The 54745-nt window shown below is 68.5% G+C and carries 53 protein-coding genes (2 of these 53 cut by a window edge); 30 read left to right on the plus strand and 23 right to left on the minus strand.

Annotation, left to right across the window (positions count from 1 at the left end):
• Both RAMLITH_RS18405 and RAMLITH_RS18410 read right to left on the minus strand, forming a co-directional pair.
• A protein-coding gene (locus RAMLITH_RS18405) for a pseudouridine synthase (protein WP_168108905.1) crosses the window boundary here: on the minus strand, positions 1–622 show its 5' portion. 152 nt of this gene lie to the left of the window's left edge; only the first 622 of its 774 coding nucleotides appear in the window; the start codon lies at positions 620–622; its stop codon lies beyond the left edge, outside the window.
• A 5-nt stretch (positions 623–627) separates the two neighbouring features.
• Complete coding sequence (locus tag RAMLITH_RS18410; RefSeq protein ID WP_168108906.1) at positions 628–1347, minus strand: Crp/Fnr family transcriptional regulator; 720 nt, start codon at positions 1345–1347, stop codon at positions 628–630.
• 172 nt (positions 1348–1519) lie between these two features.
• On the opposite strand from RAMLITH_RS18410, the gene RAMLITH_RS18415 reads away from it, so the two are divergent.
• The 8 genes from RAMLITH_RS18415 to RAMLITH_RS18450 all read left to right on the plus strand — a co-directional run bounded on the left by RAMLITH_RS18415 (position 1520) and on the right by RAMLITH_RS18450 (position 11169).
• The gene (locus RAMLITH_RS18415) at positions 1520–3466 is read left to right on the plus strand and encodes an AMP-dependent synthetase/ligase (protein WP_168108907.1); all 1947 of its coding nucleotides are present in this window, start codon (positions 1520–1522) and stop codon (positions 3464–3466) included.
• A 163-nt stretch (positions 3467–3629) separates the two neighbouring features.
• Complete coding sequence (locus RAMLITH_RS18420; protein WP_238344281.1) at positions 3630–4385, plus strand: ABC transporter ATP-binding protein; 756 nt, start codon at positions 3630–3632, stop codon at positions 4383–4385.
• Between the two features lie 9 nt (positions 4386–4394).
• A complete protein-coding gene (locus tag RAMLITH_RS18425) occupies positions 4395–5324 on the plus strand; it encodes a branched-chain amino acid ABC transporter permease (protein ID WP_168108908.1) in 930 nt (309 codons plus the stop codon).
• 9 nt (positions 5325–5333) lie between these two features.
• On the plus strand, positions 5334–6410 hold the full coding sequence (locus RAMLITH_RS18430) for a branched-chain amino acid ABC transporter permease (protein ID WP_168108909.1): 1077 nt from the start codon (positions 5334–5336) through the stop codon (positions 6408–6410).
• Positions 6411–6470: 60 nt separating this feature from the next.
• Positions 6471–7790 (plus strand): ABC transporter substrate-binding protein, encoded by a 1320-nt coding sequence (locus RAMLITH_RS18435; RefSeq protein WP_168108910.1) that lies wholly within the window; start codon positions 6471–6473, stop codon positions 7788–7790.
• 138 nt (positions 7791–7928) lie between these two features.
• On the plus strand, positions 7929–8738 hold the full coding sequence (locus RAMLITH_RS18440) for an ABC transporter ATP-binding protein (RefSeq protein ID WP_168108911.1): 810 nt from the start codon (positions 7929–7931) through the stop codon (positions 8736–8738).
• A gap of 68 nt (positions 8739–8806) precedes the next feature.
• On the plus strand, positions 8807–10054 hold the full coding sequence (locus RAMLITH_RS18445) for a phenylacetate--CoA ligase family protein (protein ID WP_168108912.1): 1248 nt from the start codon (positions 8807–8809) through the stop codon (positions 10052–10054).
• 125 nt (positions 10055–10179) lie between these two features.
• Entirely contained in the window at positions 10180–11169 is a 990-nt protein-coding gene (locus tag RAMLITH_RS18450) for a tripartite tricarboxylate transporter substrate-binding protein (protein WP_168108913.1), read from the plus strand.
• 54 nt (positions 11170–11223) lie between these two features.
• Here the strand turns inward: RAMLITH_RS18450 and RAMLITH_RS18455 are convergent, their stop codons facing one another.
• Both RAMLITH_RS18455 and RAMLITH_RS18460 read right to left on the minus strand, forming a co-directional pair.
• Complete coding sequence (locus RAMLITH_RS18455; RefSeq protein ID WP_168108914.1) at positions 11224–11547, minus strand: DUF1840 domain-containing protein; 324 nt, start codon at positions 11545–11547, stop codon at positions 11224–11226.
• Positions 11548–11550: 3 nt separating this feature from the next.
• Entirely contained in the window at positions 11551–12837 is a 1287-nt protein-coding gene (locus tag RAMLITH_RS18460; protein ID WP_168108915.1) for a class I SAM-dependent methyltransferase, read from the minus strand.
• 153 nt (positions 12838–12990) lie between these two features.
• Between RAMLITH_RS18460 and RAMLITH_RS18465 the strand changes: the two genes are divergently transcribed.
• The 4 genes from RAMLITH_RS18465 to RAMLITH_RS18480 are packed head-to-tail and all read left to right on the plus strand — an operon-like array spanning position 12991 to position 17285.
• Entirely contained in the window at positions 12991–13464 is a 474-nt protein-coding gene (locus tag RAMLITH_RS18465) for a MarR family winged helix-turn-helix transcriptional regulator (RefSeq protein ID WP_168108981.1), read from the plus strand.
• Positions 13465–13490: 26 nt separating this feature from the next.
• Positions 13491–15101 (plus strand): AMP-binding protein, encoded by a 1611-nt coding sequence (locus RAMLITH_RS18470; RefSeq protein ID WP_168108916.1) that lies wholly within the window; start codon positions 13491–13493, stop codon positions 15099–15101.
• Positions 15102–15137: 36 nt separating this feature from the next.
• Positions 15138–16370: a type II secretion system inner membrane protein GspF gene (gene gspF / locus RAMLITH_RS18475; RefSeq protein WP_168108917.1), complete on the plus strand. Its 1233-nt coding sequence runs from the start codon at positions 15138–15140 to the stop codon at positions 16368–16370.
• Positions 16371–16382: 12 nt separating this feature from the next.
• Positions 16383–17285 carry a 5'-nucleotidase gene (locus tag RAMLITH_RS18480; protein WP_168108918.1) on the plus strand — a complete coding sequence of 301 codons (903 nt, stop codon included), beginning with the start codon at positions 16383–16385 and terminating at the stop codon, positions 17283–17285.
• 13 nt (positions 17286–17298) lie between these two features.
• On the opposite strand, the gene RAMLITH_RS18485 is transcribed toward RAMLITH_RS18480, so the two are convergent.
• Positions 17299–18258 (minus strand): DMT family transporter, encoded by a 960-nt coding sequence (locus RAMLITH_RS18485; RefSeq protein WP_238344272.1) that lies wholly within the window; start codon positions 18256–18258, stop codon positions 17299–17301.
• A 60-nt stretch (positions 18259–18318) separates the two neighbouring features.
• The gene (locus RAMLITH_RS18490) at positions 18319–18816 is read right to left on the minus strand and encodes a universal stress protein (RefSeq protein WP_168108919.1); all 498 of its coding nucleotides are present in this window, start codon (positions 18814–18816) and stop codon (positions 18319–18321) included.
• A 271-nt stretch (positions 18817–19087) separates the two neighbouring features.
• Here RAMLITH_RS18490 and RAMLITH_RS18495 point away from each other — a divergent pair, with 271 nt between their 5' ends.
• The 3 genes from RAMLITH_RS18495 (at position 19088) to groL (ending at position 22598) form a co-directional block, all read left to right on the plus strand.
• Positions 19088–20389: an acetyl-CoA hydrolase/transferase family protein gene (locus RAMLITH_RS18495; RefSeq protein ID WP_168108920.1), complete on the plus strand. Its 1302-nt coding sequence runs from the start codon at positions 19088–19090 to the stop codon at positions 20387–20389.
• A gap of 226 nt (positions 20390–20615) precedes the next feature.
• Positions 20616–20906: a co-chaperone GroES gene (locus tag RAMLITH_RS18500; protein WP_168108921.1), complete on the plus strand. Its 291-nt coding sequence runs from the start codon at positions 20616–20618 to the stop codon at positions 20904–20906.
• 42 nt (positions 20907–20948) lie between these two features.
• Positions 20949–22598, plus strand: a complete 1650-nt coding sequence (gene groL, locus RAMLITH_RS18505) for a chaperonin GroEL (RefSeq protein ID WP_168108922.1) — start codon at positions 20949–20951, stop codon at positions 22596–22598.
• Between the two features lie 129 nt (positions 22599–22727).
• Here the strand turns inward: groL and RAMLITH_RS18510 are convergent, their stop codons facing one another.
• From RAMLITH_RS18510 to tal, 3 genes are read right to left on the minus strand one after another with little or no spacing between them, the layout of a single operon-like run.
• Positions 22728–23096 (minus strand): DUF805 domain-containing protein, encoded by a 369-nt coding sequence (locus tag RAMLITH_RS18510; protein WP_168108923.1) that lies wholly within the window; start codon positions 23094–23096, stop codon positions 22728–22730.
• A 60-nt stretch (positions 23097–23156) separates the two neighbouring features.
• Positions 23157–24692: a glucose-6-phosphate isomerase gene (gene pgi / locus RAMLITH_RS18515; protein WP_168108924.1), complete on the minus strand. Its 1536-nt coding sequence runs from the start codon at positions 24690–24692 to the stop codon at positions 23157–23159.
• A gap of 27 nt (positions 24693–24719) precedes the next feature.
• On the minus strand, positions 24720–25664 hold the full coding sequence (gene tal, locus RAMLITH_RS18520; protein ID WP_168108925.1) for a transaldolase: 945 nt from the start codon (positions 25662–25664) through the stop codon (positions 24720–24722).
• A 138-nt stretch (positions 25665–25802) separates the two neighbouring features.
• Here tal and zwf point away from each other — a divergent pair, with 138 nt between their 5' ends.
• A complete protein-coding gene (gene zwf, locus RAMLITH_RS18525; protein ID WP_168108926.1) occupies positions 25803–27269 on the plus strand; it encodes a glucose-6-phosphate dehydrogenase in 1467 nt (488 codons plus the stop codon).
• Positions 27270–27303: 34 nt separating this feature from the next.
• Here zwf and RAMLITH_RS18530 read toward each other — a convergent pair whose 3' ends face one another.
• The 9 genes from RAMLITH_RS18530 to RAMLITH_RS18570 form a co-directional block, all read right to left on the minus strand.
• Complete coding sequence (locus RAMLITH_RS18530) at positions 27304–28356, minus strand: ABC transporter ATP-binding protein (protein WP_168108927.1); 1053 nt, start codon at positions 28354–28356, stop codon at positions 27304–27306.
• The gene (locus RAMLITH_RS18535) at positions 28353–29330 is read right to left on the minus strand and encodes an ABC transporter ATP-binding protein (RefSeq protein ID WP_168108928.1); all 978 of its coding nucleotides are present in this window, start codon (positions 29328–29330) and stop codon (positions 28353–28355) included. Before RAMLITH_RS18535 ends, RAMLITH_RS18530 begins: the two co-directional genes overlap by 4 nt.
• Before the next feature lie 5 nt (positions 29331–29335).
• The gene (locus RAMLITH_RS18540; protein ID WP_168108929.1) at positions 29336–30247 is read right to left on the minus strand and encodes an ABC transporter permease; all 912 of its coding nucleotides are present in this window, start codon (positions 30245–30247) and stop codon (positions 29336–29338) included.
• Positions 30248–30306: 59 nt separating this feature from the next.
• Positions 30307–31890: an ABC transporter substrate-binding protein gene (locus RAMLITH_RS18545; protein ID WP_168108930.1), complete on the minus strand. Its 1584-nt coding sequence runs from the start codon at positions 31888–31890 to the stop codon at positions 30307–30309.
• 49 nt (positions 31891–31939) lie between these two features.
• On the minus strand, positions 31940–33166 hold the full coding sequence (locus RAMLITH_RS18550) for a M20 aminoacylase family protein (protein WP_168108931.1): 1227 nt from the start codon (positions 33164–33166) through the stop codon (positions 31940–31942).
• Positions 33166–34146, minus strand: coding sequence for an ABC transporter permease (locus RAMLITH_RS18555; RefSeq protein ID WP_168108932.1), 981 nt, complete (start codon positions 34144–34146; stop codon positions 33166–33168). Before RAMLITH_RS18555 ends, RAMLITH_RS18550 begins: the two co-directional genes overlap by 1 nt.
• 135 nt (positions 34147–34281) lie before the next feature.
• On the minus strand, positions 34282–35862 hold the full coding sequence (locus RAMLITH_RS18560; RefSeq protein WP_168108933.1) for an ABC transporter substrate-binding protein: 1581 nt from the start codon (positions 35860–35862) through the stop codon (positions 34282–34284).
• Positions 35863–35957: 95 nt separating this feature from the next.
• Positions 35958–36722: a DUF3047 domain-containing protein gene (locus RAMLITH_RS18565; RefSeq protein WP_168108934.1), complete on the minus strand. Its 765-nt coding sequence runs from the start codon at positions 36720–36722 to the stop codon at positions 35958–35960.
• A gap of 140 nt (positions 36723–36862) precedes the next feature.
• Positions 36863–37921, minus strand: a complete 1059-nt coding sequence (locus RAMLITH_RS18570) for a porin (RefSeq protein ID WP_168108935.1) — start codon at positions 37919–37921, stop codon at positions 36863–36865.
• 320 nt (positions 37922–38241) lie between these two features.
• Here RAMLITH_RS18570 and coq7 point away from each other — a divergent pair, with 320 nt between their 5' ends.
• Positions 38242–38859: a 2-polyprenyl-3-methyl-6-methoxy-1,4-benzoquinone monooxygenase gene (gene coq7, locus RAMLITH_RS18575; protein WP_168108936.1), complete on the plus strand. Its 618-nt coding sequence runs from the start codon at positions 38242–38244 to the stop codon at positions 38857–38859.
• A gap of 8 nt (positions 38860–38867) precedes the next feature.
• Here the strand turns inward: coq7 and RAMLITH_RS18580 are convergent, their stop codons facing one another.
• Positions 38868–39317, minus strand: coding sequence for an OsmC family protein (locus RAMLITH_RS18580; protein WP_168108937.1), 450 nt, complete (start codon positions 39315–39317; stop codon positions 38868–38870).
• A 275-nt stretch (positions 39318–39592) separates the two neighbouring features.
• Here RAMLITH_RS18580 and ilvA point away from each other — a divergent pair, with 275 nt between their 5' ends.
• Positions 39593–41137 (plus strand): threonine ammonia-lyase, biosynthetic, encoded by a 1545-nt coding sequence (gene ilvA / locus RAMLITH_RS18585; RefSeq protein ID WP_168108938.1) that lies wholly within the window; start codon positions 39593–39595, stop codon positions 41135–41137.
• Here ilvA and RAMLITH_RS18590 read toward each other — a convergent pair.
• Positions 41113–41643 carry a type II secretion system protein N gene (locus RAMLITH_RS18590; protein WP_168108939.1) on the minus strand — a complete coding sequence of 177 codons (531 nt, stop codon included), beginning with the start codon at positions 41641–41643 and terminating at the stop codon, positions 41113–41115. The two genes, ilvA and RAMLITH_RS18590, sit on opposite strands and share 25 nt — an antisense overlap.
• A 38-nt stretch (positions 41644–41681) precedes the next feature.
• Here RAMLITH_RS18590 and gspG point away from each other — a divergent pair, with 38 nt between their 5' ends.
• The 10 genes from gspG to RAMLITH_RS18640 are packed head-to-tail and all read left to right on the plus strand — an operon-like array spanning position 41682 to position 50712.
• Positions 41682–42122 (plus strand): type II secretion system major pseudopilin GspG, encoded by a 441-nt coding sequence (gene gspG / locus RAMLITH_RS18595; protein WP_168108940.1) that lies wholly within the window; start codon positions 41682–41684, stop codon positions 42120–42122.
• A complete protein-coding gene (locus RAMLITH_RS18600; RefSeq protein ID WP_168108941.1) occupies positions 42097–42582 on the plus strand; it encodes a prepilin-type N-terminal cleavage/methylation domain-containing protein in 486 nt (161 codons plus the stop codon). Before gspG ends, RAMLITH_RS18600 begins: the two co-directional genes overlap by 26 nt.
• Entirely contained in the window at positions 42579–42944 is a 366-nt protein-coding gene (gene gspI / locus RAMLITH_RS18605) for a type II secretion system minor pseudopilin GspI (RefSeq protein ID WP_168108942.1), read from the plus strand. The genes RAMLITH_RS18600 and gspI overlap by 4 nt, the downstream gene beginning before the upstream one ends.
• On the plus strand, positions 42944–43633 hold the full coding sequence (locus tag RAMLITH_RS18610; RefSeq protein WP_168108943.1) for a PulJ/GspJ family protein: 690 nt from the start codon (positions 42944–42946) through the stop codon (positions 43631–43633). Before gspI ends, RAMLITH_RS18610 begins: the two co-directional genes overlap by 1 nt.
• A complete protein-coding gene (gene gspK, locus RAMLITH_RS18615; RefSeq protein WP_238344273.1) occupies positions 43630–44634 on the plus strand; it encodes a type II secretion system minor pseudopilin GspK in 1005 nt (334 codons plus the stop codon). Before RAMLITH_RS18610 ends, gspK begins: the two co-directional genes overlap by 4 nt.
• Before the next feature lie 59 nt (positions 44635–44693).
• A complete protein-coding gene (gspL, locus tag RAMLITH_RS18620) occupies positions 44694–45902 on the plus strand; it encodes a type II secretion system protein GspL (RefSeq protein ID WP_168108944.1) in 1209 nt (402 codons plus the stop codon).
• Positions 45899–46378, plus strand: a complete 480-nt coding sequence (gene gspM / locus RAMLITH_RS18625) for a type II secretion system protein GspM (RefSeq protein WP_168108945.1) — start codon at positions 45899–45901, stop codon at positions 46376–46378. The genes gspL and gspM overlap by 4 nt, the downstream gene beginning before the upstream one ends.
• Positions 46379–46396: 18 nt before the next feature.
• Complete coding sequence (gene gspN, locus RAMLITH_RS18630; RefSeq protein WP_168108946.1) at positions 46397–47191, plus strand: type II secretion system protein N; 795 nt, start codon at positions 46397–46399, stop codon at positions 47189–47191.
• 1 nt (position 47192) lies between these two features.
• Complete coding sequence (gspD, locus tag RAMLITH_RS18635; RefSeq protein WP_168108947.1) at positions 47193–49319, plus strand: type II secretion system secretin GspD; 2127 nt, start codon at positions 47193–47195, stop codon at positions 49317–49319.
• A 4-nt stretch (positions 49320–49323) separates the two neighbouring features.
• Positions 49324–50712, plus strand: coding sequence for a GspE/PulE family protein (locus RAMLITH_RS18640; protein WP_168108948.1), 1389 nt, complete (start codon positions 49324–49326; stop codon positions 50710–50712).
• Here the strand turns inward: RAMLITH_RS18640 and RAMLITH_RS18645 are convergent.
• On the minus strand, positions 50709–50888 hold the full coding sequence (locus tag RAMLITH_RS18645; RefSeq protein WP_168108949.1) for a hypothetical protein: 180 nt from the start codon (positions 50886–50888) through the stop codon (positions 50709–50711). The two genes, RAMLITH_RS18640 and RAMLITH_RS18645, sit on opposite strands and share 4 nt — an antisense overlap.
• 219 nt (positions 50889–51107) lie before the next feature.
• Between RAMLITH_RS18645 and RAMLITH_RS18650 the strand changes: the two genes are divergently transcribed.
• Together RAMLITH_RS18650 and RAMLITH_RS18655 are read left to right on the plus strand one after the other, a co-directional pair.
• On the plus strand, positions 51108–51956 hold the full coding sequence (locus RAMLITH_RS18650; protein WP_168108950.1) for an NAD-dependent epimerase/dehydratase family protein: 849 nt from the start codon (positions 51108–51110) through the stop codon (positions 51954–51956).
• Positions 51957–52003: 47 nt separating this feature from the next.
• Entirely contained in the window at positions 52004–52921 is a 918-nt protein-coding gene (locus tag RAMLITH_RS18655) for an SMP-30/gluconolactonase/LRE family protein (RefSeq protein WP_168108951.1), read from the plus strand.
• Between the two features lie 11 nt (positions 52922–52932).
• Here RAMLITH_RS18655 and RAMLITH_RS18660 read toward each other — a convergent pair whose 3' ends face one another.
• Both RAMLITH_RS18660 and RAMLITH_RS18665 read right to left on the minus strand, forming a co-directional pair.
• On the minus strand, positions 52933–53826 hold the full coding sequence (locus RAMLITH_RS18660; RefSeq protein ID WP_168108952.1) for a TauD/TfdA family dioxygenase: 894 nt from the start codon (positions 53824–53826) through the stop codon (positions 52933–52935).
• 2 nt (positions 53827–53828) lie between these two features.
• Positions 53829–54745, minus strand: partial view of a TRAP transporter large permease gene (locus RAMLITH_RS18665; RefSeq protein WP_168108953.1) — the 3' portion only. It continues 403 nt past the right edge of the window; 917 of the gene's 1320 nt are visible here — the last part of the coding sequence; its start codon lies off the right edge, out of view; the stop codon is at positions 53829–53831.

Consider the following 54745-nt stretch of genomic DNA (forward strand, 5'->3'; position numbering starts at 1 on the left):
GGACGAACCGCAGCTGCTCGGGGTTCTGCCAGTCCACTTGCGCTCGCTTGAGCGGCTTGCCGTCCAGGCTGAGGCCATGCCGCAGCCGCGCCAGTTGCGCGGCGGGGAAGGCGGACTGCACGTCGGTGAGCGCGGCGCCGTAGCTCACGCGCACCAGGTATTCCTTCTCGACGCCGCTGTCCTCTCCGATCAGCTGGCGCGCGATGCGGCCGTCCTGCGTCAGCACCAGCAGTCCGGTGGAATCGATGTCCAGGCGCCCGGCCGGCGCCAGCCCGCGCAGCTGCTGCGGCGCGAAGCGCTGTTTCGACGGATCGCCTCTCCAGTGGGTGCGCTGCTGCACCAGCGTCACCGCCGGCTGGTAGCCGTCTTCCGCCTGGCCGCTGACGTAGCCCACCGGCTTGTGCAACAGGATCGTCACCTGCTGGCTCTGCTGCCCGCGCGCCTTCGGATCGACGTCGATGCGGTCGCCGGCGCCCACCTGCAGGCCCATGGCCGCCACCTGACCGTTGACACGCACCCAACCCTTGGCGATCCAGTCGTCGGCCTCGCGGCGCGAGCACAGGCCCAGGTCGGCCAGGCGTTTGTTGAGGCGGGTGGTCGGTGCGGGTGCGGACTCGGGCATCGGGCCTATGCTACCCGCGAGAACAGGCTCGAACGCAGTGCGTCCAGGTCGAGGATGCGCAGGCCGCCGTATTCCACGCGGATGGTCGACTGCGCCTCCAACGCCGCCAGCGCCTCGTTCACCCGCTGGCGCGAAAGACCCACCAGGTACGCCAGCTCCTGCTGCGTGATGCGAAGCACCTCGCCGACGCCGGGATAGAGCACCGGGTTGAACAGCGCCGCCAGGCTCCGTGCGACCCGCACGTCCGGGTTCGTGAGCCGGTCGATCTCGCGGGCGGCGATGAATTGCGCCAGCCGCTCGTTGAGCTGGTTCATCACGAAGCGGTTGAAGCCGATGGAGTGATCGAGCAGCCAGTGGAAGGTGTCCACCGGAAGGCCGGCGACGATGCTGCGGCGCAGCGCCTGGATGTTGTAGCGGTAGCTCTCGCGCTTGAGGGCCGTGCCTTCGCCGAACCATCCGCCCGGGGGCATGCCGGTGTAGGTCATCGTCTGCCCCTGCGCGTTGTCGGTACTCATCTTGAGCAACCCCTCGACGACGCCGAACCAGTACGTGACCGGCCGGCCCACGCGACACACGTAGTCGCCCGGCATCGCATCGCTCACCTTCAGCTCCGACACGGCCCGGGCGCAGTGGTCGGGACTGAGCACCTTCAGCCAGGGGACGCCGGCAAGTTCCTGGGCCGTGGGATCGCGGCGCCGCTGGTGCAAGGTCAGGTCGGTGTTCATGTCGCGCGCTTCGCATCGCTTCCGGCCGCCGGACCAACCGCGGCGGCCGGCCTGTCCTCATCGGGGCAGCTCCTATGAGGACATTCCCTAGGAATGTCGTCGCAAAGACAAAAGGACGTCAAAGTAAATCCTAGTATGCGCTGGACTCAAGCCAGCAAGCAAGGACTACCACATGGACACGACGTTCCCGCGACTGCTGCTCCAGCACGCCGCGGAGCGGCCTGGGGACCCCGCCATTCGCGAGAAGGAATACGGCATCTGGCAGACCCACACCTGGTCCGACCTGGCCACGCTCGTCGAGCACGTGGCGTGCGGCCTGCACGGCGCCGGGCTCGTCGAGGGCGATCACCTGGTCGTCATCGGTGCCAATCGCCCCCGCCTGTACGCCACGATGCTCGCCGTGCAGGCGCTCGGCGCGGTGCCGATCCCGCTGTACCAGGATGCCGTCGGCGGCGAGTGCGTCTTCCCGATCAACAACGCCGAGGTTCGCTTCGCGTTCGCCGAGGACCAGGAGCAGGTCGACAAGCTGCTGGAGATCCGCGGCCAGTGCCCGCTGCTGCAAGGAATCTACTACGACGACCCCCGAGGCCTGCGCAAGTACAGCGAACCCGGCCTGGCGCCGCTCGACGAGCTGATCGAGTCGGGCCGCGGCTTCGCCCGGCAGAATCCCGCGTTCTTCCGCGGCGAGGTCGAGAAGGCGCGGTCCGACGACGTGGCGGCCATGTTCTTCACCTCGGGGACGACCGGCAACCCGAAGGGCGTGGTCCACACGCATCGCAGCCTGCTGGACCGGGCCAGGGCCGGCGCCGACTTCGACAAGCTCACGCACCGCGAGGAGGTGCTCGCGTACCTGCCTCCGGCCTGGATCGGCCAGAACATCTTCAGCTACGCCCAATGGCTCGCCTGCGGCTACGTGGTCAACTGCCCCGAGTCGGCCAGCACGGTGAGCATCGACCTGAAGGAAATCGGGCCGACCTACTATTTCGCTCCGCCCCGCATCTTCGAAGGGCTGCTCACCAGCGTGACGATCCGCATGGAGGATGCCGGCTGGATCAAGCGCAAGATGTTCGGCCATTTCATGGAGGTCGCGCGCAAGGTCGGGCCGGCGCTCAAGGAACACAAGCCCGTCGGCTTGCTGCAGCGCGTGCAGTACGCCCTGGGGAATGCGCTGGTGTACGGGCCGCTGCGCAACAACCTGGGCTTCTCCCGCGTCCGGGTCGCGTATACGGCGGGCGAGGCGATCGGGCCGGACCTGTTCACTTTCTATCGCTCCATCGGGGTCAACCTCAAGCAGCTGTACGGGTCCACCGAAACCGCGGTATTCGTCTGCCTGCAGCCCGACGACCAGGTCAAGCCCGACACGGTCGGCATCCCGATCGCCGGCGTGGAGATCAAGGTGGCCGAGAACGGCGAGGTGCTGGTTCGCTCGCGCGGCCTGCTCAAGGAGTACTACAAGAACCCCGAGGCGACCGCCGAGGTGCTGACGGCCGACGGCTGGTATCACACCAGCGACGCCGGCTTCCTCGACGCGCATGGACACCTCAAGATCATCGACCGCGTCAAGGACGTGGGCCACATCCGCGGCGGCGTCAACGACGGCGCGATGTTCGCGCCCAAGTACGTCGAGAACAAGCTGAAGTTCTTCCCCTACATCAAGGAAGTGGTCGCGTACGGTGACGGCCGCGAGCAGGTTTGCGTCATGATCAACATCGACTTCGACGCCGTCGGCAACTGGGCGGAGCGGCGCAACCTGCCATACGCCGGTTATCCGGACCTCTCGCAGAAACCCGAGGTCTACGCTCTGATCAAGGAATGCGTCGAGAAGGTGAACGCCGACCTCGCGGCCGACGAGCGGCTGGCCGGCTCCCAGGTCAGCCGCTTCCTGATCCTGCACAAGGAACTCGATGCCGACGACGGCGAGCTGACCCGCACCAACAAGGTCCGGCGCGGATTCATCGCCGAGAAGTACGCGGTGCTGGTCGACGCGCTGTACGGAGGCAGGACCGAGCAGCACATCGAGACGCAGGTCAAGTTCGAGGACGGCCGCACGGGCGTCGTGAGCGCCACGTTGCGCATGGTCGACACCCGCACCTTCGAGCCCCTGAAGGCCGCCGCATGAAAAACGCCAGCCCCGAGAGCCGGGCCGAGGAGATCCAATGAGCAGCATCACCTTGCGCTCGGAACCCGTCGAAGCCGTGCCGCCGGACATGGCGGCGCGACTCGTCGAGCAGACGAGCGCCAACCAGCCGATCGCCCCAGCCCGCCGCACCGGCGAGGTGATCATGGACGTGCAGAACATCTCGCTCAGCTTCGGCGGCGTGAAAGCGCTGTCGGACATCTCCTTCGACGTGAGGGAGCACGAGATCCGCGCCATCATCGGCCCCAACGGCGCCGGCAAGAGCTCGATGCTCAATTGCATCAACGGCGTCTACCAGCCGCAGGAAGGCTCGATCACGTTCCGTGGCCGGACGTTCCGGCACATGAACAGCCACCAGGTGGCGACCATGGGCGTCGCGCGCACGTTCCAGAACCTGGCCCTGTTCAAGGGCATGAGCGTCCTCGACAACATCATGACGGGGCGCAACCTGCGCATCAAGAGCAACCTGTTCCTGCAGGCGCTGCGCATCGGCCCGGCGGAGCGCGAGGAGATCCGGCACCGCGAGTTCGTCGAGCACATCATCGACTTCCTCGAGATCCAGCCGTACCGCAAGACGCCCGTGGGCCAGCTGCCGTACGGACTGCAGAAGCGGGTCGACCTCGGACGCGCGCTCGCGATGGAGCCGCAACTGCTGCTGCTGGACGAGCCGATGGCCGGCATGAACGTCGAGGAGAAGCAGGACATGTGCCGCTTCGTGCTGGACGTCAACGACGAGTTCGGGACCACGGTGGTGCTGATCGAGCACGACATGGGCGTCGTCATGGACATCAGCGACCGCGTGGTGGTGCTCGATTACGGCCGCAAGATCGGCGACGGAACGCCCGCCGAAGTCCGCGACAACCCGGACGTGATCAAGGCCTATCTGGGCACGTCGCACTGAGGAAACGTCATGGGATTCTTTCTGGAAACGGTATTCGGCGGCCTCATGGCGGGGATGCTGTACTCGCTCGTCGCGCTGGGGTTCGTGCTGATCTTCAAGGCGTCCGGCGTCTTCAATTTCGCGCAGGGCGCCATGGTGCTGTTCGCGGCGCTGGCCATGGCGCGCTTCGCCGAGTGGCTTCCCGGCTGGATCGGCGTCGAGAACATCTTCGTCGTCACCGCCATCGCCGTGATCCTCGCCGGCGCCGTCATGTTCGTCGTGGCGTGGCTGGTGGAGCGGCTAGTGCTGCGGCACCTCGTGAACCAGGAAGGCGCCACCCTGTTGATGGCGACGCTGGGCATCGCCTACTTCATGGACGGGCTCGGCCAGACGATCTTCGGCAGCGACATCTACAAGATCGACGTCGGCATGCCCAAGGACCCGGTCATGGCGTTCGAGAGCGTCTTCCAGGGTGGCATCCTCCTGAACAAGGAGGACATGGTCGCGGCCGTGGTGGCCGCGCTGCTGGTGTTGCTCCTCAGCCTGTTCTTCCAGAAGACCGGAACGGGCCGCGCCCTGCGCGCGGTGGCGGACGACCACCAGGCCGCGCAGTCGATCGGCATCCCGCTGAACCGCATCTGGGTCATCGTCTGGTGCGTGGCCGGCGTCGTGGCGCTGGTTGCCGGGATCATCTGGGGCAGCAAGCTGGGCGTGCAGTTCTCGCTCGCGACCGTGGCCATGCGGGCGCTGCCGGTGGTGATCCTGGGCGGGCTCACCTCGGTGCCGGGCGCCATCATCGGCGGCCTGATCATCGGCGTCGGCGAAAAGGTATCGGAGGTCTTCCTCGGCCCGTACGTCGGCGGCGGCATCGAGATCTGGTTCGCGTACGTGCTCGCGCTGCTGTTCCTGCTGGTGCGCCCGCAGGGATTGTTCGGCGAGAAAATCATCGACAGGGTCTGAGGAGCCGCCATGCTTTACAGAGAAAACGGCCAGTTCAAGACGACCTATCGCGCCGACCAGCAGATCTTCCCGATCACGCAGGACCGCCTGTTCATCGCCGCGGCACTGCTCTTCGCCTTCGTGGTGGTGCCGGGGATCGCCAGCGACTACACGTTTCGCGCCCTGCTGGTGCCCTTCCTGATCATGTCGCTCGCCGCACTCGGCGTGAACATCCTGGTGGGGTACTGCGGGCAGATCTCGCTGGGTTCCGGCGCGTTCATGGCGGTAGGGGCCTATGGCGCGTACAACTTCTTCACCCGCATCCCGAACATGCCGCTGCTGCCGGCGCTGCTGGTCGGTGGCCTGTGCGCCACCGTCTTCGGCGTGATCTTCGGTCTGCCGAGCCTGCGCGTGAAGGGCCTGTACCTCGCCGTCGCGACGCTGGCGGCCCAGTTCTTCTCCGACTGGATGTTCCTGCGCATCAAGTGGTTCACCAACTATGCGCCGTCCGGCTCGGTTTCCGTGTCCGGCATGCAGGTGCTCGGCATGCCGATCGATTCGCCCGTGAGCAAGTACCTGCTGTGCCTGAGCATCCTGGTGGTGATGGGCCTGCTCGCGAAGAACCTCGTGCGCAGCGCCATGGGACGGGAATGGATGGCGATCCGCGACATGGACGTGGCAGCCGCCGTGATCGGCATCCGGCCGATGTACGCGAAACTCACGGCCTTCGCGGTCAGTTCCTTCATCGTCGGCGTCGCCGGCGCGCTGTGGGGCTTCGTCTACCTCGGTGCCTGGGAGCCCGCCGCCTTCTCGGTCGACCAGTCGTTCCGGCTGCTGTTCATGGTGATCATCGGCGGCCTCGGCTCGATCATGGGCAGCTTCTTCGGCGCCGCTTTCATCGTGCTGCTGCCGATCGGGCTGAACCAGTTCCTGCCGGTGTTGCTCGGCTGGTTCGGCATCGAGATTTCCACCGCCGGCATCTCGCATGCCGAACTGATGATCTTCGGCGCGCTGATCGTGTGGTTCCTGATCGTCGAGCCACACGGCCTGGCCAAGCTGTGGTCCACGGGCAAGCAGAAGCTGCGGCTGTGGCCGTTCCCCCATTGAGCGAAAGAGTCTGTTTTCAGGCAACCCGGCACCGCAAGTGCCCCAACTAGAGGAGACGTCATGAAATTGCGCAACCTTGCTCTCGCCACGTGCCTGGCGGCGGTGGCCGCCACGGCGGCGATCGCCCAGCCGAAGGAGCAGTTCTTTCCCGCCCTGCCCTACCGGACCGGCCCTTACGCCCCCAACGGCGTGCCCTGGGCCAACGGTTATCTCGACTACCTCAAGCTGGTGAACGCCCGCGGCGGCATCAACGGCGTCAAGATCATCTTCGAGGAATGCGAGACCGGCTACGACACGGCCCGCGGTGTCGAGTGCTACGAGCGGCTGAAAGGCAAGCACGGCGGCGCCACGCTGTTCCAGCCGCTGTCGACCGGCATCACGTTCGCCCTGACCGACAAGGCGCCGGGCGACAAGATCCCGCTGATCACGGCGGGCTACGGCCGCAGCGAGAGCCAGGACGGCGGCGTGTTCAAGTGGAACTTCCCCCTGGCCGGCACCTACTGGCTGGCTGCCGACGTGCTGGTGCAGTACATCGGCAAGAAGGAAGGCGGCCTCGACAAGCTCAAGGGCAAGAAGATCTCGCTGGTCTATCACGACAGCCCGTACGGCAAGGAGCCGATCGCGCTGCTGCAGGAGCGCAGCAAGATGCACGGCTTCGACTTGCAGCTGCTGCCGGTCGCTCACCCCGGCGTGGAGCAGAAGGCCACCTGGCTGCAGATCAGACAGGCGCGTCCCGACTACGTGCTGCTGTGGGGCTGGGGCGTGATGAACTCCACCTCGCTGAAGGAAGCGCAGGCCACCGGTTATCCGCGCGACAAGATGTACGGCGTCTGGTGGTCCGGTGCCGAGCCCGACGTCAAGGACGTCGGCGAGGGGGCGAAGGGCTACAACGCGATCGCGATGCAGCACGGCGCCGAACCGCAGGCAGCGGTGGTCAAGGAGGTGCTGGACAAGCTGCATGCCAAGGGCCAGGGCACCGGGCCGAAGGAAGAAGTCGGCAGCGTGCTGTACATGCGGGGCCTGATGAGCGCCATGATGGGCGTCGAGGGCGTGCGTGCGGCGCAGGAGCGCTTCGGCAAGGGCAAGTGGATGAGCGGCGAGCAGGTGCGCTGGGGCCTCGAGAACCTGAACCTCACGCAGGCCAAGCTCGACGCACTGGGCTTCAAGGGCGTCATGCGCCCGATCAGCACCTCGTGCATGGACCACCTGGGCTCGAACTGGGCCCGCATCCACACCTGGGACGGCAAGCAGTGGAAGTTCACGTCCGACTGGCTGCAGGCTGACGAACAGGTGCTCAAGCCGCTGGTCAAGCAGACCGCCGACAAGTACGCCACCGAGAAGAAGCTGCAGCGGCGCACGCCGCAGGATTGCCAATCCTGAGGTCGGCAATCCGCGGCGCCGCCGCGGATTGACAGCACCCTCCCCGTCCCCTCCCGCCAGGCGGGAGGGGCAGCGCCTCCGAGGAGGCGCCAATCGACAGGGGCGCCCGCGCTCCTGCCGATTGGTGAAAGAGAACCCATGGACCCAAAGAACATCGTCCTGAACGTCAACGGCATCGAGGTGATCTACAACCACGTGATCCTCGTGCTCAAGGGCGTGTCGCTGCAGGTGCCCGAAGGCGGCATCGTGGCGATCCTCGGCGGCAACGGCGCCGGCAAGACCACCACCCTGCGTGCCGTCTCGAACCTGCTCAAGGGCGAGCGCGGCGAGGTGACCAAGGGCTCGATCGAGCTGCGCGGCGAGCGCATCGAGAACCTGTCGCCCTCTGACCTGGTGCAGCGTGGCGTCGTCCAGGTCATGGAAGGGCGCCACTGCTTCGCGCACCTGACGATCGAGGAGAACCTGCTGACCGGCGCCTACACCCGCAAGAACAAGGCGGAAGTGGCGGCGAACCTCGAGAAGGTCTACGCCTACTTCCCGCGCCTGAAGACGCGGCGCGCCTCGCAGGCGGCCTACACGTCCGGCGGCGAGCAGCAGATGTGCGCGATCGGGCGGGCCCTGATGGCCAGCCCCAGCATCGTGCTGCTGGACGAGCCCTCGATGGGCCTGGCGCCGCAGATCGTCGAGGAAGTGTTCGGCATCGTGAAGGACCTGAACACCAAGGAGCGCGTCACTTTCCTCCTGGCGGAGCAGAACACCAACATGGCGCTGCAGTACTCCGACTACGGCTACATCATGGAGAGCGGCCGGGTCGTGATGGACGGGCCCGCCTCCGAGCTTGCGACCAACGAGGACGTCAAGGAGTTCTACCTCGGCGTTGGCGGCGGCGAGCGCAAGAGCTTCCGCGACGTCAAGAGCTACAAGCGGCGCAAGCGCTGGCTCGCCTGAACGCGCAGCCGGCGGGCTGCGGTCCCCGGCACAGCCCACCGGACCCCCATCGTTTCCCGGAGCCCCTCATGACCTCGTACTACGACGCGCTCGAAACGCGCGACCCAGCCCAGCGGGAAGCGCAACTGCTCGCCGCCCTGCCGCGCCAGGTGGCTCACGCGCAGCGGACCAGCAGCGCTTTCGCCCAGATCCTGCAAGGCGTCGACGCCGCCGCCGTCACCACGCGTGATGCGCTCGCACGCCTGCCGGTGACACGCAAGCCCGAGTTGCTGGAGCGGCAGAAGGCCAGCCGGCCGGCGGATCCTTTCGGCGGTTTTGCCGCGCTGCGGCGCGGCCCCGGCATGCCCCGCATCTTCTCGTCGCCCGGTCCGATCTACGAACCGGACAGCGCGGCGCGCGACTACTGGCGGATCGGGCGGGCGCTGTTCGCGGCGGGCTTCCGCGCCGGCGACCTGGTCCACAACGCCTTCAGCTATCACATGACCCCGGGCGCATTCATGATGGAGTCGGGCGCGCACGCCGTCGGCTGCACCGTGTTCCCGGCCGGCGTCGGCCAGACGGAACAGCAGTTGCAGGCCATCGCGGAGCTGCGGCCACAGGCATACACCGGCACGCCCAGTTTCCTGCGGATCCTGATCGAGAAGGCCCAGGAAGCTGGCAGCGACATCTCGAGCCTGCGCAAGGGCATGACCGGCGGCGAGGCGCTGCCGCCGACGCTGGTCGACTGGTTCGCGCAGCGTGGCGTCACCGTCTACCAGAGCTACGCCACGGCCGACCTCGGCCTGATCGGGTACGAAACCGAGTCGCGCCAGGGCCTCGTGGTGGACGAAAGCGTGATCGTCGAGATCGTCCGTCCCGGCACCGGCGACCCGGTCGCGGCCGGCGAGGTGGGCGAAGTGGTGGCGACCACGCTGAACCCCGACTATCCGCTGGTGCGGTTCGGGACGGGCGATCTGTCCGCCCTGCTGCCCGGAAGCTGCCCGACGGGGCGCACGAACATGCGCATCAAGGGCTGGATGGGGCGGGCCGACCAGACCACGAAGATCCGCGGCATGTTCGTGCACCCGGCGCAGGTGGCCGACATCGCGCGGCGTTTTCCGGAGGTGAAGAAGGCCCGCCTCGTCGTCAGCGGGGAAATGGCCAACGACGTCATGACGCTGAAGGTGGAGAGCGCCGGCGCACCGCAGGGTCTGGACGCGCGCATCGCCGAGGCGATCCGGGACGTGACCAAGCTGCGTGGATCGGTCGAACTGGTGCCGCCGGGCACGTTGCCGAACGACGGCAAGGTGATCGAGGACGCACGCAGCTACAAATAGCGTGGAATAGTGCCCATGCACGAGCCCTTCCTGGGGCTTTCCCGGGGGTGTTTGTAAGTACTTCCCTTGATGACCGGGCGGCAACACTACCTTAGCATCAACCGTCATCTGAAAAAGGAGCCCCCATGAATCCGTTGCTCAAGACCCTGGCGCCCGTGGCGCTGGCCGCTGTCGCCACGGTCGGCGCGCACGCCGCCGACTTCCCGGTCAAGGACAAGGTCGTCTCGATCGTCGTGCCGTTCGCGGCCGGCGGCCCGACCGACCGCGTCGCCCGCGACCTGGCGGAAGCCCTGCGCAAGCCGCTCGGCGCCACCGTGGTGGTCGAGAACGCAGCCGGCGCCGGCGGCACGATCGGCGCGAACAAGGTGGCCAAGGCGCAGCCGGACGGCCACACGGTCCTGCTGCACCATATCGGCATGTCGACCCAGCCGGCGCTGTATCGCAACCTGCCTTACAAGACGATGGACGACTTCGAGTTCCTCGGCATGGTCAACGACGTCCCGATGACGGTCATCGGCCGGTCCACGCTGCCGGCGAACAATTTCGCCGAGCTGCGCACCTGGATGAACGCCAACAAGGGCAAGGTCAACCTCGCGAACGCCGGCCTCGGCGCCGCGTCGCACCTGTGCGGCCTGATGTTCATGGAGGCGATGCAGTTCGACATGACCACCGTGCCTTACAAGGGCACCGGCCCGGCCATGACCGACCTGCTGGGCGGCCAGGTCGACCTGATGTGCGACCAGACGACCAACACCAGCGGCCAGATCGAGGCCAAGAAGGTCAAGGCCTTCGCCGTGACGACGGCCAAGCGCCTGTCGACCCCGGCGCTGAAGGACCTGCCGACCCTGCAGGAGGTCGGCATGAAGAACTTCGAAGTGACGATCTGGCACGGCATGTATGCGCCAAAGGGCACGCCGGCAGCGACGGTCAAGAAGCTGAACGACGCGCTGAAGGTCGCCCTGAAGGACCCCGAGTTCATCAAGAAGCAGGAGGGCCTGGGCGCCATCGTGGTGACCGACAAGCGCCTGGAACCGGCGGAACACAAGAAATTCGTGGCCGCCGAGATCGCCAAGTGGGGCCCGGTCATCAAGAAGGCGGGCGTCTACGCGGACTGACCGCCGGCCTGCTTGCGAGCGAGCCGCCCCCCGGGGCGGCTTTTTGCTGGGCGCTCACACGCCCCAGACGATTTCCTTGTCGGCCTGCGCGCAGCGGCGCAACATGTCGATGAACGGGACCGCGCGCTGGCGCAGCGAGACGCCTTCGAAGCGCGGCGGCACCTCGCCCCGCGTCCGGGCCTCCTCGATCGCGGCCTGCTGCTCGGCCTCCTCCGCGGCGATCGCCGCCTCCAGGGCACTGATCGCGCCGGCCATCTGGTGCGGCTCGATGATGCCCTTGGGCCCCGGGTCCTTGCCGATGATCTGGAGGACGCGGCGGCCGTTGGGCTCGAGCATGATCAGGTCGCCGGCCGCCTTGGACTTGAACTTGAAGAGCATGGATCAGTGAACTGTGCCGCCGTCGCCGGCGTACATGTACTCGCGGTTGAACGGATACGCGGATTGTGCGCCGTTCAGTGATCCGGTCTGCAACTGGCCGTCCGGCCGCGTCGCCAGGATCTGGTGCAGGCAGATCCAGCCCTGCTCGAAACACATCGCGCAGCCTGCGAGGTAGAGCCGGTAGGCGCGCAGGATGCGCCCGGCGTTGTCCGGGCTGCTGGTGGCGGACAGCACCTGCGCCGCCTGGTCGACCCGCTCCTCGAGGTTGTCCGACCAGGCCCACAGGGTCCGCGCATAGTGGGGCCGGAGGTTCTCGACGTCCACCGCTTCCAGCCCGGCGGTGGCCATCTCCCGCAGCACGTGGCTCACGTGCAGCAGTTCGCCCCCCGGGAAGATGTACTTGCCGATGAATTCGCCCATTCCGGCGCCAAGTTCTCCCGGCACGATGTTCGATGCCGTGATGCCATGGTTCATCACCAGCCCGCCCGGCTTGAGCAGCCCGAACATCTTGCCGAAATAGGCCTGCATGTTGGCTTGCCCCACGTGCTCGAACATGCCCACCGACGCGATCTTGTCGAACGCCGCCGATTCGTCGAGGTCCCGGTAGTCACGCAATTCCATGCGCACCCGGCCCTCGAGGCCCTTTTCCCGGATCAGCCGCTGCACGTGAGCATGCTGGTTCTTCGACAGCGTGATGCCCGTGGCGGTCACGCCGTAGCGCTCCGCCGCCCACAGCAGCAGGCCGCCCCAACCGGCGCCGACGTCGAGGAACTTCTCGCCCGGCCTCAGCATGAGCTTGCGGCAGATGTGGTCCAGCTTGGCCTCCTGCGCCTGCGCCAGCGACATCCCCGGGTCGCGGAAGTAGGCACACGAGTACACCCGCCGCCGGTCCAGCCACAACGCGTAGAAGTCATCGCTCACGTCGTAGTGGAACTGGACCTGCTGCGCATCCTTGTGCGGCGTGTGGGAGGCGAGCGACTTGGCCCGCCGCATCACCTGCGTCCACCAGTGGGTGTCGCTGTTCACCGGCGCTCCGGGCAGCAGTCCCCGCGCGATGGCCATGACGTCCCGCATGCGGCCTTGCAGTTCCACGCGGTTCTCGACGATGTCCTCCGCGAGTCGGCCAACCTGTCCGGCGGCCAGGGTCGCCAGGGCAGTCCAGTCGTGAAACGACAGCATCACCTTCGCCGCCGGCGGGCCGAGCCGCTGTCCGCCGGGCAGTCGCAGCGCCAGCGCCACGGGCAGCTGCGCCAGTTGCGACTCGACCCGGCGCACCAGAAGTGTGTCCATGGGGAAATTCTGGCCCGGCCGGCCGGCCGCCGTCAACGCCGCTCCTGTAGGACGGCGCCGACGCCGGAGCGGCGGGCGCATCTGCGGGTCGCCGCTGTTGACATCGATTGGTTGACACCTAAACTAATCGCGATGACCCACCGCGACGAGCACATGGACCTGGAAGCGCGCGTCCACAGTGAACACCCGGAAGCCCTGCGCCTGTGGCTGCGGCTCCTGACCTGCACGCAGCTCGTCGAAAAGGACGTGCGCAGCCGCCTGCGGGAGCGCTTTGCCACCACCTTGCCCCGCTTCGACCTGATGGCGCAGCTCGAACGCGCCCCGCAGGGGCTGAAAATGAACGAGTTGTCGACCCGCATGATGGTGACCGGCGGCAACGTCACCGGCATCACCGACCAGCTGGTTGCCGAAGGACTCGTCGACCGCCTGACGGTCGCCGGCGACCGCCGCGCGTGTCGCGTGCGGCTGACGTCCAGGGGCCGCCGGCTGTTCCGCGAGATGGCCCACGAACACGAGGCGTGGATCGTCGACGCGTTCGCAGCCCTGAATGAGCGCGAACTCGCCACCTTGCACCGACTGCTCGGGAAGGTGAAGGACCACGCACGGTCCCACCGGGCCGCAGCATGACCGCCCCCACGGGGCAGGAGCCGCCGATGTCAGCCCAGACCGATCGCTTCGTCCACGACCGGCTCCCGCCGCGCGAGCAATGGCCGCAATTGCGGTATGACCTGCCGGAATTGCAGCTGCCGGGGCAGCTGAACCTCGTCGAGCGCCTGCTCGATGCAGCGCCGTCCCGCGGCTGGGGCGGCCATCCCTGCCTGCGGTCGGCGCGCGAGATCCTCACCTATGCGCAGGTGCGCGGGCGGGTGGATGCCACCTGCAAGGTGCTGGTGGAGGAGCTCGGCCTCGTGCCCGGCAATCGCGTGCTGCTGCGCGGCGGCAACTCGGTCGCCATGGCCGTCGCGTGGCTGGCGGTGGTCAAGGCGGGACTGGTCGCGGTGGCGACGATGCCGCTGCTGCGCGCGCGAGAGCTGGCCGACATCGTCGACAAGGCCCAGCCGACCGCGGCGCTCTGCGACGCCGCCCTGCTCGACGAACTGGAACTGGCCCGCGGCGAGCGGCCCGGGTTGCCGGAACCCGTCCTCTTCAACACGGCAGGCACGCCCGGTTCGCTCGAGGCGCGGGCCGCCTCGAAATCCGGGGCGTTCACCGCCTGCCCCACCGCCGGCCACGACATCGCGATGATGGCCTTCACCTCCGGCACCACCGGCAAGCCGAAGGCCGCCGTCCACACTCACCGCGACGTGCTGGCCGCCTGCGAGGCGTGGCCGCGCCACGTGCTGCGCGCGACGCCCGACGACATCGTCGTGGGCTCGCCCCCCCTGGCCTTCACGTTCGGGCTGGGCGGCCTGCTGGTCTTCCCGCTGTGGGCCGGCGCCTCGGTCTTCTTCCCGGACGGTCCGTACAACCCGGAGAGCATGGTCAGGCAGATCGGGGAGATCGGCGCCACGATCTGCTACACGGCGCCGACCTTCTACCGGCAGATGGCGCCCTTCGCGCGCCAGCACGGCATCGGGCGGCTGCGCATCTGCGTGAGCGCCGGCGAGGGCCTGCCGGACGCGACGCGCCAGCTCTGGAAAGAGGCCACCGGCATCGAGATGCTCGACGGCATCGGCGCCACCGAGATGTTCCACATCTTCATCTCGTCGGCGGGCAGCGACGTGCGGCCCGGCGCCATCGGCAAGGTCGTGCCCGGCTACCAGGCCAAGGTGGTCGACGCCGAAGGCCGGGAGCTGCCACGCGGCACGATCGGGTCGCTGGCGGTGATCGGGCCGACCGGCTGCCGCTACCTGGAGGATGCCCGCCAGACGCAGTACGTGCGCGGCGGCTGGAACTATCCCGGCGACGCCTTCATGCAGGACGAGGACGGCTACTTCTTCTACCAGGCGCGCGCCGACGACATGATCATCACGGCCGGCTACAACGTCGGCGGCCCGGAAGTCGAGGACGCCTTGCTGCGCCATCCGGCCGTCGCGGAGTGCGGCGTGATCGGCAAGCCGGACGAAGCGCGAGGCATGATCGTGAAGGCGTTCTGCGTCCTGAAGCCGGGCCAGACCGGCGACGCCGCCATGGTCAAGGCGCTGCAGGACCACGTGAAGGCCACTATCGCGCCGTTCAAGTACCCGCGCGAGATCGAATTCCTGCCCAACCTGCCCCGCACCGAGACCGGCAAGCTCCAGCGATTCAAGCTGCGCCAGCTTTGAGGAAGCCGCCGCGGGCGACGGCCGGATAATCGCGGCATGCCAGCTTATTCGTTCGAAGCCCTGGACGCCCAGGGCGAGACCCGCCGCGGCGTGATGGAGGCGGACACGGCCAAGGCCGTGCGCAGCCAGTTGCGCGCGCAGGCGCTGGTGCCGCTGCAGGTGCAGCCCGTTGGCAGCGGCACCGCCGCCAACGAACCCGGCTTCGGCTGGGCCGACCAGCTGCTGCGGCGCAACGTCTTTTCGGCCACCGGCCTGGCGATCTGGACTCGCCAGCTGGCGGGCCTGGTCACGTCCGGGCTGCCGCTGGAGCGGGCGCTGACGGCGCTCACCGAAGAATCCGAGAACGAGCGCGAGCGCCACCTGGTGGCCGCGCTGCGCGCCGAGGTGAACGCCGGCTCGTCGTTCGGAAAAGCGCTGGCGCGCTTTCCCCGCGAGTTCCCGGACATCTACACCGCCGTGATCGGCGCCGGCGAGCAGAGCGGCAACCTCGGCCTGGTGCTGGAGCGGCTGGCCGACGACCTCGAGGAGCGCCAGGCGCTGCAGGCGCGGCTGATGGGGGCGGCGCTGTACCCGGCGATCGTCACCGTCGTGGCGATCGGCATCGTGCTGTTCCTGGTCGCCTACGTGGTGCCGCAGGTCGCCAACGTGTTCGCCGGCAGCAAGCGGGCCCTGCCGTTCCTCACCGTCGCGATGCTCGCCATCAGCGGCGCCGTGCGGAACTGGGGCTGGATCGCGCTGATCGTCGCCGTCGCCGGGGCCATCGCCGGCCGGCTCGCGCTGCGCAACGCCGGAACGCGGGAGCGCTTCGACGCCGCCTGGCTGCGGCTGCCCATCCTCGGGCGGCTCTCGCGCGGCTACAACGCGGCGCGCTTCGCCAGCACCCTTGCGCTGCTGGCAGGCGCGGGCGTGCCGATCCTCAAGGCGCTGCAGGCGGCGGCCGAGACGCTCGGCAACCGCGCCATGCGAGCCGATGCGCTCGACGCGCTGGTGCTGGTGCGCGAGGGCGCGCCGCTCGCCTCGGCGATGGCGCAGAAGAAGCGCTTTCCCGGCCTGCTCGCCATGTTCGCGCGGATGGGCGAGCAGACCGGCCAGTTGCCGGCGATGCTGCAGCGCGCCGCCAACCAGCTCGGCGCCGAAGTCCAGCGGCGCGCCATGCAGCTGGCGACCATCCTGGAGCCGCTGCTGATCGTCGGCATGGGCGCCATCGTGATGCTGATCGTGCTCGCGGTGCTGCTGCCGATCATCCAGTTGAACCAGTTCGCCCGCTGAAGGAGAGCCGCCGTGGCCGTCTCGCTCGACAACAAGCTGGTGGTGGCCATTTCCTCGCGCGCACTGTTCAACTTCGAGGAAGAGAACGCCATCTTCGAGAGCGGCGATCCGCAGGCCTACATGCGGCTGCAACTGGAACGGCTGGAGCAGCCGGCGCGGCCGGGCATCGCCTTTTCGCTGATCAAGAAGCTGCTCGCCTTCAACGACACGACGGCGCAGCGCGTCGAGGTGGTGATCCTGTCGCGCAACGACCCGGTGTCTGGCATGCGCATATTCCGCTCCGGCCATGCCAACGAGATCAAGCTGGAGCGCGGCGTGTTCACGCAGGGAAGGTCGCCGTTCCGCTACCTGCGCCCGCTGCGGGCGCACCTCTTCCTCTCGGCCAATGCCGACGACGTGCGCGAGGCACTCGCTGCCGGCTTTCCGTCGGCCCGGGTGCTGACCGAGTCGGTGCTGGCCGGCAACAACTATCCGAACGAAGTGCGCATCGCCTTCGACGGTGATGCAGTGCTGTTCTCCGACGAGGCGGAGCGCGTATTCCAGGCGCAGGGCCTGGACGCATTCCAGGCGCACGAACTGAGCAAGGCGACGCAGCCTTTGCCGGAGGGCCCATTCAAGCCGCTGCTGGCGGCCTTGCACCGGCTGCAGCAGGCCGGCACGCCCGCGATGCGCATCCGCACCGCGCTGGTGACGGCGCGCAGCGCGCCGGCGCACGAACGGGCGATCCGCACGCTGATGCAATGGGACATCCGGGTGGACGAGGCGATGTTCCTCGGCGGGCTGGCCAAGGGCGAGTTCCTGCGCGAGTTCGAGCCCGACTTCTTCTTCGACGACCAGACCGGCCACGTCGACCATGCCGCGCGGCACGTGCCTTCGGGCCACGTGGCGGCGGGCATCTCCAACCTGCAGCGCTGAGCCGGCGCGGCGCTCAGGTGCGCCCGATGCTGCGCGCCTCGCGCCGCGCGATCCAGATGGTCGAGGCGCTGATCACGATGCCGCCGATGATGGTCGAACGGCTCGGCTGGTCCGAGAACACCAGCCAGCCCAGCAGCGAAGCCCACACCAGCTCGAGGAACTTGACCGACTGCGTGGCCGAGATGTCGGCCACGGTGTAGGAACGCGCGAGGAAGTAGTGGCCCAGGCTGCCCAGGAGGCCGCACACCAGGAAACTGAACCACTGGGCCGCGCTGGGCGTCTGCCACGAGATCAGCGCCAGCGGCAAGCTCAGGAGGGCGACGGAGATCGACTGCCAGACGACGATCACCGCCGGCCGCTCGTAGCGTGCGAGGCCCTTCGTGATCAGGAACGAGGCAGCGAACATCGGCGAGGACGCCAGCATGAGCAGGGTGTAGATGCCGCCACTGCCGGTGAGCTGCGGCGCGACCACGATCAGCACCCCCGCCAGGCCGATCAGGGCGGCGACCCAGCGCTCCCAGCGCATCCGCTCGCCGAAGAACCATGCCGCCCCGAGCATGATGAAGATCGGTCCGGTGAACCCGATCGCGGTGGTGTCGGCCAGCGTGATGTGCGGGATCGCCGTGAACCAGAGGCAAAGGCCTGCCGTGTGCACTCCACCGCGCACGAACTGGCCGGTCACGTTCCTGGGGCGGTACGCGGCGGCGCCGTAACGCACGATCAGCGGCAGCATCACGACCAGGCCGAACGCGTAGCGCAGGAACTGGGTCTCGAACGGATCGAGCTGCAGCGACAGCTCGCGCATGATCGTGTTCAGGGCCACGAACGTGAAGCCGGCCGACATCGACCAGAGCAGCCCGCGTACCGTGGGGTCGAGCCGCGACATGCGCCGCGGCACCAGCGCCGCCTGGCGCCTGAGGTTTGCCAGGCTGGTGCGAGCGCGACTACTTCGGGCTCGCACGGCAGGTCGCATGCGCGGGACTATAGCCGAGGCGCGGCGGCACTGTTGGTCGCGGCCCGCGGCCGCGGCGGGTCAGTGGGCGCCGAGCTCGCCGGGCCGCGGCGGCGCCGCCGCCGGCAGCCACCGCGCCGCGCGGGCGCCCTCGCCCGCCTTCACGATGGTCACTGGCACCGGCGCCGCATGGGCCAGCGCATGCGAGACCGAGCCGAGAAAAGCACTGGCCAGCGCGCCCTTGCCGTCGGCGCCGATGACGATATGCGCGCAATTGCGCTCGACGGCCAGGTCGGACAGCGCGCGCACCGGATCGCCAGAGACCACCTCGCATTCGAACGCGATGCCGGCCGCCCGGCACAGCTCGCGGGCCGGCTCCAGCAGGTGGGCGCCGGCGCCGGCGCTCACGTCCTTGATCACGTCCGGATCGTGCGCCACCACGATCTCGTACAGCGAGGCCGGCGGCTGCACGTTGGCAAGCACCAGGTCGGCGCGCAAGCCCTGCTTGACCAGGGCGATGGCATGCCGCACCGCCTCGAGGGAGAGCGGCGAGCCGTCGACGGGGACCAGGATCTTCATGGCGAGCTCCTCGGGTGGCCGTGTCAGCCACCTTAGCATCGGCCGGAGTGCGGCGCAACCGGCCGCGCCCCCGCGCGCGGCAGCGGCCCGCCACGAAAATGCCGCCGCCGGTGACTTTCGTCAACGCGGCCGCCGCGCCCGGCGGCGATGCTTGGCACATGGGGTCGAGCCACCGCCGGTCACACCGGCGCGCGCCGCTTGATGTAGCCTCGCGGCCTGCACTGCCCAGCCGCTGCGGCCCGGCCTCATCCAGATCCACGAGAAAGAGTTCATGAAGCGTTTTCCCGGTTGGGAGCAACGCGCCGTTTCCGCCGAGGACGTCGTTGCCCATCTCAAGAGCCAGCACAAAGTCTTCGTCCACGGCGCCGCCGCCACCCCTACGACCTTGCTCGACGCGATGGTCGGCCGCACCGACCTGGAAGGCGTGCAGCTGTTCCACCTGCACCTGAGCGGGAACCTGCAGTTCGCGCAGCCGCGCTACCGCGACGCATTCGTCTCGAATCCGCTGTTCACCGACCACGGCATGCGCGGTGCGGTGGAGGACGGCCGGGCGTTCTTCGTGCCGGTGTTCCTGTCGGACGTGCCGGACCTGTTCGCGACGCGCCGCATTCCCCTGGACGTCGCCGTGGTCTCCCTGTCGCCCCCCGACGAGCATGGCCTCTGCACGCTCGGGACGTCGGTCGACGCGGCCAAGAGCGCCACCGAGAACGCCACCATCGTGCTGGCCGAGATCAACGAGCAGTTGCCACGCACCTATGGCGCCACGGTGGTGCCGTTCGAACGCGTCACCGCCTTCGTGCACACCGACCGGCCGCTGCACGAGGCCCATACGCCGCCGATCGGCGAAGTCGAGAACCGAATCGGCGAACACATCGCCGGCCTGGTCGAGGACGGCGCCACGCTGCAGATGGGGATCGGGGCCATTCCCAACGCCGTGCTGAGCCGCCTGGGCAGCAAGAACGATCTGGGCGTGCACACCGAAATGTTCTCCGACCTGCTGGTACCGCTGATGAAGAGCGGCGTGGTCACCAACCGCTACAAGAACGTGCACCGCGGCCGTACGGTGACCAGCTTCGTCAGCGGCACGCGCGAACTGTTCGACTTCGTCGACAACAACCAGCTGGTGGAATTCCACCCCTGTGACCGCACCAACGACACGGCGCTGATCCGCCAGAATCCACGCGTGGTGGCGGTGAACGCGGCGCTGGAGATCGATCTCACCGGGCAGGTGTGCGCCGACTCGATCGGCCACCGCATCTATTCCGGCATCGGCGGGCAGATGGACTTCATCCGCGGCGCGGCCCTGTCCGAAGGCGGCAAGGCCATCATCGCGCTGCCGTCCACGGCCAGGAACGGGCAGTTGTCGCGCATCGTGTCCACGCTCAAGCCGGGCGCGGGCGTCGTCACCACGCGCGGACACGTGCAGTACGTCGCGACGGAGTTCGGAATCGTCGACCTGCACGGACTGAACCTGAAGCAGCGGGCGCAGGCGCTGATCTCGATTGCGCATCCGGACTTCCGCGCGGAGCTGGCGCGCGAAGTGCGGGAGATCCGGCACTTCATCCTGGGTTGACCCCGGAACGACACCCGCGGGAGGGCACCGGCTCGAGGGGCAAGAGGGCGTCGTCCACCGCCCCGCTGTCGGACAAGGGGCTTGAATCCTGTCGGAAAACCCGTATCATTAGCACTCGCTGGAGTTGAGTGCTAACAGCCGTGCTTGGGCGCCCACTCCACAGGTTAATGAGCGCTGACTTCGTTGGCGCTTTTTTGTCCCCCTCAGTTTCAGTCAAGGAGATGCAATGAAACTTCGTCCCCTGCACGATCGCGTGATCGTCAAGCGTGTGGAAAACGAGACCCGCACCGCTTCGGGCATCGTGATCCCGGACAATGCCGCCGAGAAGCCGGACCAGGGTGAAGTCCTGGCCGTGGGTCCCGGCCGCAAGAACGACAAGGGCGAGCTCATTGCCCCGAACATCGCCGTGGGCAACCGCGTCCTGTTCGGCAAGTACAGCGGCCAGACCGTCAAGGTCGACGGCGAGGAGCTGCTGGTCATGAAGGAAGACGACCTGTTCGCCGTCATCGAGGGCTGAGCCCGGCCATCCCGTCCAATCATTCAATCGAGGTAAGAACACATGGCAGCTAAAGACGTCATTTTCGGCGGCGACGCACGTCACCGCATGGTCGAAGGCGTGAACATCCTGGCCAACGCGGTCAAGGTCACGCTGGGTCCCAAGGGCCGCAACGTGGTGCTGGAACGCTCGTTCGGCTCTCCCACGGTCACCAAGGACGGCGTGTCCGTGGCCAAGGAAATCGAGCTGAAGGACAAGCTCCAGAACATGGGCGCCCAGATGGTCAAGGAAGTCGCTTCCAAGACCAGCGACATCGCCGGTGACGGCACGACCACCGCCACCGTGCTGGCCCAGGCCATCGTGCGCGAAGGCATGAAGTACGTGGCCGCCGGCATGAACCCGATGGACCTGAAGCGCGGCATCGACAAGGCCGTCGTGGCCCTGGTCGACCAGCTGAAGAAGGCGTCCAAGGCGACGACGACGTCGAAGGAAATCGCCCAGGTCGGCGCCATCTCGGCCAACAGCGACGAGACGATCGGCAAGATCATCGCCGACGCGATGGACAAGGTCGGCAAGGAAGGCGTGATCACCGTGGAAGACGGCAAGTCGCTGGAGAGCGAGCTGGACGTCGTCGAAGGCATGCAGTTCGACCGCGGCTACCTGTCGCCGTACTTCATCAACAACCCGGACAAGCAGTCCGCGCTGCTCGACAACCCGTTCGTGCTGCTGTACGACAAGAAGGTCAGCAACATCCGCGACCTGCTGCCGATCCTGGAGCAGGTGGCCAAGGCCGGCCGTCCGCTGCTGGTGATCGCCGAGGAAGTCGAAGGCGAAGCGCTGGCGACCCTGGTGGTCAACACCATCCGCGGCATCCTGAAGGTCGTCGCCGTCAAGGCCCCGGGCTTCGGCGACCGCCGCAAGGCCATGCTGGAAGACATCGCCATCCTGACCGGCGGCAAGGTGATTTCGGAAGAAGTCGGCCTGACGCTCGAGAAGGTGACGCTGGCTGACCTGGGCCAGGCCAAGCGCATCGAAGTCGGCAAGGAAAACACCACGATCATCGACGGCGCCGGCGCTGCCGCCGACATCGAGGCGCGCGTCAAGCAGATCCGCGTCCAGATCGAGGAAGCCACCAGCGACTACGACCGCGAGAAGCTGCAGGAGCGCGTGGCCAAGCTGGCCGGCGGCGTGGCCGTGATCAAGGTCGGTGCCGCCACCGAAGTCGAGATGAAGGAAAAGAAGGCGCGCGTGGAAGACGCGCTGCACGCCACCCGCGCTGCCGTCGAAGAAGGCATCGTGGCCGGCGGCGGCGTCGCCCTGCTGCGTGCCAAGCAGGCCGCTGGCGAGATCAAGGGTGAGAACCCCGACCAGGACGCCGGCATCAAGCTGGTGCTCAAGGCGATCGAGTCGCCGCTGCGCGAGATCGTGTCCAACGCCGGTGGCGAGCCGAGCGTGGTGGTCAACGCCGTCCTGGGCGGCAAGGGCAACTACGGCTTCAACGCCGCCAACGACACCTACGGCGACATGATCGAGATGGGCATCCTGGACCCGACGAAGGTGACGCGCACTGCGCTGCAGAACGCCGCTTCCGTCGCCGGCCTGATGCTCACGACCGAAGCCATGGTCGCCGAGGCGCCGAAGGACGAGGCCCCGGCCGGCGGCATGCCTGGTGGCATGGGCGGCATGGGTGGCATGGGCGGCATGGACATGTAATGTCCTGCACGGAGAAGACGCGATGCGTTTTCTCCGTGCGCTCCAGTCAGATGGAAAAGCCGGGCCAAGCCCGGCTTTTCCATTGGGTGGCGCGCTGCGCGTTGCTCCGCCGCGCCCGAAACTTCTGCTTTAGACGGCGCCGGGTGGAAGGGCTCCGGGCTCCTCGCTGCCGGGCAGGGAACCGTATTCGTTCGCTTGCGGATCGCTCTGCTGGGCGCACCAGTACAGCAGGATCAGGAAGCCGAGGACCGGGATGAATCCAAGCAGCAGGAACCACGCGCTCTTGTGCACGTCGTGCAGGCGGCGCGCGCCGACGGCCAGCGCGGGCAGCAGCAGTGCCAGCGTAGCCAGCACATAGAGCATCTCCCCCAGCATGCTGGCCACCGCCAGCACGATCACCTGGAACAGGAAGAACCACCAGAATTCGGGCCGCCCGGCGCGGCCCGTGAAAGTGGCGTACTTGTTGAAGCAGGTCTTGATCGCCTGGGTGAAATCCATCGGGTCCTCCTCGTACGGCCAGGCCGTCCGCTGCGATCATAGTCGCCGCCCTGGCCGCCGCTACCGTCCCGTGGACAGCCGCTGCAACAGGCCGGCGGTCGACGGGTCCAGGCCCGCGGTGTCGCCACTGGCCAGTCGCGGCGCAAGGTCCTTGGCAAGCACCTTGCCCAGTTCCACGCCCCACTGGTCGTAGCTGTTGATGCCCCACAGCGCGCCGCTGACGAACACGCGATGTTCGTACAGCGCCACGAGCGCGCCGAGGGCGGCCGGGTCGAGCCGTTCCAGCACGAAGAAGGTGCTGGGCCGGTTGCCTGGGAAGTCCTCGTGGCCGCCGGGATCGGCCTTGCCCAGCATCAGCGCCTGGGCCTGGGCCAGGGCATTCGCCAGCAGCTGTTCGTGATGGCCAGGCAGCGCATGGGCCGGCTCGCGCACGGCGATGAACTCCACCGGGACGACGTCGGTTCCCTGGTGCAGCATCTGGAAGTACGCATGCTGCCCGTTGGTGCCGGGCTCGCCCCACAGCACGGGTGACGTGCCGAACCCGAGCGGCCGGCCGTCGCGGTCGACGCGCTTGCCGTTGCTTTCCATCTCCAGCTGCTGCAGGTACGCGGGCAAGCGGCGCAGCGCGCTGTGGTACGGCGCGATGCTGCGGCTGGTGAAGCGATGGAAGTTCCGGTACCAGACGTCGAGCAGGCCGAGCCGCACCGGCAGGTTGCGCTCCAGCGGCGCGGTCGCGAAATGGCGATCCATCGCGTGCGCCCCGGCGAGCAGTTCACGAAAGCGGTCAGCGCCGATGGCGATGGCCAGCGGCAGTCCGATCGCCGACCACATGGAGTAGCGCCCGCCGACCCAGTCCCAGAAGCCGAAGGTGGTCGTGATGCCGAACTCGCGCGCCGCCCCGACGTTGGTCGTCAACGCGACGAAGTGCCGCCCGATGTCGCGACCGCCCCGCGCTTCGAACCACGCCTTGGCCGAACGCGCGTTCGTCATGGTCTCCAGCGTGGTGAATGTCTTGGAGGCGACGAGGAACAGCGTGCGGTCCGGCTGCACCTGGCGCAGCACGGCATCGAGCTCGTGGCCGTCCACGTTCGAGACGAAATGGAAGCGCCGCCCGGACGCGGCGTGCGCCCCCAGCGCCACGACGGCCATCTGCGGCCCGAGGTCGGAGCCGCCGATGCCGATGTTGACGACGTCGGTGATCGCCGCGTCGCCGCGCACCTGCTCGGCATACCCGAGCATGGCGTCGAGTGTGGCGTGCACCTGCGCAAGGTCGGCGTCGGCACCGGCCCCGGGCGGCGTTCGCAGCAGCCAGTGCTTCACGGCACGCTGTTCGGTGTTGTTGATCGGGGCACCGGCCAGCATGGCGTCGCGCTGCGCCTCGAGGCCGCATTCGCGCGCCAGGTCCATCAGCAGCGCTTCCGTTCGCGCATCGACCAGGTTTTTCGACAGATCGGCGAAGAGGTGCGGCGCTTCCTGGCTGAAGCCGGCGAAGCGGCCCGGGTCGGCGCCGAACGCCTGCCGCAGGTCGAACGCGTGGCCGACCTTCTCGAAATGGTTCTGCAGCGCCGCCCAGGCCGCGGTCCGGTCGCAGCGCACGGCTGCGGTGTGTCCGCCGGCCACCGCTCAGCCCTTCATCAGCGCTTCGAGCTTGATCGCATCGGCCGCGAACGCGCGAATGCCCTCGCCGAGCTTCTCGCTGGCCATGGCGTCCTCGTTCAGCGCGTAGCGGAACGAAGGCTCGTCGTAGCTGATGCGCTCGATCTGCATCGCCTTCGCCTGTGCCGGATCGAGCGCGCGCGAGACCGGCTCGCCGGTGCCGGCGAGCTGCGCCATGAGCTCCGGGCTGATCGTCAGCAGGTCGCAACCGGCCAGCGCCAGGATCTGCCCGACGTTGCGGAAGCTCGCGCCCATGACTTCGGTGGCGATGTCGAAATGCTTGTAGTAGTGGTAGATCTGGCGCACCGATCGCACGCCAGGATCGTTCACTCCGGCGCTGGCAGCCTCGTCCCAGTTGCTGCCCGCCGACTTCTTGTACCAGTCGTAGATGCGTCCCACGAACGGCGAGATCAGCTGGACCCGCGCCTGGGCGCAGGCGACCGCCTGGCTGAACGAGAACAGCAAGGTCAGGTTGGTGCGGATGCCTCGCTCTTCCAGTTGCCGCGCCGCCTCGATGCCTTCCCAGGTCGCGGCGACCTTGATCAGCACCCGTTCCACCGGGACGCCTTCTGCCCTGTACAACGCGATGATCCGCTCGGCCCGCTTGATCGACCCGGCCGTGTCGAAGCTCAGCCGCGCATCGACCTCGGTGGAAACACGGCCCGGAATGATCGACAGGATTTCACGGCCGAAGCGCACGAGCAGCCGGTCCATGGTCTCGTCGAGCGGAGCCTTGCGGTATTGCTGCAGCGTCTCCTGCAGCAGGTGCGCATAGTCGGCCTTCTGCACCGCTTTCAGGATGAGCGACGGATTGGTCGTCGCGTCCTGCGGCTGGAACTGCGCGAGCTGCTTGAAGTCGCCCGTGTCGGCGACCACGGTGGTGAACTGTTTCAGGGCGTCGAGTTGGTTCATGCCGCGATTATCCGGCGCGGCGCCCCGCCGCGGGGTGATCTGCGAGGCGCCCCGGCTTTCTGCTGCCTGCGGGTGTGGCATGGCGGGCCGGGCGCCGGCGAACGCAGGTACAGTAGCCCGACTCCACCCGATCCATTCATGAGCTTCGATCTCGTCCTGTTCGGCGGCACCGGCGACCTGGCGTGGCGCAAACTGATGCCGGCGCTGTTCCAGGCCTTCCGCCACGGCTCCCTGCCGGAGCACGGCCGCATCATCGGCGTCGCGCGCGACGACCTCGGCGACGCGGCCTACCGCGAACTGATCCGGTCGCGGTTCAACGAGGTCGACCTCGCCAAGCGGCCGACGCCGGCCGAGTTCGACCGGTTCGCGGCCCTGCTGCATTTCGTGCGCATGGACCTGTCGCGCCCGCAGGATTTCCAGCGGCTGGCCGCCACCTTGCGCGAGCGGCACGCGGACACCGTGGTGATGTACCTCGCCACGGCGCCATCACTCTTCACGACGGCCGTGCAGCAGCTCGCCGCCGCCGGCCTGAACCGGCCAAACACCAGGATCGTGCTGGAAAAACCGCTGGGCCATGACCTCGCGTCGAACCGGGCGATCAACGAGACCGTGCGCAGCGCGTTGAGCGAGAAGCAGATCTTCCGCATCGACCACTACCTGGGCAAGCCGGCGGTGCAGAACCTGTTCGCGCTGCGCTTCGGCAACGCGCTGTTCGAACCCCTGTGGCGGCGCGAGAACATCGCGAACATCCAGATCACGATCGCGGAAGACCTGGGCGTCGCCAAGCGCGGCGCCTTCTACGACAACACCGGCGCGCTGCGCGACATGGTGCAGAACCACGCGCTGCAACTGCTGTGCGCGATCGGCATGGAGCCGCCCATCAACGCGCATGCCGACGCGATCCGGGACGAGAAGCTGAAGGTGCTGCGCTCGCTCAAGCCGTGGACGACGCAGGCGCTGGACGGGGACGTGATCCGCGGCCAGTACACGGCCGGCACGGTGGCCGGGGAAAGCGTGCATGGCTACCGGGACGAGCCGGGCGTGAATCCGCAGAGCAGCACCGAGACCTTCGTGGCGCTGCGCACCGAGATTGCCAACTGGCGGTGGGCCGGCGTGCCCTTCTACATCCGCACCGGCAAGCGCCTGGCCGGCCGCGATGCGCGGATCGTGGTCAACTTCCGGCCGGCCCCGCATGCCATCTTCCACTCGCCCTCGGGCTCCGTGAACCGGCTCGTGATCAACCTGCAGCCGCGCGACGGCCTCGAACTGCACCTGCTGGCGCAGGCGCAGGACAACCGCCAGCGCACGCGTGCGCCGGTGCAGTCGCTCACGCCGGTGCACCTGGACCTGGACTTCGAGAAGCGCTTCGGTTCCGAGCGCGTCGGCGCCTACGAACGGCTGCTGCTGGACGTCATCGACGGCCGGCTCAACCTGTTCGTGCGCAGCGACGAACAGGAAGAGGCGTGGCGCTGGGTGGAGCCCGTCATGGAGCACTGGCGCAACCAAGGCGCCGGCCCGCGGCCCTACGCCGCCGGCAGCTGGGGCCCGAGCGCCGCCAGCGCGATGATCGCGCGCGACGGGCATTGCTGGAGCGAGGAATGCTGAGCGCGCGGCAACCGGACTGAACCGGCGCCGGCGTTCAGATCCGGCCTTCCTCCACCGCGTGGCAGGCCACGCGAATGCCCTGGATCGCGAGCAACGCGGGCCGCTCGGCCGTGCATCGGGCATTGGCGTGCGGGCAGCGCGGATGGAAAGCGCAGCCGGTGGGCGGGTTGAGCGGATTCGGCACCTCCCCTTGCACCGCCGTGCGCGCGCGCCCCGTTTCGTGCATCTTGGGGATCGCATCCAGCAGCATCCGCGTATAGGGATGGCGGGGCTCGCTGAACAACTGCTGCTTGCCGGCCAGCTCGACGAGCCGGCCCAGGTACATCACCCCGACCTCGTCGCTCACGTGGCGCACCACGGCAAGGTTGTGCGAGATGAAGAGGTAGGTCAGGCCCCGCTGGCGCTGCAGGTCCTTCATGATGTTGAGCACCTGCGCCTGCACGCTGACGTCGAGCGCCGAGGTCGGCTCGTCGCACACCAGGAATTCGGGCTCGGTGGCCAGCGCGCGGGCGATCGAGATGCGCTGGCGCTGCCCGCCCGAGAACTGGTGCGGGAACTTCACGACGTCCTGCGAGGAAAGACCGACCGACTGCAGCAGCTGCGCCACGCGGTCCCTGAGCTGCGCCTGGTCGCTGATGATCCCGTGTTCCTGCAGCGGCTCGCCGACGATCTGCGCGACGGTCCAGCGCGGATTGAGGCTGGCGTACGGGTCCTGGAAGATCATCTGGATGCGCCGGCGCAACTGCTTCGCGCCGGCGCCGCCGTAGGCGGCATGCGCATCCTGGCCATCGAACACGACCTTGCCGCGCGTGGGCGCATACAGGCCAACCAGGAGGCGGGCCACCGTGCTCTTGCCGCAGCCGGATTCGCCCACCAGCGCCAGCGTCCGCCCCTTGGCAATGCCGAAGCTGACGCCGTCGACGGCGTGCAGCAGCTGGCGCGGCCGCCGCTCCAGCACCCGGTTCAGCCACGGCGCCGAGACGTCGAAGGTCTTGGCCAGGTCCGTGGCCTGCACCAGCGGCTCACGGGGGTCCGCGACCGGGCCGCCCGCGTTCGCCGCGACCGTGGGGTTGAGGACGGCACTCATGCGACGGCTCCTGCGTGCGCGTCGTGCAGCCAGCACGCGGCGTGGGTGGCGCCGGCGCCGAGCAGGTCGGGCCGCTCGACCCCGCAGCGCTCGAACGCGCGCGGACACCGTGGATGGTAGGCGCACCCCGGCGGGATGGCGTTCAGCCGCGGCATGGCGCCGTCGATCTGGTTCAGTCGCTCGCGGTCCACGGTGATGTCGGGAATGGCGGCCATGAGTCCCATCGTGTACGGATGCGCCGGCTGGTTGATGACCTCGTGCACCGGGCCGATTTCCGCGATGCGACCCGCGTACATGACGGCCACGCGGTCGCAGGTCTCGGCGATCACGCCCATGTCGTGGGTGATCAGCATCACGGCCGCGCCGTGCTCGCGGCAGACGCGCTTGAGCAACTGGATGATCTGGGCCTGGATGGAAACGTCCAGGGCCGTGGTCGGCTCGTCGGCGACGATGAGCTTGGGCTCGGCCGCCAGCGCCAGCGCGATCACGACCCGCTGCCGCATGCCCCCGGAGAACTGGTGCGGGAAGTGACCGAGGCGCTGCGCGGCGGCGGGAATACCGGTGTCCTCGAGCAACGCGATCGCCCGGCGGCGCGCCTCCTCGGCGCTCACCGGCAGGTGCGCCTGGATCGTCTCGACCAGCTGGCGGCCGATGGTGTAGAGCGGGTTCAGCGAAGTGAGCGGATCCTGGAAGATCGCGCCGATCTTGCGGCCGCGGATATGCCGCATCTGGTCGTGCGACAGGTTGTCGATGCGCTGGCCTTCGAGCAGGATCTGCCCCCCGGCGACGCGTCCAGGCGGCTCCAGCAGCCCGATGATCGACGCCCCGGTCAGCGACTTGCCGGCGCCGGACTCGCCCACCACGCCGAGCACCTCGCCCGGCGCGATGTTGAAACTGATGTCGTCGAGTGCCCGCAGCGTGCCATGGCGGCCGGGGAATTCGACGATGAGGTTGTTGACTTGCAGCAGGCTCATGCTGTTCAGCGCAATCTCGGGTTCAAGGCGTCGCGCAGCCAGTCGCCGAGCAGGTTCACGGACAGCGCGATCAGGATCAGCATGAGTCCCGGAAAGATGGTGATCCACCACTCCCCCGAGAACAGGTAATCGTTGCCCACGCGGATGAGGGTGCCGAGCGACGGCGAGGTCGGCGGCACGCCGACGCCCAGGAACGACAGCGTCGCCTCGGTGATGATGGCCGTCGCCACGTGGATGGTCGCGAGCACCAGGACCGGGCCGAGCACGTTCGGCAGCACGTGGCGAACCATGATGCGCAGCGGCGGCACGCCGGTGACGCGGGCCGCCTGCACGTATTCCTTGTTGCGCTCCACCATGGTCGTCCCGCGCACGGTGCGGGCGTATTGCACCCAGCCGGTGAGCGTGATCGAGAGGATCAGGACGCCGAACGCCACGGTGTCGTGGGCATTGGGAAACATCGCGCGGCCCACGCCCGCCATCAGGAGCGCGACCAGGATCGCCGGAAACGACAGCATCACGTCGCACACCCGCATCAGGATCGTGTCGGTCCAGCCGCCGCGAAAGCCCGCCAGCAGCCCGAGCGCCACGCCGATGATCATCGAGAGGATCACCGAGGTGACGCCGACGACCAGCGAGATCCGCGCGCCATAGATCAAGGCGGAAAGAATGTCGCGTCCCTGGTCGTCGGTGCCCAGCAGGTACTTGCGCGACCCCTCAGGCTCCCAGGCGGGCGGCAGGCGCGCGTCGCTCAGGACCAGGGTCGTCAGGTCGAACGGATTGTGGGGCGCAACCCAGCCGGCGAACACGGCGCAGAAGATGCAGATGAAGGCGATCGAGGCGGCGACGATCGCGACCGGCGAAGTGCGAAAGCTGTAGCCCACATCGCTGGCGTACCAGCGGGCGAGGGTGGATCTCATTGAGTCAGGACGGTAAGGCGCCGGCCGGCCTCAGGCCGGCGCGGCGCCGCGGAACAAAACTACTTCTGGACGGTGATCCACTTGAAGGGCATGTAGTTGTCGCCCATCTGCACCAGCTTGATCTTCTTGCTGACACCCCAGGCCAGCGCCTGCTGGTGCAGCGGCAGATGCCCGATGTCGGCGGCGTGGATCTCGAAGGCCTCCTTGATCAGCGCGTTGCGCTTGGCCTTGTCGGTCTCGGACTGGACCGACTTGGTGAGCTGGTCGACCTTCGGATTGCAGTAGCTGCCCAGGTTGAACTGGCCGGTGCCCTTGTCGTCCGGGCAGGCCATGAGGGCGTTCAGCGCGTTGTGCGCGTCGTAGGTGGCCGGCGTCCAGCCCAGCATGTAGAAGCTGGTATCGCGGCGCAGGATCTTCGGAAAGTACGTGCCCTTGGTCTCGGCGGCCAGGTTGATCTTCACGCCGATGCGCGACAGGTTGGCGGCCACGGCCTGGCAGATCCGCGCGTCGTTCACGTACCGGTCGTTCGGGCAGTTCATGGCCACCTCGAAGCCGTTCGGATAGCCGGCGTCGGCCAGCAGCTTCTTCGCCGCGTCCGGATCGTACGGCAGGCGCTTGTTCATCTCGGCCTGGAAGCCGTTGATGCCCGGCCCGACCATCAGGGCCGTCGGGTTCGACGCGCCGCGCATCACCGTCTTCTTGATGCCCTCGATGTCGATCGACTGGTAGAACGCCTGGCGCACCCGCTTGTCCTTGAACGGGTTCTTGCCCTTGACGTTGGAGAACTGCAGCTCGTCGCGCTTCTGGTCCATGCCCAGGAAGATCGTGCGCAGCTCGGGCGCGACCAGCGCCTTGGTGTTGGGCGAGCCGTTGACGCGGTCGATGTCCTGCACCGGCACCGGCTCCATGACGTCGATCTCGCCGGAAAGCAGCGCGGCCACGCGGGTGGCATCGTTGCCGATCGGCGTGAAGATCACCTCCTGCGCATTGCCTTCGATCTTGCCCCAGTAGTTGCCGTTGCGCACGAACGTGGTGCGCACGTTGGGCTGGCGCTCGCGCAGGCGGAACGGACCCGTGCCGTTGGCGCGGAACGAGGCGGCATTCTCGATGCCCTTGCGGCGGTCGACCGGGCGCTGCGCCTGGTTGGTCTCGCACCACTTCTTGCTCATGATGTAGACGCCGGTGAGCACGTCCGGAAGGATGGGGAACGGCGCCTTGGTCTCGATCTCGACCACGTGATCGTTGACCTTGCGCACCTCCTTCACGTCGTTGGTGTAGCTCTTCATGTCCGAGCCTTCGACCTGCGTGCGCGCCATCGAGAACAGCACGTCATCGGCCGTGAACGGGGTGCCGTCGTGGAATTGCACGCCCTTGCGCAACTCGAAGCGCCACACCGTGGGCGAGGTCTGTTTCCAGGATGTCGCCAGTCCCGGCGCCACGCTCAGGTCCTTGTTGCGGCCGACCAGCGGCTCGTACACATTGCCGGTCACGCTCAGCTGCAGCGACTCGTTGAGCGAGTGCGGGTCCATCGACAGCGAGTCGCCCTGGTTCGCAATGCGCACGGTCTGGGCGCCGGCGCCGAGGCTGGCCACCCCGAGCGCGGCCAGCAGGGCGGCCTGCAGCAGTTTCATGTTGAAGATCATCTGAAAGCTCCTTTGATGATGGATTGCCGACGGAAAAAGTGTGAGGGGCTCAGGGTTGCACCAGGGGCATCGAGCGCTCGACCAGGCTGGCGTGCAATGCCGAGCCGAGCGGCAGGATCTCGTCGTTGAAGTCGTAGCGGCTGTTGTGCAGCATGCAGCTGCCCTCGCCGCCCTGGCCGATGCGCATGTAGGCGCCCGGCTTGACCTGCAGCATGAAGGAGAAATCCTCCGCCCCCATGCTGGGGTCCATGTCGCGGATCACGTGGTCCGGGCCGACGAGCGATTCGGCGACGTCGGCCGCGAACATGGCCTCCCGCGGCGTGTTGATCGTGGCCGGATAGACCCGCTCGTAGTCGACCTTCGCGGTCGCGCCGAATCCCAGCGCCACGGCACTGCACAACTCCGTGAGCCGCCGCTGCACGAGGTCCTGGACGTCCGGGGAGAAAGTGCGCACCGTTCCCACCAGCGTGGCCTTGCCAGGGACCACGCTCATGGCGTGGACGTCGCCGGCGGTCATCGCGCACAGGCTGATCACGGCGCTGTCGACCGGCCGCACGTTGCGCGAAACGATCGTCTGCACCGCCGTGATGACATGGGCCGCGACGACGACCGGGTCCACCGTGAGATAGGCGTGCGCTCCGTGGCCGCCCTTGCCGATGATCTCGATCGTCACCCGGTCGGCCGCCGCCATCAGCGGCCCCGGGTTGATGCCGATGGTGCCGGGCTTCATCGCCGGCCAGTTGTGCATGCCGAAGACCGCCTGCACCGGAAAGCGGTCGAAGAGGCCGTCCTCGATCATCGCCTTGGCCCCGGCGAATCCCTCCTCGCCGGGCTGGAAGATCAGCACGGCGGTGCCGTCGAAGTCGCGCGTTTCCGCAAGGTAGCGGGCGGCGCCGACCAGCATCGCCACGTGGCCGTCATGGCCGCAGCCGTGCATCATGCCGGAGCGGGTCGACTTCCAGGCGAAGTCGTTGTCCTCCGTCATGGTCAATGCGTCCATGTCGGCGCGCAACCCGATCACCGCGCCGCTGGTGTTGGCACGGCCGCGGATCACGCCGACGACACCTGTCTTGCCGATGCCGGCATGGATTTCGTCGACGCCGCAGACTTCGAGCGCGGTCTGAACCCGGCGCGAGGTATAGCGCTCCTCGAAACCGAGCTCCGGATGCGCGTGCAGGTCGCGCCGCAGCGACGTGAGCTCGGGGACGAACTGCGAGATGTGCGCGAAGGCGCGGCCGCTGGCCTTCAGGGACTGGCCGGAACGTGGAGCGAGCATCAGTGGGCTTCCGACCGGGCCACCCGCAGGCGCGGGTCGACCGCGAAGTACAACAGGTCGACGATCAGGTTGATCACCACGAAGATCAGGGCGATCAGGCAGAGGTACGCCGCCATCACCGGAATGTCGGCGAATGTCACCGCCTGGATGAACAGCAGCCCCATGCCGGGCCACTGGAAGACGGTCTCGGTGATGATCGCGAACGCGATCAGCCCGCCGAGCTGCAGCCCGGTGATCGTCATCACCGGCACCAGCGTGTTCTTCAGCGCATGGCCGAAATGGATGGCGCGGTTGGACAGGCCGCGGGCGCGCGCGAACTTGATGTAGTCGGTGCGCAGCACCTCCAGCATCTCGGCGCGCACCAGCCGCATGATCAGCGTGAGCTGGAACACGGCCAGCGTGATGGCAGGCAGCACGATGTGGTGCCAGCCCTTGGCCTTGAGCAGTCCGGTCGACCACCAGCCGATCTGCACCGTCTCGCCCCGGCCGAAGCTCGGAAACCAGCCGAGCTGGACCGCGAACACCAGGATCAGCAGGATGCCGATGAGGAAGGTCGGCAGCGACACGCCCAGCAGCGAGATCGTCATGAACACCTGGCTGAGGAAGTTGCCGCGGCGCAGGGCCGCGTAGACCCCCATCGGGATGCCGATCGCCAGCGCCATGACGGCGGCGATCAGCGCCAGCTCCAGGGTGGCCGGGAAGCGCTCCGAGATCAGGCGCGACACCTTCGCGCCCTGCCGCAGGCTCAGGCCGAACTCGCCCTGGGCGGCATTCACCAGGAAATGCCAGAACTGCACGAAGAACGGCTGGTCCAGGCCGAGGTCCGCGCGCAGCTGGCGGATCTGGTCGGGAGTGGCGTCCTGGCCGAGCAGGAACACGACGGGATCGCCGACGTACTGGAACAGCAGGAAGGCGATAAAGGCGACCGTGACCATGACGATCACGGCCTGCATGAGGCGGCGCAGAATGAAGGCGAACATGTGTTGAGCTGGGGCCCGCCGAATGCTAGCAGAGCAGGCAACGGGCCGGAACGGAGGTTTGCCCCCGTCCGCGGGAAAGTGGAAGCGCCGCCCTCCGCGCGGCGCGCGAGGTGCGGCGGCCGGTTTACGCCGTGGTCAGTTCACCTTCACCAGTCGCCAGTCGATCCGGTTGTCCGCGCGATGCACGACCTCGACCGACTTCTTCATCGCCCAGGGAATGATCTGGTTGTGCAGCGGGATGTGCGAGACCGTGTCGCTGCTGATCTGCAGGCCCTCGGTCAGGAAGCGGTTGCGCACCGGCAGGTCGGTCTCGACCTTGACGCGGTCGACCACGACGTCCATGCGCGGGTTCTTGTAGCGGCCGACGTTGTAGTTGCCGTCGCCACCCGTGCCGACGCTGCGCGTGAGCGACTGCAGGCTGTACAGCGCGTCGAAGGTCGGCACGCCCCAGCCCAGCATGTAAATGCTGGCCTCGTACCGCTGGATCATCGGGAAGTAGGTCACCAGCGGCAGCGTGCGCAGCTTGGCCTTCACGCCGACCCTGGCCCACATGGCGGTGACCGCCTGGCAGATTTCCTCGTCGTTGATGTAGCGGTTGTTCGGGCACGCGAAATCAACCTCGAAGCCCTGCGGGTAGCCGGCCTCGGCCAGCAGCTTCTTCGCCCCTTCCGGGTCGTACGGCAGCCGCTTGTGCAGCGACTCGGTCCAGCCGTTCACCTGCGGCGCCACCAGGGTGCCGGTCGGCTGCGACAGGCCGCGCATGGTCACGCGGTGCAGCGCGTCGCTGTCGATGGCCTGGTACAGGGCGCGGCGGACCTTCACTTCCTTCAACGGGTTCTTGCCCTTGATGTTGGAGCCCGGCAGCTCGTCGCGGTGCTGGTCCATGCCGAAGAAGATGGTGCGGTTCTCCACCCCGTCGATCACCTTCAGGTTCGCGTTCGCGCGCAGCCGCGCCAGGTCCTGCGGACTGGGGTCGAGCACGAAGTCGACCTCGCCGGAGAGCAGCGCGGCGATGCGGGTTGCTTCCGCCTTGATCGGCGTGTAGACGATCTCGGTGACGTTGGTTTCGGCGTTGCCCCAGTAGTTGGGGTTCTTCACCAGCACCAGCTTCTGGTCCGGCTGCCACTCCTTGACCATGTAGGGTCCGGTGCCCATGGCATTGCGATGGGCGAACGTCTCGTCCTTGGTGCGGATGTCCTTCGGTTCCGTGGACTTGTTCTTCTCGGCCCACGCCTTGCTCATGATGCGCAGTTCCGTGAGCTGGCTCAGCAGGACGGGATTCGGCCCCTTCATGAGGAAGTCCACGGTGTTGTCGCTGACCTTGACGACCTTGTCGATGCCCTGCGTGTACACGGCGTAGTTGGACGTCTTGGCCATCGCCCGGTGGATGGAGAACACCACGTCGTCGGCGGTGAACGGCGTGCCGTCGCTGAACCTGACGCCGCTGCGCAACGTGAAGCGCACCTGCGTCGGGCTGATCTCCTTCCAGGCGGTGGCGAGGAGCGACTCCGGCTTGAACGTCTTGCTGTTGTAGTACACCAGCGAGTCGTAGATCGCGGCGTGCACCCCGTTGCCGAGGGCGTTGTTCTGCGAATGGACGTCCAGGGTCGGGATGTCGCTGGCGCTCGTCCACTTGAACGGCTTGGCTTGCAGGCCGGGCGCGGCCAGCAGCGTCACTGCCGCCGCCACGGACAACAGGGCGAACTTCAGTTGCATGGGGGAACTCCGAATTTTTGAAAGCCAGGACTATGCGGCCGCCCGGCCGTAGCGTCAAAAGGACTTACCCGAATGGGGCGGACGCGGCCAAATGGTTACTGCGCACCCGCCGCCGCGACGATCCGCAGCGGCCCGTACCAGGCCCGCACCAGCGAGCGCGTGTTGTCGCTGTCGCTCATGATGCCGACGCCCACCAGCGCGCCCGGAGGCTCACCGAAGGCGCGCTCGAAATCGGCGCGCACGTTGCGCCGGTAGTCGAGCCAGCGATTCAGCTTCTGCGGCCCCGACTCGACCACGAGGGTGCGCACCCGGCTGGTCCGCGCGTTGGTCACGACCGTGCCGGCTTCACGGCGGCTGCACCACGAATACATCAGCGTCGCATACGGCATTTCCTCGCCGGTCAGCGCGCGCATCAGCTCGGACAGCATCGCGTCGCGCGGCGAAAAGCGCGAACGGTCGCCGTCGAACACGAGCATGACCCGCACCGGCGAGTCGTCATTCTCGCGCGATGCCATGTCGGCATCCGCGATCAGCGCCGGCACTTTCCAGGAGAACACCACGCTGCCGAGTTCGGCCGGCTCCACGCGCAGCCGGCGCCGCAACATGCTGGCCGAGGAGGAAGCGGTGGCGGACACCGCGTGGCGCCCCTCCTCGCGGGCGTACGTGAACCGGGTCGGCGCCTTGCCGGGGAAGGCCTGGTGGCGCCACGGAGGCGACGAGCCCGGCCCCGCCGACTGCGCCGCCCACGGGCTCGCGTCGACTGCCGGCTCGGGCGGCGGCCCCAGCGACGAGCAACCGGCCAGCAACGCCGTGCCGCCGGAAGCGGCGAGCCAGGCTCGCCGGGTGCATGAACCGTCCATGACCGCCATTCTCCTGCCGCGCCCCGCGGGGCGGCACACCTCGCGCGGCGGGATGCCGCGCGCAATCCCAAAAAAAAGCCGCCCGAAGGCGGCTTTTCAAGTTTCTTCGATTCTGCGGCTGGCGCGAGCCAGCGCCCGAATTAGAAGCTGTGGCGAACGCCCAGGTCGAAACCGGACGAGTTGGCGTTCACGCCGGTCGTGGAACCACCCAGAGCTTGGGCGGCGCCACCGGAGTTGCGCACGCGGGCCCAGGTCGTGTACACGGCCGTGCGCTTCGACAGGTTGTGGACGTAGCCCAGCGCCAGCTTCTTGGTCTCCGGCTGGCCAGCGGCATCCGTCTCGTAACGCGAGTAGGACGCGCGGATCTCGCCGGCGCCGACCGGGAACAGGCCACCGATCAGCCAGCCCTTGCCGTCGATCGCGCCGTTTTCGTCACGCGAGTAGTGAGCCATGGCCTTGGCGATGCCGAAGTCCCACTGGCCGCCGATGTTGCTCTGGCGAACGTCGCCGGCAGCGTACTCGGTGCGGCTGGTGGAGAACGCCACGTTGAACGGACCGTTGGCGAAGCCGATGCGCAGGCCCAGGCCATTGCCGTCGTCTTCGGTGGCGGCGCCGTTCTGCACGTTCTCACCCATGTAGTACTGCACCTGGCCGTAGAAACCGCCCAGGTTGCCCGGCAGGAAGTAGCCGATGGTGTTGGAAGCGCGGACGGCGGTGGAGCCGGTGATGATGGAGTTCAGGGTCTGGGTGGTGCCCACGCCGTTCGTGCCGAACGGATCGAACACGGTCAGGTTCCAGAACTGCGGGGTGTAGTCACGGCCCAGGCGCAGTTCGCCCCAGCCACCAGCCAGGCTCACGGTCGAGCGGCGGTTGAACGTCAGGCCCTGACGGCCGGCCGAGGCGGCACCGGTGCCGGAGGCCTGGTTGTTGACGTTGGTCGGGTCGCCTTCGCCGTTGTCGTTGTTCAGGCCGGCTTCCAGCCAGAAGGAGGCCGACATGCCGCCGCCGAGGTCTTCCGTGCCACGGAAGCCCAGACGCGAGCTGTTGTAGCCGGAGTCGGTCAGCTGGGTGCGGTCGGCGACGGTGCCACGGCCGACGGTGACGACTGCGTCAACGATACCGAACAGCGTGACCGACGATTGAGCAGAAGCTGCGCCGGCGGCGGCCAGGACAGCCAGAGCAATCAGGGACTTTTTCATGCAAGTTTCTCCAAGGTTAAACAGAGGGCTCCGGTGCGAAGGGGGCTCGAAAATGCAGGCACTTTTGTGCTCCCACCGGATCCCCGGGCCAACCTCCTTTTGGGAAGTTGGGCTTATTGCACCAGAGCAGCCCTGCTTTCGCAAAGTATTTAGCCTTTGCAGGGGCCAATCGTTGCAGGCGGACAACACCGCAAAACGGCCGAGTGGAACCCGCGCAACACCCGTGCAGTGAGGTTCCGTAAAGGGCCCCGGAACGCGCTCGAACGTGGCTGGTTTGCGCGCGCACCCCGCGGCTGGGGACGGTCTATTAGACTTGCCTGATGGATCGATTCCTCGGCGCCGCCGACAGCGCTCTGCGAACACTTTTCGCCAAACCCCACGCCGGTCGCCCCTGCCCGGTGGTTCCGGCCGACGAAACCAGGCTGCAGGAGCGCGAGATGCGGCAAGCCGCGGCGCTCATGCGCGTGAACCACGTCGGCGAAGTCTGCGCGCAGGCGCTCTACACCGCCCAGGCGCTGGGGACGCGCGACCCGGCCCTGCGCCGGCACTTCGAGCGGGCAGCGGACGAGGAAACGGATCATCTGGCGTGGACCGCCGAGCGCCTGCAGGAACTGGGCGACCGGCCGTCCCTGCTCAACCCGCTCTGGTACGCCGGCGCTTTCGCGATCGGCCTGGTCGCGGGACGGCTCGGCGACCGGGTGAGCCTGGGTTTCGTGGTGGAGACCGAGCGGCAGGTCGAGGCCCACCTGGAGACCCACATGCGGCGCCTGCCGCCGGGGGACCACGCCTCGCGCGCGATCGTCGCCCAGATGAAGGACGACGAGGCGGCGCACGCCGGACAGGCGCTGGCGGCCGGGGCCGTGGAACTTCCGGCGCCTGCCAGAGCGCTGATGCGGGCGGCCGCCAAGGTCATGACCACGACGGCGCATTACATCTGAGCACGCCTTCAGCCCGGCAGCACCTCGAAGCTGGTCGTGATCGCCGCCGTCTTCGCCAGCATGATGCTGGCGGAGCAGTACTTCTCGTGGCTCATGGCGATCGCACGCTCGACCGCCGCCGGCGGCACGTCGTTGCCTTTCACGGTGAAGTGCATGTGGATCTTCGTGAACACCTTGGGGTCGGCGTCCGCGCGCTCGGCAGTCAGCTTCACGGAGCAGGCACGGACGTCATGGCGCCCGCGCTGCAGGATCAGCACGACGTCGTAGGCCGTGCAGCCGCCGGTGCCGGCCAAGACTGTTTCCATCGGCCGCGGCGCCAGGTTCTGCCCGCCCTGGGCGGGGCGCGCCGGGTCGGGCGCACCATCCATCACCAGCACATGGCCGCTGCCGGTCTCGGCCAGGAAACCCATCCCGGAGCGGGCGCCGGTCGCTCCAGTCCAACTCACCGTGCATTCCATCACTTGATCCTCGTCAAAGCGGCCGGGCGGAAGTCTCAGTTTGAGACACTCGCGTGCTGCGACGCAGCAAGGCCGAGCTATACTCCCCCCAGAGCATAACGAAGTCGTTGTGCAGAGCATCAAGGCCACGACGGCACAGCCGGAGTGGCAGGCAGGTTGTCTCCTCCACCTCCTCCTTTGGTGGATTCAGCCCCCGAACCGCAAGGTCCGGGGGCTTTTTTCTGAGCTGCCCCCTCACCAGTACCGCTGAGCAGCAGTCTTATCATTGACCTGCCATGCCCAAGCACCTCACCCCGGCCGACTACCTCAAGAAGATCCTCACGGCACGGGTCTACGACGTCGCGATCGAATCGCCGCTGGAGCCGGCCCGCAACCTCAGCCGGCGCCTCCACAACAAGGTGCTGCTCAAGCGGGAGGACCAGCAGCCGGTCTTCAGCTTCAAGCTGCGCGGCGCCTACAACAAGATGGCCCATCTGGCCCCGGAGCAGCTCGGGCGCGGAGTCATCTGCGCGTCGGCGGGCAACCATGCGCAAGGCGTGGCACTGGCGGCGCACCGGCTCGGCGCGCGGGCCGTCGTCGTGATGCCGGTGACGACGCCGCAGGTGAAGATCGACGCCGTCAAGGCGCTCGGCGGCGAGGTGGTGCTGCAGGGCGAGAGCTATTCCGACGCCTACCTGCACGCCGTCGATCTCGAACGTGAGCAGGAGCTCACATTCGTGCATCCCTTCGACGACCCGGACGTGATTGCCGGCCAGGGCACCATCGCCATGGAAATGCTGCGCCAGCACCAGGGACCGCTCGACGCCGTGTTCGTCGCCATCGGCGGCGGCGGCCTCATCGCCGGGGTGGCCAGCTACATCAAGGCCGTGCGGCCGGAGATCAAGGTGATCGGCGTCCAGATGAGCGACTCGGATGCCATGACCCAGTCGGTCGCGGCCCGCAAGCGCGTCACGCTCGGGGACGTCGGCCTGTTCTCCGACGGCACGGCCGTGAAGCTGGTGGGCGAGGAGACCTTCCGCATCGCCCGCGACCTGGTCGACGAGTACATCCGCGTCGACACCGACGCCGTCTGCGCGGCGATCAAGGACGTCTTCGTCGACACCCGTTCGATCGTCGAGCCCGCGGGCGCCATGTCGGTGGCGGCGATCAAGCAGTACGTGTCGGAGCGCAAGACGCGCGGCGAAACGTACGCCGCGATCCTGTGCGGCGCCAACATGAACTTCGACCGGCTGCGTTTCGTCGCCGAGCGGGCCGAGGTCGGCGAGGAGCGCGAGGCGCTGTTCGCGGTCACCATCCCCGAGGAGCGCGGCAGCTTCAGGCGCTTCTGCGCGCTGATCGGCGCCCTGCCCGGCGGGCCGCGCAACGTCACCGAGTTCAATTACCGCATCAGCGATGCGCAGCGCGCGCATGTGTTCGTCGGCGTCACGACGCACGGCAAGGGCGAGTCCACGCGCATCGCCGCCAATTTCACCCGGCACGGCTTCGAGGCGCTCGACCTCACCCACGACGAACTGGCCAAGGAACACATCCGGCACATGGTCGGCGGACATTCGGGGCTGGCGCGCGACGAGCGGCTGCTGCGCTTCGTGTTCCCGGAGCGTCCGGGCGCGCTGATGAAGTTCCTGTCGCACATGCAGCCGGGCTGGAACATCACCTTGTTCCACTACCGCAACCAGGGGGCGGACTACGGCCGCATCCTGGTCGGGCTGCAGGTACCGAAGAGCGACAACAAGGCGTTCAAGGAGTTCTTAGCCACGCTCGGCTATCCGTGCGTGGAGGAAACCGACAATCCGGTCTACCGCCTGTTCCTGCGCACCTGAGCGCCGGGGGCTTCGGCCGGGACCGGGCTGCTCGCCGCAGCGCCGGCGTCGGCTCCGGCACGCGGCAGTTCCAGGGTCAGAACGGACTGGCCATCGCCGCCTTGCGCCAGCACGGCGCGGCGGCCCTGCACCGACTGCAGCACCACGCCTTCCTCGATCGCCGCGCCGACGCGGAACGGCTTGGCCGGCTTGCCGTCGACGGAGATGAGCGCGACGCCTTTCTGCGACGCGGCGCCGGCGACCACGCCGACGAGCATCAGGCGGCTGGCCAGCGCGGGCGCGGCCGGCGCCGCGGCTGCCGTGGCGGCCGGGCTGGCCCCAAGCAGCCGCGCCACGGCGAGCGGATCCGCCGCGGCAGGCGCGCGGGTGACCGCGGGCGCGAGCGGCGCGGCGCCCGAACGCGCCGACATCCTGAGGCCCCAGAACACGGCACTGGCGGCTACCAGCGCCCACAGGAGGAAGGTCGTGCCCGCCACGGCCCACCGGCTCTGCATATTCGTCACCATGCGGCGATTATCATTGAACCGATTGATCCACACCCGCAATGAACTCCCTGACCATCGCCCTGCGCCGCGCGCGCCAGGCCGGCTTCACCCTGATCGAACTGATGGTGGTGCTGGTCATCATCGGCGTGCTCGCCGCGCTGATCGTGCCGAACGTGCTGGACCGCGCCGACGACGCGCGCGCGACCGCCGCGAAGACGGACGTCAACAACCTCATGCAGGCGCTCAAGCTGTACCGGCTCGACAACCAGCGCTATCCGACCACCGAGCAGGGCCTCCAGGCGCTCGTGGCCAGGCCCGCGGCGGCGCCGGTGCCTCCCAACTGGAAGCCTTACGTCGAGAAGCTGCCCAACGACCCGTGGGGCCGGCCGTACCAGTACCTCAATCCCGGCGTGAAGGGCGAAATCGACGTCATGTCGTTCGGCGCCGACGGGCAGCCCGGCGGGGAGGGCAACAATGCGGACATCGGCAGCTGGCAGTAGCTGCCGGCGCCGCCCATCCACCGCGCTGCCGCACGGGCGCAACCGCGGCTTCACCCTGATCGAACTGCTGGTGGTGGTGGCGATCATCGCGATCGCGTCCGCCGGCGTGAGCTTCGCGCTGCGCGACTCCGGCGCGACCCAGCTGGAACGCGAGGCGCAGCGGCTGGCGGCGCTGCTGGAGTCGGGACGCGCCCAGTCGCGCAGCACCGGCGTGCCGGTGCTCTGGTCGCCGACCGACGGCGGCTTCCGCTTCGACGGCGTGCCCGCCGAGCTGCTGCCCCAGCGCTGGCTCGCCGACACGACGCAGGTGCGCGGCAGCGTGACGCTGCAGCTCGGACCGGAGCCGATCATCGGCCGCCAGGAAGTGGTGCTCGAATCGACGGCCGTGCCGGGGCGCAGCCTGCGCGTCGCCACCGACGGCCTGCGGCCATTCGCGATCGCGCCGGGGGACGGTTCGTGAAGCACCGGCGGACGCAGCGCGGCTTCACGCTGATCGAGGTGCTGGTGGCGCTGGCGATCGTCGCCATCGCCCTCAGCGCCGGTCTGCAGGCGACCACCGCCCTCACGCGCAACGCGCTGCGCCAGTCGAGCGTGCTGCTGGCGCATGTCTGCGCCGAGAACGAGCTGGTGCGTGTGCGCCTCGCGAGCACGATGCCGCCCATCGGCGACGCCAACGTCGCCTGCGAGCAGGCCGGGCGCACGTTTGCCGTCACGCTGTCGGTGCTGCCGACGCCGAACCCGAGTTTCCGGCGCGTCGATGCGCAGGTGTTCGAAGACCAGGTGCCGGTGTTGCGCCTGTCCACGGTGGTGGGTCGCTACTGATGGGACGCACGCGCCATGCCGGCTTCACGCTGGTCGAACTCCTGGTGGCACTGTTCGCGATGGCACTGCTCGCCGTGATGAGCTGGCGCGGCCTCGACGGCATGACTCGGGCCCAGGAACAGACGCAGGCCCGCGCCGACGACGTGTTGACCCTGCAGGTGGGCCTGGCGCAGTGGGCGGCCGACCTCGATGCGCTGATCCAGCTGCCGCAGGCCAGCGCCCTGGACTGGAACGGCCGGGTGCTGCGGATCACCCGGCGCAGCAGCGTGGCGCCTGGCGAAGGCGTGGTGGTCGCCGCCTGGAGCCGCCGCGACGTCGAAGGGCGCGGCACCTGGCTGCGCTGGGAGTCGGCGCCGGCCACGACGCGCGAGCAGCTGGAACGTGCGTGGCAGCAGGCCGACCTCTGGTCCCAGAACGCGGGACCGGAGGAGCGGCGGCGCGAAGTGGCGGTGACGCCGCTCGCCGAATGGCAGATCTTCTATTTCCGCGGCGGCGCCTGGTCGCACCCGCTGTCCAGCGACGCGGCCGCGGCCGCGCCGGCCCTGCCGGCTAGCGCGCCCGCGCTGCCCCTCGCGGTGCTGCCCGACGGCGTGCGCCTGGTGCTCACGTTGCCGCCGGGCCCGTCGATCACCGGCGTGCTGACGCGCGACTGGGTGCGTCCCACCTTGAGCGGCGGCAAGTCGTCATGAAGCGGGCACCCGCCGTGCCGGACGGCATGCGCCAGCACGGCGCGGCGCTGCTCTCGGCCATGCTCACCGTGGCCCTGGTGGCCACGTTCGCGGCGGCCGCGCTGTGGCAGCAGTGGCGCACCGTCGAAGTGGAGGCCGCCGAGCGCGCCCGCATCCAGGCCGCCTGGCTGCTGGTGGGCGGCCTCGACTGGGCCCGCCTGCTGTTGCGCGAGGACGGCCGCTCCGGCGGCGCCGACCACCTGGGCGAGCCCTGGGCGGTGCCGCTGGAGGAAGCGCGGCTGTCCGACTTCCTCGCGGCGGAACGCAACGTCAGCACCGACGTCGGGCCCGACGTCATGGAGGCCTTCCTGTCGGGGCAGATCGTCGACCAGCAGTCGATGATGAACGTGGCCAACCTGGTGAAAGACGGGCAGCTGTCGGTCCAGGACATGCAGGCGTTCGGCCGCCTCTTTGCGCTGCTCGAGCTGCCGCAGGCACAGCTCGACACGTTGGCGGAGAACCTGCGCTTCGCGCTCGACGCCAGCCCCGCCAATCGCTCCAGTCCGCTCGCGCCGCTGCCGCCGCAGCGCATGGAGCAACTCGTGTGGCTCGGTGTGCCCGAGCGCACCGTGGCCGTGCTGCGGCCGTACGTCACGGTCCTGCCGCTGCGCGCGCCGGTCAACCTCAACACCGCCAGCGCCGAGGTGATGCACGCCATGGTGCCGGGGCTGAGCATGGCGGACGCGCAGCGGCTCGTCTCGGCCCGCGAACGCTCGCCGTTCCGCGACGTGGGCGAGGCGCGCCTGGCCATCGGCGCCGAGCCGTCCATGTTCTCCGCCGAACAGGCCTACGTCGGCATCAACACGAACTACTTCGAAGTGCGTTCCCGGCTGCGCCTCGACCGACTCATGATCGAGGAGCGCGCCCTGGTGCGGCGCGACACCATGGAGGTGCGGGTCGTGCAGCGCTGGCGGGCGGCGGCGCCGGGGCCGGCCGCCCCGGCCCAGGCGGCGCCGCGCTGACCGACCGCGGGGACGAGTCGACGGACCGGCCGCGCACCTTTCTACAATGGGGACATTCCATGAGCGCACTCATCGTTCTCCTGCCGCCGGATCCGGCCAGCGCCTCCGCCGAATACCAATACGTCGTCACTACCGACGGCGTCGCCGCGGACAGCCACGGCAGCGCCCAGGCCGCGCTGCTGCCGCTGCCCCGCCGGGGCGGCACCGAAGTGGTGGCGGTGGTGCCGGCCGCGAAGATTTCCTGGCACCAGGTCGTGCTGCCCAAGGGCAGCACCGCCGCCTCGCCGAGGCTGCGCAGCGTGCTCGAAGGCCTGCTGGAAGACCAGTTGCTCGACGAGCCGGAAGCGCTGCACTTCGCGCTGCCGCCGCAGGTGCGCAGTGGCGTGCCGGTGTGGGTCGCGACCTGCGACCGGACCTGGCTGCGCGACGCCATGCAGGCGCTCGACGCGGCGCAGCGGCCGGTCGCCCGCATCGTGCCGGAGTTCGCGCCGCAGGGCGAGTCCGTGCTCCACGCCCTCGGCGATCCGCAGCAGCCGGTGCTGGTGCTGGCCGGCGGCGAGGGGGTCATCACGCTGCCGCTGGCTGCGCAGGCCCTGTCGCTGCTGCCGTCGCTGCCGGAAGCCACGCGCTGCGTGGCCGAACCCGCTGTCGCCGCGCTGGCCGAACAGGTCCTGCAGCATCGCCCCGAACTGCAGCAGGCGCCGCAGCGGTGGTTGCAGGCGGCGCAGTCGGACTGGGACCTCGCCCAGTTCGAGTTCTCGAGCTCGGGCCGGGCGCGCGCGATGAAGAAGATCGGCACCGCCTGGGCCGACCTGCTGGCCGCGCCGCAATGGCGCGCCGCCCGCTGGGGCGCCGTCCTGCTGGTGGTGCTGAACCTGGTGGGACTCAACGCGTGGGCCTGGCGCGAGCGCGCCGCGCTCGAAGACAAGCGGGTGGCCATGCGCCAGATCCTCACCGGGACCTTTCCGCACGTGAAGGTGGCGGTGGATCCGCCGGTGCAGATGGGCAAGGAAGTCGCGGCCCTGCGCCAGACCACCGGCGCGGTTTCCAGCCGCGACCTCGAGGCCATGCTGGGGGCGCTGAGCAGCGGGCCGCTGCCGCAGCGGCCCGCCGCGGCGATCGAGTACTCGAGCGGCGAGCTGCGGGTGCGCGGCATCGCCTCCAACCAGGACGAGGCCGAGCCGCTCATGTCGGCGCTCGCCGGGCAAGGCTACAACGCCGCGCTGCAGGGCGAGATGCTGGTCGTCACGAAAGGAGGCACGCCATGAACGCTGCTTCCCTGCGGGCCCGCTGGCTGCGGCTGGCGCCGCGCGAGAAAGTGCTGGTGGCGGCCTCGTCCGCCATCGTCGTGCTGGCGCTGCTGTGGCTGGTCGCGATCCGGCCGGCGCTGGGCGTGCTGCGTTCCGCGGAGCAGCAGCACCGGATGCTGGACGCGCAGCTGCAGCAGATGGCGGCCCTGCAGGAAGAGGCCCGCGCGCTGCAGGGCCAGCCCAAGGTCGGGCATGACGAGGCCACGCGCCTGCTGGAACGCTCGCTGCGCGACCGCCTCGGAACGACCGCCAGGCTGGCGATCTCCGGCGACCGCGCGACCGTCACGCTGACCGGCACGCCGGCCGACGCCCTGGCGCGCTGGCTCACGCAGTCGCGGGTGGACGCGCGCGCGCTGCCCGGCGAAGCGCGCCTGCAGCGCAATGCCACCGGCCTGTGGGAAGGCACCGTGGTGCTCTCCCTGCCGCCGCGCTGACGAGGGCCCACGGCGGCCGTGGCACGTCCCGCTCCCCACCGGCACTTGCGGCCCTCGTGGCCCTGGGCACTCGCGGGCGCGGCCGCCGGGCTGCTGCTGGCGCTGCTGCTTTTCGCGCCGGCCCGCTGGGTGGCGAACACCGTCAACGAACGCAGCGGCGGCCACGTGGTCCTGGCCGATCCGCGCGGCACCGTGTGGAACGGGTCCGCGACGCTGGTGCTCACGGGCGGGCCCGGCAGCGTCGACGCCGCCGCCCTGCCGACGCGCCTGGACTGGCGGCTGCGCCTGCGCTGGAACGGCCTGCGCGGCGAGCTCGCCAGCGCCTGCTGCACGACGGCCCCGCTGCGGGTCCGTGCGAGCTGGCGCTGGGGCGGCGCCCGGCTGGCGTTCGACGATGCCCAGAGCCGCTGGCCCGCTGCGCTGCTGACCGGGCTCGGCACGCCGTGGAATACGTTGCAACTCGAGGGCGACCTTCGGCTTCAGACCAAGGGCCTTTCAGTAGAATCAGTCGCTGGACGGCTCGCCATCGCCGGGCAGGCCGAACTCACGGCGCAAGGCATCTCGTCGCGCCTGTCCACGATGAGGCCCATGGGCAGCTATCGAATCACCCTGGTGGGCGGCCAAGCGCCGACGCTGCAGCTCGACACCCTCGAGGGAAGTCTGCACCTCAGCGGCAGCGGGAGCTGGGCCGGTTCACGCCTGCATTTTTCCGGCGTCGCCAGCGCCGCGCCGGACCGCGAGCGTGCCCTCTCCAACCTGCTGAACATCATCGGACGGCGCAGCGGCGCGCGCTCCATCATCACGATAGGCTGACATGAAACACCGACTCGCCGTCCTCTGCATCGCCTGCGTCCTCGGCGCCGGCCCGCTGGGGGTGACCCACGCGCAGCGCACCTCCGAGCCGATCACGCTGAACTTCGTCAACGCCGACATCGAGGCGGTGGCACGCACCATGGCGGCGATCACCGGGCGCAACATCGTCGTCGACCCGCGCGTGAAGGGCACGATCAACCTGAGCACGGACCGCCCGGTGGCCCCGGCGGCGGCATACAACCAGTTCCTGGCCACGCTGCGGCTCGCCGGATTCGCCGTGGTCGACTCCGCGGGACTGCTGAAGGTGGTGCCGGAGGCCGATGCCAAGCTGCAGGGGGGCGCGGTGTCGATCGGCTCGCCGGCGGCGGGCAGCCAGATCGTGACCCAGATCTTCCGCCTCAACCACGAGCCGGCGGCCAACCTGGTGCCGATCCTGCGGCCGCTGATCAGCCCCAACAACACGATCAACGTCAATCCCGGCAACAACTCGCTGGTGATCACCGACTATGCGGACAACCTGCAGCGGATGGCGCGCATCATCGCGGCCCTCGACGTGTCCAACGCGACCGACGTCGAAGTGATCCCGCTGCGCCACGCGCTGGCCGTCGATCTCGCGCCGGTCGTCCAGCGGCTGGCCGAGGCCGGCGGGCCCGCCATCGGCCCGGTCGGCGCCCCCGGGCAGGGCCAGGTCGATTCGAGCTTCCGAACGACGGTGATCCCGGAGTCGCGCAGCAACGCCCTGCTGGTGCGCGCAGCCAACCCGGCCCGCCTCAACCTCGTGCGCTCGCTGGTCCAGAAACTGGACCAGCCCGGCGCGCAGCCGACCAGCGGCAACATCCATGTGGTCTACCTGAAGAATGCCGAGGCCACCCGCCTGGCGGTGACCTTGCGCGCGGCGCTGGCGGCCGCGACGCCGGCCGGTGCCGCCGCGGCCGGCGGCGCGGTGAGCGCGCCCACGCCGGTGAGCGCGACCGCTGCCTCCATGCAGGGCGCGAGTCCGGCCACTGCACCGACTCAGGGGCCGGCGCAGCCTTCCACCGGCGGGCAGATCCAGGCCGACCCGGCCACCAACGCGCTGATCATCACGGCGCCCGAGCCGCAGTACCGGCAGCTGCGCGCGGTCATCGACCAGCTCGATGCCCGGCGCGCCCAGGTCTACGTCGAAAGCCTCATCGCCGAAGTCAACGCCGACAAGATCGCCGAGTTCGGCATCCAGTGGCAGAACGTCCTGGGCAACAAGGGCGACAAGAACATCGGGATCATCGGCACCAACTTCAGCATCGGCGGGGCCAACATCTTCAACGTCCAGCAGGGAATCTCGTCGGGCGGCCAGGCCGGCGCCTTCCCGTCGACCGGGGGCAACCTCGGGCTGGTGCGCAACGTGAACGGCTTCTACCTGCTGGCCGCCCTCGCCCGCTTCCTCGAGACCAACGCCGACGGCAACGTGCTGTCGACGCCGAACCTGCTGACGCTGGACAACGAGGAGGCCAAGATCGTGATCGGCCAGAACGTGCCCTTCGTCACCGGCCAGTACACCAACGCCAACGTCGGCACCGGCGGCAGCGTCAATCCGTTCCAGACGATCGAGCGCAAGGACGTCGGCCTCACGCTGCGCGTGCGCCCGCAGATCAGCGAGAACGGCACGGTGAAGATGCAGATCTTCCAGGAGGTCTCGAGCGTCCAGGCGTCGTCCGTCAATTCGCCGTCGGGCCTCATCACCAACAAGCGCTCGATCGAGTCGAGCGTGCTGGTCGAGGATGGCGCGATCGTCGTGCTCGGCGGACTGCTGCAGGACGAATACTCCGGCAACCAGGAGAAGATCCCGGTCGTGGGCGACGTGCCCCTGTTCGGCAACTTGTTCAAGAGCGAGTCCCGCACGCGCCGCAAGACGAACCTCATGGTGTTCCTGCGCCCGGTCGTGCTGCGCGACGCGCCGGGCACAGACGAACTCTCGCTCGACCGCTACGACCTGATGCGCGGGCTGCAAGGCGGCGCCCAGCCCAAGCCGAGCGCCGTGGTGCCGGTCAACGCCGCGCCGCAGCTGCCCCCGGTGGTGCGGCCCGCGCCGGCGGCACAACCGGCCGTCACCTCGCCCGTGGCGCCGGCGACGCCCTTGACGCCGAAGTAGCCGCATGCGCTATCCCCTGCCTTACGCGTTCGCGCGCGGGAATCAGCTGTTGCTGGAGGACGATGGCCAGGCACTGACGCTGTGGCATGCGAGCGGACCGGCGGGCGCCGCGCTGACCGAAGTGATGCGCAAGTTCGGCGTGCGCTCGCTGCAGGTGCTGGATGCGGCCGCGCTGGCGCAGCGCATCAGCGCCGCCTATGCGCAAGGCGAGTCGAGCGCCGCCACGGTGGTGAGCGAAGTGCAGAACGACGCCGACCTCTCCCGCATGATGCAGGAGCTGCCGGCCGTGGAAGACCTGCTGGAGACGAGCGACGACGCGCCGATCATCCGCATGCTGAACGCGCTGCTGACGCAGGCGGCGCGCGACGGCGCCAGCGACATCCACATCGAACCGTACGAACGCCATTCCAGCGTGCGTTTCCGCGTGGACGGCGCGCTGCGCGAGGTGGTGCAACCCAACCGGGCGCTCCACGCCGCGCTGATCTCGCGCCTGAAGATCATGGCCGAGCTCGACATCGCGGAAAAGCGCATGCCGCAGGACGGACGCATCAGCCTGCGCATCGGCACGCGCGCCGTGGACGTGCGCGTGAGCACGCTGCCGAGCGCGCACGGCGAGCGCGCGGTGCTGCGGCTGCTGGACAAGAGCGAGTCGAAATTGAGCCTGGAGTCGGTCGGCATGACCGGCGAGGCGCTGCGCCGGTTCGAGGCCCTCATCGCCCAGCCGCACGGCATCATCCTCGTCACCGGCCCCACCGGCTCCGGCAAGACCACCACCTTGTACGCGGCGCTGAGCCGTCTCGACGCGGCCACCAGCAACATCATGACGGTGGAGGACCCGATCGAGTACGAACTGCCCGGCGTCGGCCAGACGCAGGTCAATCCGAAGATCGACCTCGACTTCGCCAAGGCGCTGCGCGCGATCCTGCGCCAGGACCCGGACGTGATCATGATCGGCGAGATCCGCGACTACGAGACGGCGCAGATCGCGATCCAGGCCTCGCTCACCGGGCACCTGGTGCTGGCCACGCTGCACACCAACGACGCGGCCAGTGCCGTCACCCGGCTCACCGACATGGGGGTCGAACCGTTCCTGCTCAGCTCTTCGCTGCTGGGCGTGCTGGGCCAGCGCCTGGTGCGCAAGCTGTGCACCCAGTGCCACGGCAAGGGCTGCGGCCAGTGCAACCAGGGCGGCTACCAGGGCCGCACCGGCATCTTCGAGCTGATGGTTGCCAACGACCAGATCCGCGCCCAGATCCACGCGCGCGCGTCGGAAGCGGAGATCCGCGAGGCGGCGCTCCAGGCCGGCATGACGCTGATGCGCGACGACGGGGAACGCCTCGTGCGCGAAGGCATCACCTCGCGCGAGGAACTGGTCCGGGTGACCCGCGATTAGCCTGTTTCGCCGGCCACGCGCTCGGGTGCGTGCGGCTGGCCCGGCAGTTCAACCGGCACCACTGGCGTGCCGCTGTCGTCCTCCGGCGGCGGCACCTTCGGCTTCGGATCGTTGGGTTGCGGGTCCGGGTTGTTCACCGGCGGAACCGATTCAGGGGCGGGAACATCCGGGTTCATGAATCATCACCTCGTGCGAGTGCCTGGCGTCGCCCCGGCGGGTTGATCCACAGGGGGCATGGCAGCGGCTTTCGAGGCGATTCTGGTCGAGGCAGGGCGGTTTCGCGTTCGGCGGAGGCGCCAACCTGCTGTCAGCCAGCTCGCACGAACTCACGGGCTCATCGACACGGTCGAGGCAGCGCGGGTATGCTCATCCCATCTGCCACCAGGAGGCTTTCCATGGCCGCGCCTTTCAACGAAGCTTCGGCCCTGCGGGTCCTGATCACGGGGGCCGCCGGCAACATCGGACGCACGCTGCGCGCCCACCTGAAGGGCCGTTATGCCCTGCTGCGCCTGACCGACATCGCCCCGCAGGAGGATGCCGGTCCCGGCGAAGAGGTGGCCACCGTCGACATCGGCGACATGGCCGCACTCGAGAACAGCATGCGTGGCATCGATTGCGTGATCCACCTGGCCGGCGTGCCCGAAGAGGCGCCGTGGGACAAGGTCCTGCCGCTGAACATCGAGGGTTGCTACAACGTTTTCGAAGCGGCGCGTCGCGCCGGCGTGCGGCGCGTGGTGTTCGCCAGTTCGAACCACGCGGTCGGCTTCCACCGGCGCGAAACCTTCATCGACACGCGCGTGGAGCCGAGGCCCGACGGACGCTACGGCGTCTCGAAGGTGTTCGGCGAAGCGGTCGGTCGCCTGTATGCGGACAAGTACGGGCTGTCGGTCGCCTGCCTGCGCATCGGTTCGTTCCGGCCGGACAACCGCCCGAGCGAATCGCGCCACCTGCTGACCTGGATCAGCCATCGCGACATGGCGCAGCTCGCGCGCCGCTGCCTCGAGCATCCCGGCTACCACTTCGTCATGGCCTATGGCGTGTCCGACAACCTGCGCAGCCGCTGGGACAACACGCCGGCGAAGTTCCTGGGCTACCGGCCGCAGGACAACGCCGAGGATTTCGCCGCGCACGTGCTGGCCACGTCGCCGCCCGAAGATCCCATCGCCGCGCAGTTCCACGGCGGCATGTACTGCCCGATCGAATTCGTCGGCGACACCAGCCGCATCGACGGCGGACCGCCCTGACCGTCCGTTCGCGCCAGCAACAGCCACGCCATCCCGACAGGACCCGCATGTACGCCGCACCGCCTGTATTGCAGACCTCGGTCTTCACCCGCATCCCGGATTCGTTGCGCATCCGCGGCCGCAGCAACCGCTGGATCGAAGTCCAGCGCGGCGGTGCGCCGACCGACTGCTTCCTGGAAGGCCCGTCGTTCGATCGCGCCGGCAACCTGTACGTGGTCGACGTGGCCTGGGGCCGGATCTTCCGGATCGCGCCAGACGGCGCCGTGGAGCTGTTCACCGAATACGACGGCGAGCCCAACGGACTGAAGATCCACCGCGACGGCCGCATCTTCGTCGCCGACTACCGCCACGGCCTGATGGTGGTCGATCCCGTCACCCGCGCCGTGTCGCCGTTCCTGGAGCGCGGCGCGCTCGATCGCTTCAAGGGCCTGAACGACCTGGTGTTCGCAGGCAACGGCGACCTTTACTTCACCGACCAGGGCCTGACCGGCCTGCACGACCCCACCGGGTCCCTGTACCGGTTGCGCGCCGACGGGCGCCTCGACCGCCTTCTTGCCAACATTCCAAGCCCCAACGGCCTGGTGCTGAACCAGGCCGAGAACACGGTGTACCTGAACGTCACCCGCGGCAACTGCGTCTGGCGCGTGCCGATGCTGCCGGACGGCACGCCGTACAAGGTCGGCGTGTTCATCCAGCTGTCCGGCGGGCTCGGCGGACCGGACGGGCTGGCGATCGACAGCGCCGGCAACCTGGCCGTGGCTCACATCGGGATGGGCACGGTCTGGCTCTTCAGCGCACTGGGCGAGCCCCTGGCCCGGATCAAGTCATGCGCCGGCCTGGCGACCACGAACCTGGCCTACGGCGGCGCGGACAACAGGACCTTGTTCATCACGGAGTCCGAGTCGGGCTCGGTGCTGTCGGTGCGGCTCGATGTGCCGGGGCAGCCGATGTTCTCGCACCGCTGAGGGCTCGCCGACTACGCCGGCCGCCCGGCGAATGCCGGCGCGAGAACCTGCGGCGCCACGGCCTCCCTGGCCGCTTCCAGCACGGTGATGCGCCACAAGGTCCGGGCGTCCTGGGGATCGGTCAGCGTCGCGGAGTGGAGCAGCGCGGCGTTGTCCCAGACCACGACATCGCCCACGCCGTACCTGAAACGCAACTGGTACTTCGGCTGCGTGGCATGCGCCGCCAGTTCGTTCAGCAGGTCGCGTGCCTCGTCGTCGGGCATGCCGACGATCCCGAAAGAGCTCCCGGACACCGCATAGAGCGCCTTGCGGCCCGTCACCGGGTGCGGACGCGCGACCCGGTGCGTGATCAGCGGCATCTTCGCCTTCTGCTCGGCGCTGAGGGGCGATGCCGCCGTGCGGCTCGCCTCATCGACGTCGTGCCGGTTGCCATAGTGATGGATGGCGAGCAGCGGCTCGATCCGCCGCTTCATCGCCGCCGGCAGATCATCGTACGCCGCCTGCTGGTCGGCGAACAGGGTGTCGCCGCCGACCTTCGGCACCACGCGCGAATAGAGGGTGGTGGCCCGCGCCGGAACGGCGAGATAGGAGTAGTCGGTGTGGAAGTACGAGCCGGCGTCCTGCAGCCCGGTCGGGCGGCCGTTCTCCTTCACGTTCGACAGGACCAGGATGTCCGGATCCTCGGGGTGGTGGAACTGGTCGATCACGTGCGGTTGCGGCGGGCCGAGGCGGCGCGCGAAGGCCAGGAACTGCCGCGCCGTCAGATCCTGGCCGCGCAATGCGAGCACATGGTTCGCGTAGAACGCCCGCTCGAGCTCGGCGAATTGCGCGTCCGCAAGCGGCTGCGACAGGTCGATGCCCTCGGCCTCGACGCCGAAGGGCGACATCGCGGTGAATGCGGCCACGGCTACTTGAGGAACTCCGGGGAAACCAGCCCCGGCAGGAACAGCACCAGCTGCGGCCACACGATGATCAGCACCAGCACGCCGATCATCGGCAGCAGCATCAGCATCACGTCCTTCAGCGCCTGGCTGAGCCGCATGTCGGCGATCCGGCAGCAGATCATCAGGCACAGGCCGTAGGGCGGCGTCACCAGGCCGAACGCGAGCGAGACGATGCCGATCATGGCGAAGTGGACGGGGTCGATATGGGCCGCGGCGGCGATCGGTTGCAGGATGGTGCCGACGATGATGATGGCAGGAATGGCGTCGAGAAAGCAGCCAACCACGAGGAACACGAAGGAGATGAACAGCCCCGTGGTCGCCCAGCCCATGCCCCATCCCGACACGCCGGACAACAGGGCCTCGGGAATCTTGTAGTACGCCATCAGCCAGCCGAACGCGCTCGCCGTGCCGACGCAGAACAGCGTCACGGCCGAGAACTTGCCGGTGTCGGAGAAGGCGTGCAGCACGCCCTTGAAGTCGATTTCGCGGTAGACGAAGATCGACAGCGCGCCGGCGTAGAGAACCGCCACCGCGGCCGATTCGGTGGCGGTGAACCAGCCGAAGATCTTGCCGCCGATGATGATCACCGGCGTCATCAGCGCCGGCACCGAGACGGCCGCCGACTTGAGGAACTCGATGAAGGTCGCCCGCGGATAGGTCGGATAGCCGCGCGACTTCGCATAGGCGTGCACGGTCGCCATCTGCACCCCGACCAGCAGCAGGCCGGGCACGATGCCCGCCAGGAACAGGGCGCCGATCGACACCGACAGCACGCCGCCCCAGACGATCATCAGGATCGAAGGCGGGATGATGACGGCGAGCACCGAGGAGACGGCCGTGATGGCCACCGAGAAACTGTCGTGGTAGCCCTCGCGCCGCT

This window comes from Ramlibacter lithotrophicus (genome assembly GCF_012184415.1).
GTDB classification, from domain to species: Bacteria; Pseudomonadota; Gammaproteobacteria; order Burkholderiales; family Burkholderiaceae_C; genus Ramlibacter; species Ramlibacter lithotrophicus.

Excerpts from the sequence above, each read along its gene's own strand:
- RAMLITH_RS18410 (WP_168108906.1), bottom strand. The coding sequence starts at position 1,347 with ATGAACACCGACCTGACCTTGCACCAGCGGCGCCGCGATCCCACGGCC.
- RAMLITH_RS18415 (WP_168108907.1), top strand. The coding sequence starts at position 1,520 with ATGGACACGACGTTCCCGCGACTGCTGCTCCAGCACGCCGCGGAGCGG.
- RAMLITH_RS18420 (WP_238344281.1), top strand. The coding sequence starts at position 3,630 with ATGGACGTGCAGAACATCTCGCTCAGCTTCGGCGGCGTGAAAGCGCTG.
- RAMLITH_RS18425 (WP_168108908.1), top strand. The coding sequence starts at position 4,395 with ATGGGATTCTTTCTGGAAACGGTATTCGGCGGCCTCATGGCGGGGATG.
- RAMLITH_RS18430 (WP_168108909.1), top strand. The coding sequence starts at position 5,334 with ATGCTTTACAGAGAAAACGGCCAGTTCAAGACGACCTATCGCGCCGAC.
- RAMLITH_RS18435 (WP_168108910.1), top strand. The coding sequence starts at position 6,471 with ATGAAATTGCGCAACCTTGCTCTCGCCACGTGCCTGGCGGCGGTGGCC.
- RAMLITH_RS18440 (WP_168108911.1), top strand. The coding sequence starts at position 7,929 with ATGGACCCAAAGAACATCGTCCTGAACGTCAACGGCATCGAGGTGATC.
- RAMLITH_RS18445 (WP_168108912.1), top strand. The coding sequence starts at position 8,807 with ATGACCTCGTACTACGACGCGCTCGAAACGCGCGACCCAGCCCAGCGG.
- RAMLITH_RS18450 (WP_168108913.1), top strand. The coding sequence starts at position 10,180 with ATGAATCCGTTGCTCAAGACCCTGGCGCCCGTGGCGCTGGCCGCTGTC.
- RAMLITH_RS18455 (WP_168108914.1), bottom strand. The coding sequence starts at position 11,547 with ATGCTCTTCAAGTTCAAGTCCAAGGCGGCCGGCGACCTGATCATGCTC.
- RAMLITH_RS18460 (WP_168108915.1), bottom strand. The coding sequence starts at position 12,837 with ATGGACACACTTCTGGTGCGCCGGGTCGAGTCGCAACTGGCGCAGCTG.
- RAMLITH_RS18465 (WP_168108981.1), top strand. The coding sequence starts at position 12,991 with ATGGACCTGGAAGCGCGCGTCCACAGTGAACACCCGGAAGCCCTGCGC.
- RAMLITH_RS18470 (WP_168108916.1), top strand. The coding sequence starts at position 13,491 with ATGTCAGCCCAGACCGATCGCTTCGTCCACGACCGGCTCCCGCCGCGC.
- gspF (WP_168108917.1), top strand. The coding sequence starts at position 15,138 with ATGCCAGCTTATTCGTTCGAAGCCCTGGACGCCCAGGGCGAGACCCGC.
- RAMLITH_RS18485 (WP_238344272.1), bottom strand. The coding sequence starts at position 18,258 with ATGCGACCTGCCGTGCGAGCCCGAAGTAGTCGCGCTCGCACCAGCCTG.
- RAMLITH_RS18490 (WP_168108919.1), bottom strand. The coding sequence starts at position 18,816 with ATGAAGATCCTGGTCCCCGTCGACGGCTCGCCGCTCTCCCTCGAGGCG.
- RAMLITH_RS18495 (WP_168108920.1), top strand. The coding sequence starts at position 19,088 with ATGAAGCGTTTTCCCGGTTGGGAGCAACGCGCCGTTTCCGCCGAGGAC.
- RAMLITH_RS18500 (WP_168108921.1), top strand. The coding sequence starts at position 20,616 with ATGAAACTTCGTCCCCTGCACGATCGCGTGATCGTCAAGCGTGTGGAA.
- groL (WP_168108922.1), top strand. The coding sequence starts at position 20,949 with ATGGCAGCTAAAGACGTCATTTTCGGCGGCGACGCACGTCACCGCATG.
- RAMLITH_RS18510 (WP_168108923.1), bottom strand. The coding sequence starts at position 23,096 with ATGGATTTCACCCAGGCGATCAAGACCTGCTTCAACAAGTACGCCACT.
- tal (WP_168108925.1), bottom strand. The coding sequence starts at position 25,664 with ATGAACCAACTCGACGCCCTGAAACAGTTCACCACCGTGGTCGCCGAC.
- zwf (WP_168108926.1), top strand. The coding sequence starts at position 25,803 with ATGAGCTTCGATCTCGTCCTGTTCGGCGGCACCGGCGACCTGGCGTGG.
- RAMLITH_RS18530 (WP_168108927.1), bottom strand. The coding sequence starts at position 28,356 with ATGAGTGCCGTCCTCAACCCCACGGTCGCGGCGAACGCGGGCGGCCCG.
- RAMLITH_RS18535 (WP_168108928.1), bottom strand. The coding sequence starts at position 29,330 with ATGAGCCTGCTGCAAGTCAACAACCTCATCGTCGAATTCCCCGGCCGC.
- RAMLITH_RS18540 (WP_168108929.1), bottom strand. The coding sequence starts at position 30,247 with ATGAGATCCACCCTCGCCCGCTGGTACGCCAGCGATGTGGGCTACAGC.
- RAMLITH_RS18545 (WP_168108930.1), bottom strand. The coding sequence starts at position 31,890 with ATGATCTTCAACATGAAACTGCTGCAGGCCGCCCTGCTGGCCGCGCTC.
- RAMLITH_RS18550 (WP_168108931.1), bottom strand. The coding sequence starts at position 33,166 with ATGCTCGCTCCACGTTCCGGCCAGTCCCTGAAGGCCAGCGGCCGCGCC.
- RAMLITH_RS18555 (WP_168108932.1), bottom strand. The coding sequence starts at position 34,146 with ATGTTCGCCTTCATTCTGCGCCGCCTCATGCAGGCCGTGATCGTCATG.
- RAMLITH_RS18560 (WP_168108933.1), bottom strand. The coding sequence starts at position 35,862 with ATGCAACTGAAGTTCGCCCTGTTGTCCGTGGCGGCGGCAGTGACGCTG.
- RAMLITH_RS18565 (WP_168108934.1), bottom strand. The coding sequence starts at position 36,722 with ATGGACGGTTCATGCACCCGGCGAGCCTGGCTCGCCGCTTCCGGCGGC.
- RAMLITH_RS18570 (WP_168108935.1), bottom strand. The coding sequence starts at position 37,921 with ATGAAAAAGTCCCTGATTGCTCTGGCTGTCCTGGCCGCCGCCGGCGCA.
- coq7 (WP_168108936.1), top strand. The coding sequence starts at position 38,242 with ATGGATCGATTCCTCGGCGCCGCCGACAGCGCTCTGCGAACACTTTTC.
- RAMLITH_RS18580 (WP_168108937.1), bottom strand. The coding sequence starts at position 39,317 with ATGGAATGCACGGTGAGTTGGACTGGAGCGACCGGCGCCCGCTCCGGG.
- ilvA (WP_168108938.1), top strand. The coding sequence starts at position 39,593 with ATGCCCAAGCACCTCACCCCGGCCGACTACCTCAAGAAGATCCTCACG.
- RAMLITH_RS18590 (WP_168108939.1), bottom strand. The coding sequence starts at position 41,643 with ATGGTGACGAATATGCAGAGCCGGTGGGCCGTGGCGGGCACGACCTTC.
- gspG (WP_168108940.1), top strand. The coding sequence starts at position 41,682 with ATGAACTCCCTGACCATCGCCCTGCGCCGCGCGCGCCAGGCCGGCTTC.
- RAMLITH_RS18600 (WP_168108941.1), top strand. The coding sequence starts at position 42,097 with ATGCGGACATCGGCAGCTGGCAGTAGCTGCCGGCGCCGCCCATCCACC.
- RAMLITH_RS18610 (WP_168108943.1), top strand. The coding sequence starts at position 42,944 with ATGGGACGCACGCGCCATGCCGGCTTCACGCTGGTCGAACTCCTGGTG.
- gspK (WP_238344273.1), top strand. The coding sequence starts at position 43,630 with ATGAAGCGGGCACCCGCCGTGCCGGACGGCATGCGCCAGCACGGCGCG.
- gspL (WP_168108944.1), top strand. The coding sequence starts at position 44,694 with ATGAGCGCACTCATCGTTCTCCTGCCGCCGGATCCGGCCAGCGCCTCC.
- gspM (WP_168108945.1), top strand. The coding sequence starts at position 45,899 with ATGAACGCTGCTTCCCTGCGGGCCCGCTGGCTGCGGCTGGCGCCGCGC.
- gspD (WP_168108947.1), top strand. The coding sequence starts at position 47,193 with ATGAAACACCGACTCGCCGTCCTCTGCATCGCCTGCGTCCTCGGCGCC.
- RAMLITH_RS18640 (WP_168108948.1), top strand. The coding sequence starts at position 49,324 with ATGCGCTATCCCCTGCCTTACGCGTTCGCGCGCGGGAATCAGCTGTTG.
- RAMLITH_RS18645 (WP_168108949.1), bottom strand. The coding sequence starts at position 50,888 with ATGAACCCGGATGTTCCCGCCCCTGAATCGGTTCCGCCGGTGAACAAC.
- RAMLITH_RS18650 (WP_168108950.1), top strand. The coding sequence starts at position 51,108 with ATGGCCGCGCCTTTCAACGAAGCTTCGGCCCTGCGGGTCCTGATCACG.
- RAMLITH_RS18655 (WP_168108951.1), top strand. The coding sequence starts at position 52,004 with ATGTACGCCGCACCGCCTGTATTGCAGACCTCGGTCTTCACCCGCATC.